Annotated in this window: 44 protein-coding genes and 1 pseudogene; 15 read left to right on the top strand and 30 right to left on the bottom strand. The window is 37.9% G+C overall.

All coding sequences use genetic code 11. From position 1 onward, the window contains the following. Nucleotides 1–137 precede the first annotated feature (137 nt). The 10 genes from JMN12_RS13650 to JMN12_RS13605 all read left to right on the top strand — a co-directional run bounded on the left by JMN12_RS13650 (nt 138) and on the right by JMN12_RS13605 (nt 9419). Nucleotides 138–773 carry a peroxiredoxin gene (locus JMN12_RS13650; RefSeq protein ID WP_095898404.1) on the top strand — a complete coding sequence of 212 codons (636 nt, stop codon included), beginning with the start codon at nt 138–140 and terminating at the stop codon, nt 771–773. 67 nt (nt 774–840) lie between these two features. Beyond that, nucleotides 841–1152, top strand: coding sequence for a thioredoxin family protein (locus tag JMN12_RS13645; RefSeq protein WP_203139786.1), 312 nt, complete (start codon nt 841–843; stop codon nt 1150–1152). Further along, nucleotides 1133–1390: a DUF6952 family protein gene (locus JMN12_RS13640; protein ID WP_009414270.1), complete on the top strand. Its 258-nt coding sequence runs from the start codon at nt 1133–1135 to the stop codon at nt 1388–1390. The genes JMN12_RS13645 and JMN12_RS13640 overlap by 20 nt, the downstream gene beginning before the upstream one ends. Before the next feature lie 487 nt (nt 1391–1877). Continuing rightward, nucleotides 1878–2561: a porin family protein gene (locus JMN12_RS13635; RefSeq protein WP_198467719.1), complete on the top strand. Its 684-nt coding sequence runs from the start codon at nt 1878–1880 to the stop codon at nt 2559–2561. A 665-nt stretch (nt 2562–3226) separates the two neighbouring features. Then, the gene (locus JMN12_RS13630; RefSeq protein ID WP_203139783.1) at nt 3227–3688 is read left to right on the top strand and encodes a lipocalin family protein; all 462 of its coding nucleotides are present in this window, start codon (nt 3227–3229) and stop codon (nt 3686–3688) included. 398 nt (nt 3689–4086) lie between these two features. After that, nucleotides 4087–5121: an inorganic phosphate transporter gene (locus JMN12_RS13625; RefSeq protein WP_009414267.1), complete on the top strand. Its 1035-nt coding sequence runs from the start codon at nt 4087–4089 to the stop codon at nt 5119–5121. 201 nt (nt 5122–5322) lie between these two features. After that, on the top strand, nt 5323–6993 hold the full coding sequence (gene gldJ, locus JMN12_RS13620) for a gliding motility lipoprotein GldJ (protein WP_198467717.1): 1671 nt from the start codon (nt 5323–5325) through the stop codon (nt 6991–6993). A 216-nt stretch (nt 6994–7209) separates the two neighbouring features. After that, nucleotides 7210–7542: a type II toxin-antitoxin system RelE/ParE family toxin gene (locus JMN12_RS13615; RefSeq protein WP_009414264.1), complete on the top strand. Its 333-nt coding sequence runs from the start codon at nt 7210–7212 to the stop codon at nt 7540–7542. Between the two features lie 12 nt (nt 7543–7554). Next, on the top strand, nt 7555–8091 hold the full coding sequence (locus JMN12_RS13610; RefSeq protein ID WP_203139781.1) for a HigA family addiction module antitoxin: 537 nt from the start codon (nt 7555–7557) through the stop codon (nt 8089–8091). Then, nucleotides 8088–9419 (top strand): UDP-N-acetylmuramoyl-tripeptide--D-alanyl-D-alanine ligase, encoded by a 1332-nt coding sequence (locus tag JMN12_RS13605; protein WP_203139779.1) that lies wholly within the window; start codon nt 8088–8090, stop codon nt 9417–9419. The genes JMN12_RS13610 and JMN12_RS13605 overlap by 4 nt, the downstream gene beginning before the upstream one ends. 58 nt (nt 9420–9477) lie before the next feature. Here the strand turns inward: JMN12_RS13605 and JMN12_RS13600 are convergent, their stop codons facing one another. Then, entirely contained in the window at nt 9478–10578 is a 1101-nt protein-coding gene (locus JMN12_RS13600; protein ID WP_203139778.1) for a methyltransferase, read from the bottom strand. A 283-nt stretch (nt 10579–10861) separates the two neighbouring features. Here JMN12_RS13600 and JMN12_RS13595 point away from each other — a divergent pair, with 283 nt between their 5' ends. Together JMN12_RS13595 and JMN12_RS13590 are read left to right on the top strand one after the other, a co-directional pair. Beyond that, nucleotides 10862–13177: an outer membrane beta-barrel protein gene (locus tag JMN12_RS13595; protein WP_203139776.1), complete on the top strand. Its 2316-nt coding sequence runs from the start codon at nt 10862–10864 to the stop codon at nt 13175–13177. 227 nt (nt 13178–13404) lie between these two features. Next, nucleotides 13405–15720, top strand: coding sequence for an outer membrane beta-barrel family protein (locus JMN12_RS13590; protein ID WP_203139774.1), 2316 nt, complete (start codon nt 13405–13407; stop codon nt 15718–15720). A gap of 62 nt (nt 15721–15782) precedes the next feature. Here the strand turns inward: JMN12_RS13590 and JMN12_RS13585 are convergent, their stop codons facing one another. From JMN12_RS13585 to JMN12_RS13550, 8 genes are all read right to left on the bottom strand, one after another. After that, nucleotides 15783–16871: a hypothetical protein gene (locus JMN12_RS13585; RefSeq protein ID WP_203139773.1), complete on the bottom strand. Its 1089-nt coding sequence runs from the start codon at nt 16869–16871 to the stop codon at nt 15783–15785. A gap of 19 nt (nt 16872–16890) precedes the next feature. Then, on the bottom strand, nt 16891–18015 hold the full coding sequence (locus tag JMN12_RS13580) for a DUF2931 family protein (protein ID WP_203139771.1): 1125 nt from the start codon (nt 18013–18015) through the stop codon (nt 16891–16893). A 54-nt stretch (nt 18016–18069) separates the two neighbouring features. Next, a complete protein-coding gene (locus tag JMN12_RS13575) occupies nt 18070–18471 on the bottom strand; it encodes a hypothetical protein (RefSeq protein WP_203083570.1) in 402 nt (133 codons plus the stop codon). A gap of 234 nt (nt 18472–18705) precedes the next feature. After that, nucleotides 18706–19404 (bottom strand): hypothetical protein, encoded by a 699-nt coding sequence (locus tag JMN12_RS13570; RefSeq protein ID WP_203083571.1) that lies wholly within the window; start codon nt 19402–19404, stop codon nt 18706–18708. A gap of 175 nt (nt 19405–19579) precedes the next feature. After that, complete coding sequence (locus tag JMN12_RS13565) at nt 19580–20185, bottom strand: hypothetical protein (protein ID WP_203083572.1); 606 nt, start codon at nt 20183–20185, stop codon at nt 19580–19582. Between the two features lie 61 nt (nt 20186–20246). Beyond that, on the bottom strand, nt 20247–20855 hold the full coding sequence (locus tag JMN12_RS13560) for a hypothetical protein (RefSeq protein WP_203083573.1): 609 nt from the start codon (nt 20853–20855) through the stop codon (nt 20247–20249). Between the two features lie 154 nt (nt 20856–21009). Continuing rightward, complete coding sequence (locus JMN12_RS13555; protein WP_203083574.1) at nt 21010–21603, bottom strand: hypothetical protein; 594 nt, start codon at nt 21601–21603, stop codon at nt 21010–21012. Nucleotides 21604–21629: 26 nt separating this feature from the next. After that, nucleotides 21630–22133, bottom strand: a complete 504-nt coding sequence (locus tag JMN12_RS13550) for a hypothetical protein (RefSeq protein ID WP_203083575.1) — start codon at nt 22131–22133, stop codon at nt 21630–21632. Between the two features lie 228 nt (nt 22134–22361). Between JMN12_RS13550 and recA the strand changes: the two genes are divergently transcribed. Beyond that, nucleotides 22362–23534 carry a recombinase RecA gene (gene recA, locus JMN12_RS13545; RefSeq protein ID WP_088593343.1) on the top strand — a complete coding sequence of 391 codons (1173 nt, stop codon included), beginning with the start codon at nt 22362–22364 and terminating at the stop codon, nt 23532–23534. A 39-nt stretch (nt 23535–23573) separates the two neighbouring features. Here recA and JMN12_RS13540 read toward each other — a convergent pair whose 3' ends face one another. The 21 genes and pseudogenes from JMN12_RS13540 to JMN12_RS13445 all read right to left on the bottom strand — a co-directional run bounded on the left by JMN12_RS13540 (nt 23574) and on the right by JMN12_RS13445 (nt 44976). Beyond that, nucleotides 23574–23900, bottom strand: coding sequence for a nucleotide pyrophosphohydrolase (locus JMN12_RS13540; RefSeq protein WP_088595247.1), 327 nt, complete (start codon nt 23898–23900; stop codon nt 23574–23576). A 270-nt stretch (nt 23901–24170) separates the two neighbouring features. Continuing rightward, nucleotides 24171–25073 carry a gliding motility protein GldN gene (gldN, locus tag JMN12_RS13535; protein WP_009414254.1) on the bottom strand — a complete coding sequence of 301 codons (903 nt, stop codon included), beginning with the start codon at nt 25071–25073 and terminating at the stop codon, nt 24171–24173. 10 nt (nt 25074–25083) lie between these two features. Next, nucleotides 25084–26649 carry a gliding motility protein GldM gene (gene gldM / locus JMN12_RS13530; RefSeq protein WP_203139769.1) on the bottom strand — a complete coding sequence of 522 codons (1566 nt, stop codon included), beginning with the start codon at nt 26647–26649 and terminating at the stop codon, nt 25084–25086. Between the two features lie 36 nt (nt 26650–26685). After that, nucleotides 26686–27351 carry a gliding motility protein GldL gene (gldL, locus tag JMN12_RS13525; protein WP_009414252.1) on the bottom strand — a complete coding sequence of 222 codons (666 nt, stop codon included), beginning with the start codon at nt 27349–27351 and terminating at the stop codon, nt 26686–26688. Nucleotides 27352–27413: 62 nt separating this feature from the next. After that, complete coding sequence (gene gldK, locus JMN12_RS13520) at nt 27414–28790, bottom strand: gliding motility lipoprotein GldK (protein ID WP_009414251.1); 1377 nt, start codon at nt 28788–28790, stop codon at nt 27414–27416. A gap of 178 nt (nt 28791–28968) precedes the next feature. Then, on the bottom strand, nt 28969–31104 hold the full coding sequence (locus JMN12_RS13515; RefSeq protein WP_203139767.1) for a prolyl oligopeptidase family serine peptidase: 2136 nt from the start codon (nt 31102–31104) through the stop codon (nt 28969–28971). Nucleotides 31105–31646: 542 nt separating this feature from the next. Continuing rightward, nucleotides 31647–33044, bottom strand: a complete 1398-nt coding sequence (locus JMN12_RS13510) for a di-heme oxidoredictase family protein (RefSeq protein ID WP_088593340.1) — start codon at nt 33042–33044, stop codon at nt 31647–31649. 86 nt (nt 33045–33130) lie between these two features. Then, nucleotides 33131–33955, bottom strand: a pseudogene (locus JMN12_RS13505) (imelysin family protein); the annotation flags it as partial. Between the two features lie 12 nt (nt 33956–33967). After that, nucleotides 33968–34231, bottom strand: coding sequence for a hypothetical protein (locus JMN12_RS15370; protein ID WP_238423921.1), 264 nt, complete (start codon nt 34229–34231; stop codon nt 33968–33970). Nucleotides 34232–34270: 39 nt separating this feature from the next. After that, a complete protein-coding gene (locus JMN12_RS13500; RefSeq protein WP_203139766.1) occupies nt 34271–35632 on the bottom strand; it encodes an autotransporter outer membrane beta-barrel domain-containing protein in 1362 nt (453 codons plus the stop codon). A 474-nt stretch (nt 35633–36106) separates the two neighbouring features. After that, the gene (gene rpiB / locus JMN12_RS13495) at nt 36107–36529 is read right to left on the bottom strand and encodes a ribose 5-phosphate isomerase B (RefSeq protein WP_009414246.1); all 423 of its coding nucleotides are present in this window, start codon (nt 36527–36529) and stop codon (nt 36107–36109) included. Between the two features lie 6 nt (nt 36530–36535). Further along, entirely contained in the window at nt 36536–37144 is a 609-nt protein-coding gene (locus tag JMN12_RS13490) for a GAG-binding domain-containing protein (RefSeq protein WP_203139764.1), read from the bottom strand. A gap of 311 nt (nt 37145–37455) precedes the next feature. Then, on the bottom strand, nt 37456–38433 hold the full coding sequence (locus JMN12_RS13485; protein ID WP_238423920.1) for a hypothetical protein: 978 nt from the start codon (nt 38431–38433) through the stop codon (nt 37456–37458). Nucleotides 38434–38497: 64 nt separating this feature from the next. Beyond that, nucleotides 38498–39424, bottom strand: a complete 927-nt coding sequence (locus tag JMN12_RS13480; RefSeq protein ID WP_238423919.1) for a hypothetical protein — start codon at nt 39422–39424, stop codon at nt 38498–38500. A 12-nt stretch (nt 39425–39436) separates the two neighbouring features. Continuing rightward, complete coding sequence (locus JMN12_RS13475; protein WP_238423918.1) at nt 39437–40366, bottom strand: hypothetical protein; 930 nt, start codon at nt 40364–40366, stop codon at nt 39437–39439. A gap of 79 nt (nt 40367–40445) precedes the next feature. Next, the gene (locus JMN12_RS13470; protein ID WP_203139762.1) at nt 40446–41498 is read right to left on the bottom strand and encodes a DUF4434 domain-containing protein; all 1053 of its coding nucleotides are present in this window, start codon (nt 41496–41498) and stop codon (nt 40446–40448) included. Nucleotides 41499–41503: 5 nt separating this feature from the next. Then, nucleotides 41504–42280 carry a UDP-2,3-diacylglucosamine diphosphatase gene (locus tag JMN12_RS13465; RefSeq protein ID WP_203139760.1) on the bottom strand — a complete coding sequence of 259 codons (777 nt, stop codon included), beginning with the start codon at nt 42278–42280 and terminating at the stop codon, nt 41504–41506. A 128-nt stretch (nt 42281–42408) separates the two neighbouring features. After that, entirely contained in the window at nt 42409–43482 is a 1074-nt protein-coding gene (locus tag JMN12_RS13460) for a Fic family protein (protein WP_203139758.1), read from the bottom strand. Continuing rightward, nucleotides 43482–43982 carry a hypothetical protein gene (locus JMN12_RS13455; protein ID WP_203139757.1) on the bottom strand — a complete coding sequence of 167 codons (501 nt, stop codon included), beginning with the start codon at nt 43980–43982 and terminating at the stop codon, nt 43482–43484. Before JMN12_RS13455 ends, JMN12_RS13460 begins: the two co-directional genes overlap by 1 nt. A 23-nt stretch (nt 43983–44005) precedes the next feature. Beyond that, on the bottom strand, nt 44006–44509 hold the full coding sequence (locus tag JMN12_RS13450; RefSeq protein WP_009414240.1) for a hypothetical protein: 504 nt from the start codon (nt 44507–44509) through the stop codon (nt 44006–44008). Between the two features lie 20 nt (nt 44510–44529). Continuing rightward, nucleotides 44530–44976, bottom strand: a complete 447-nt coding sequence (locus JMN12_RS13445; RefSeq protein WP_203081201.1) for a 6-pyruvoyl trahydropterin synthase family protein — start codon at nt 44974–44976, stop codon at nt 44530–44532. 141 nt (nt 44977–45117) lie between these two features. On the opposite strand from JMN12_RS13445, the gene JMN12_RS13440 reads away from it, so the two are divergent. Together JMN12_RS13440 and JMN12_RS13435 are read left to right on the top strand one after the other, a co-directional pair. After that, a complete protein-coding gene (locus JMN12_RS13440; protein WP_203139755.1) occupies nt 45118–46281 on the top strand; it encodes a DUF4595 domain-containing protein in 1164 nt (387 codons plus the stop codon). Between the two features lie 319 nt (nt 46282–46600). Beyond that, nucleotides 46601–46935, top strand: a 335-nt coding sequence (locus JMN12_RS13435; RefSeq protein WP_238423852.1) for an Arm DNA-binding domain-containing protein, incomplete at its 3' end; no start/stop codon positions are given.

The raw sequence follows: 46935 nt of genomic DNA, 5'->3' as shown, positions 1-46935 counted from the left end.
CCCCTATCCCCTATCCCCTGACCCCTATAACTAATCCCTATCTCTTCATAAAATCTTTCAATTAGAAAACTATTTACAATCTTCAAAAACATCCTACTTTTGCACCCGTAAAACAGAACATAAAAACACAAGATAATATGTCATTTGTAGGAAAACAATTCCCCAATATCGAGGTAAACGCAATGAGCGACCTCGGCGATACATTCAAAATCAACGTGCTTTCTGAAGCCGTAAACAGTAAAAAGAAAGTTCTTCTTTTCTGGTATCCAAAAGATTTTACTTTCGTATGCCCTACCGAGCTCCACGCTTTCCAAGAAGCCTTAGCCGAGTTCGAAAAACGCAACGTAAAAGTAATAGGTGCCTCTTGCGACACTGCCGAAGTACACTTCGCGTGGCTCAACACCCCTAAAAACAACGGTGGTATTGAAGGCGTTACTTACCCTATCCTTGCCGATAGCAACCGTAACCTCGCTCGCACTTTAGGTATCCTCGACTCTCGTGAAATTTACGACGAAACTGCCGATGCTTACCTCCTCGAAGGTGACGATGTAACTTTCCGCGCTACTTACCTTATCGACGAAACAGGTAAAGTATTCCACGAAAGTATCAACGATATGCCTTTAGGTCGTAACGTAAAAGAGTACTTGCGCCTTGTAGATGCTTACACTCACGTACAACAACACGGCGAAGTTTGCCCAGCTAACTGGGAAGAAGGTAAAGACGCTATGAATGCCGATCGTAAAGGCGTAGCAAGCTATTTAGCTTCTCACTAAAAAACTGAAAACTTGATCATTGTAAATAAGCATTGACTAAAAAACTCAACACTATTTTTTCATCACTATGACAGAACTTACTCAAGACAATTTGCAAGAAATCGTAGCTGCCAATCCCCTCGTATTCGTACAATTCGGCGCAGGATGGTGCGGTAACTGCAAAATCATAAAACCAAAATTCAAAAAGTATGCAGCCGAAACCCCTAACGCTACTTTTGTATATGTAGATGCTGAGGCTTTCCCAGAGTCACGCAAACTCGCCAAAGTGGATAACTTGCCTACATTTGCCGCTTTCAAAAACGGTAATTTGGAAAAACAATTGCAAACTAACAAAGCCGAACTCTTAAAAGAATTTATAGATGAGATTACCGGTAATTAAACATATCGTTCAGTTTATCGAGAACAACGACCAAGATTACGTGAATGAGACCATCGAAACTCTCGAAAATCTCATAGAATGCGAACATCTCAAAGATGAGGAGTTAGACGTAATCGGCGAATTGCTCTCCAATTTCTACGGAGCTATCGAAGTTGATAACCTCATCAAGCAAGGTACTCCACAAAAAGAAGCCCTCAACACCTTTATGAAGCGCGTTGTAGGCTCAATCGACAAGTAAAATTATTATTATTTCTTTCACTAACTAAAAACGAAAAAGCCGTTCAGAGGGGTCTGAACGGCTTTTTCAATTCCCCAATTCTCTAATCCCTATTTGCTAATTCTCTAATTTGCTAATTTGCTAATTCCCTAATCCCCACCCTCTTATCTCTTATCTCTTACCTCTTGCCTCAAAAAACTTTTGCATATCTCAAATATTTGTCGTAATCTTGCCCCCGAAATAATGTCAGCTCGATATAACAGAATATTGATTTACAGATTTGTAACATAATATATTCACAAAATAATTCACCGTCAGGTGAAAATTCGTGAGATAATAAAAAATAAAGACTTTTATGAACTCCCTATTTCGTGAAAATTCGTGTAATTCGTGGGAGATTTAAAATATTTTACTGATTGTTAAATAATTACTTACGTCGAACTCACGTTAAAATAAACAACGCACAACTAACGATCAAATAGTAATAACCAAATAAATATAAAAACAAATGAAAAAACTTTTTATCATTGCAGCAATGGCTGTAGCGGCAATCACTACCGCCAACGCCCAAGAATTCAAAGTAGGAGCTAAAGCAGGCTTCTTATTGTCAAGCGTTTCCGAACCTGAATATTCAATAATTGGTACAGGAACCGCTAAATTTAATACTGCTTACAGACCTGGTTTTCACTTTGGAGCTTTTATTGAATATGGCTTCAACGAAAAACTATGGGTAGAAGCTGGTATAGACTATGCTTTCCAAGGAGCCAATTTAAAATCACTTGAAGTTAGCGCTGGTCCCCTTTCTGGAAAAGTAGATTTAAACAGTAGTAGTAAATTGGCTATACAGCAGCTTAATGTCCCTCTTTGGTTTAAATACGATATCAATGGGTTCCGCCCTAAAGTAGGAGTAAACTTAGGTTTCCTATCAAAAGTAGAATTTGAAGCTGAGCCTGCTAATAACTCTAATCTTATTAGCAAACTTAATTACTCCCTTACCCCTGATAAAAACTTTGATTTAGGGTTAGGCTTTGGTGCTGAATACAACTTAGATTCAGGACTCTTCTTCGATGCTACCTTCAATTTAGGACTCACAGAGTTATCTACTAAAGATTACTCAAAAGATGGTAAAAATTGGGTTCCTATGAAATTCAAAAACCGCGTATTCCAAATTGGTGTAGGTTACAAATTCTAAAACTAAACCACACAAATAATAATGATAAAGAGGCTGTCCTAAAAGTCTAAAAATCGCTTTTACATCATAAACTTTGTCAAAGTCCCAAAACTTTGACAAAGTCTATAAACCTGATAATCAATCACTTTTAGAGTATATTATGTAGGGGCGTTTTGCAAATGCCTCCTCAAAAAAACTTTTCGGACAGCCCCTTTCTATAACAATCCCTCTATCCGAGATTTTCCTAGTTTCTCTGAGACACTCCCCCTTCATCACAACATCACCGTCAGGTGAAAATTCGTGTAATTCGTGGGAATTATAATATCCCTACACTTTTCCAAAGTTTCTAATTACTCATCGTGTTACGCCCTTTACCAAAGTTGATTACTCTGATAATCAATCACTTTTAAAGTATGTTGTGTAGGGGCGTTTTGCAAATGCCCTTTACAAAAAACCGTTACAAACACCCTTTGCAAACACCCATCACAAATACCATTACAAATAGAGCTTTTTAAACAGCTCCCTCTATAACAATCGCCCTCTATCCGAGATTCTCCCAGTTTCTCTGAGACACTCCTAGTTTCTCCGAGCCCCTCCAAGATACTCCCCCCCCTCATCACAACATCACTGTCAATTAACAATTATTTTGTATCTTTGCCCCAAAATCAAATAAACACCCATTCAATATGAAAAAATTTTTAATAACTTTAGTAGCCATTACAAGCCTTATCGCTTGCAAAAGCAAAGACGACAACGATACCCCTAACCAACTCATAGGCGGTTGGAAATTAGAATCTATCACTGATAATAATCAGCCCAAACCTCTCACTGAATGTGCTAAAAATGTAGTTATCTATTCAGCTACCGAAACCGAAGAAATATTTTTCAAAGATGATGGTACCGGTAAGTGTGTTTACGACAAGGACGCTAGTATCGAAAAACGTCCCTACAGAGTACGTGGCAATATCGTTATCGCTACAAACCCCGCTATTCAACAAGATTACCCAGCAGAGTTTGCTATTGAGGGTAATAAAATCACTTTCAAAGTAAAGGCTACAACCCAGTCTGGTGAAACAAATAGAGTTTTAGTATTTCGCAAACTCTCCGCACAAGAACTTACCGAAATAGAAAAATTAAAAAATAACTAACCCCCTCCCCCCGAGATTCTCTTAGTTTCTCCTAGCTTCTCCGAGACACTCCCCTAGATTCTCCAAGATTCTCAGAGCCCTTTGAGATTTTTCAAAAAATCACAACTTATTAATTATCAATACATAACAATCACTACCACTGTTAAACTTTTGTTAAACCATCAAATTATTTTGGTATTTCAAAAAAACGCCGTACCTTTGCCAACGCAATGAGGGTGGTAGCTCATTGTAAAACTTCAAATAATAGTTTTCATAATTTAAAGTTTTGGTTGGTTAATGGAAAAGTCCGATAGCAATATCGGGCTTTTTTCTTTTTATTAACCGTTAATTGATAATTCTTAATTGTTAATTGATAATTATTTTGTACTTTTGCCTCGAATATACAATATAAAAGCAAAATGACCCCTATATACAACCAGTTACTCATCCCCTTCCTCACTGCAATGGCTGTAGCAATTACTATGGGAGGTAGTGGCACTGCCCCTGCTTTCTCAGCCAGCTATGGCGCTAATGTGATTAGGAAATCTATCATTCCAGGGCTTTTTGGGATAATGGTGTTTGTAGGTGCTTTTATAGCTGGTAAAAAAACAGCTGGCACTATGGGCAGCGGCATCCTACCTTCAGAATTTATGGACTTCACCGTCGTCTCTATTGCCCTATTTTCCATAGCTGTAACAATGCTCATCTCTAATATATCAGGCATCCCCCAATCCACCAGCCAAGCAGCCGTGCTCGCTTTAGCCGCCCCTGCCTTGTATTTCGGTAGGTTAGACACCCATAACCTCTTTGTCGAAATCATCCCCGCTTGGTTTATATTGCCCATCATATCCTATTTCCTCAGCTTCTTCGCTGGGAAATATATATACCAACCTATGCGCCGTCGCGGACTCACCATTCAGCGCGCTCAAAATGAGAACAAACGCCATATATGGGACATCGTGTTAGTAATAATGGCTCTCTATGTATCGTTTGCCATAGGCTCTAACAACGTTGCCAATGCCGCCGGCCCCCTCTATACGATGACCATCAACGAGCTACACATCCGCGAAAGCGATCATATCGTCATCCTAATGCTCGCCACCTTAGTAGTAGCCCCCTGTTTCGGTATTGGTGCTTCCCTATTTGGGCATAAAATACTCAAAAATACCGGTAAGGAAATCATCCTCTTTGGCAAGTTCGAAGCTGTAATCATCGCCTTCATCTCAGGTAGCCTACTCCTGCTCGCCTCAGTGGTAAAAGGTATCCCTACCTCCTTAGTACAAGTAAATGTAGCAGCTATTTTAGGTATAGGCGTCGCCAAAATGGGACACAAAAATATATTTCGCAAAACCCAAGTAAAGCGATTTTTCACAATGTGGATGATTGCCCCTGTTATATCCTTTTTACTCTCTCTACTGTTGATTTTTTTAGCAGATAAAGCCAATTTGCTCTAATAAAATACTTAATGAATTGTTAAAAAACAGACGAAATGCCTTGCGGATGAGTAAAATCTATCAAAGTGGAAAAGATATACAACTAATTATAAATCAACAGTATACTAAAATGTATAAAATATTTTAATATTAATATAGCGTTAAAATACTAAAACAAGCATACTATATTCAAAAAAAGTAGTATCTTGCGCCCGAATTTTTATGCTAACAAGTGTTTTTACTATGAAAAGAAGTTTATTAAGAATCCCTATTTGCATAGCTCTTACAGGCTTATTGCTCACCAGCTGTGGAGGCAAAAAGTCTGATAGAAATGTATCAAGTGCAACAGGATGGAGAATCAATGCTAAAGAAGGCGGATTCCAATACAACACCGATTTCAAAGATCAAGAAACCGGTCCTGGGCTTGTACTTATCGAAGGTGGTACTTTTACTATGGGGCAAGTGCAAGATAACGTGATGCACGATTGGAATAACACTCCTTCTCAGCAACACGTACAATCCTTCTATATGGATGAAACTGAGGTAACCAACAAAATGTATATGGAGTACCTCGATTGGCTCAAACGTGTGTTCCCTCCCGATCAAGAGCAATACCGAAATATATATATAGGTGCGCTCCCCGATACTTTGGTATGGAGAGGCCCCTTGAGCGCTAACGAAGCAATGGTAAACAACTACTTGCGCCACCCTGCTTATGCCGAGTATCCTGTAGTAGGTGTAAACTGGGTTCAAGCAGTACAATTCAGCTCTTGGCGTACCGACCGCGTGAATGAGGCTATCCTCGAACGCGATGGTTACCTCGCCCGTGATGCTCGTTACCAAGTTGATGCGCAAAGTACTTTCAGTACCGATACCTATCTCAATGCCCCTACTCAAACTTATGGCGGTAAAATAGCCGGCGAAATGGGGGGTAAAAACACCAATAAAGATGGTGAACCAAGCTACGCTAAACAAACCAGTGGTGTGCTATTGCCCGAATACCGCCTCCCTACCGAAGTAGAATGGGAATACGCCGCTAAATCACTCAACGGTATCCGTGAGTACAACTCTTTACAAGGTAGAAAAAAATACCCTTGGGATAGCCAATACACCCGCTCTACTAAACGTAGCACTCGTGGCGAATTGATGGCTAACTTCAAACAAGGTAAAGGTGACTACGGCGGATTAGCCGGTTGGTCAGACGATAAAGGTGATATCACCGTAGCTGTAAAAACTTATCCACCTAACGACTTCGGTTTGTATGATATGGCTGGTAACGTTGCCGAATGGGTAGCCGACGTATATCGTCCTATCGTCGATGATGAAAAATCCGACTTCAACTACTACCGTGGTAACGTGTATATGAAACACGCTATAGGTGAAGATGGCAAACAAATCGTAGTAACTCCTGAATCAGTAAAATACGATACCTTGCCTAACGGAAAAATCATCGCTCGTAACCTCCCTGGTAACTTGGCTACTGTGCCAATCGACTCTAACGAAACTTACTTGCGTTACAACTTCACACACGCCGATAACCGCAGTTACAACGATGGTGAAAAATCTTCAACTCGTAACTTCCGCAACCAAGGTGGTTTAATGGCTCCAGGTGCTGAGTATACTAACTCTATGTACAACGCCCCTCGCCCTAAAAAACCAGGAAGTGAACTCAATGGTAAAGATTACGACACCTCTAACGACCGTACTTCTCTCATCGACGACGAAGTTCGCGTATTCAAAGGAGGTTCTTGGAGAGACCGCGCTTACTGGATCGACCCAGCTCAACGCCGATTCCTCCCTCAATACATCGCTACCGATTACATCGGATTCCGTAATGCTATGAGTCGTGTAGGTTCTAAATCTAAAACTAATCACCGTACTCCTAAAGGATAAATTTTTAAAACAATATAGAAAAAGTGCTGTAAATAGTAATGTTTGCAGCACTTTTTTCTATTATACCTTTCTTTATAATATCTACAAAATCATATTTGTGTTACTACACTTTGCTAAAATTTTCTGCTTATACAGCTCACACTAAAAAATATTCACTAAAAAGTGAACTTGTAATAAAATATTTTGTACTTTTGCAGCGAAAAAACATAATCAATTATGATAATAGAATTTGAAGAAGAATGTTTAAGAGAGTTATATGAAGAAGGAAAAACAAAACATAAAAAGTATAAAAACCTACCAAAGGATATAGTGCAACGTTTTGTAAAAACTATTCAAAAACTGAAAATAGCTGATAGAATAGAAGACTTATTTCTGTATAACAGTCTTAACTATGAAAAATTGAAAGGAGATAAAAAAGGTATAGAATCTGTTAGAGTAAACAATAAATATCGAATAGAATTCATTTCCTCTATAGAAGAAACCGACGAAACTCCCCCTACTATTATAACAATATGTTCCATAATAGAACTCAATAACCATTATTCTTAAAAAATAGAAATTATGAAGCCAAATAATAACAACTTAATACCTTTTAAAGCCATACATCCAGGTGAAATCATAAAAGATGAGCTTGAGGCAATAAATATGACTCAAAAAGAATTAGCCATTCTTTTAGGAGTTAAATCATCGTATATCAATGAAATTATAAAAGGAAAGAGAAATATAACTGCCGAAATAGCTGTGCTATTAGAAGAAGTATTCAAAATCCCTGCAATGCATTGGATGAGTTATCAATCTCAATATGATATCGACCTACAAAGAATAAAAGAGCGAAATATAAAGCGCGCTAGCTTAATCCCTTTATGGGGAGTAGTAAAACAATATGTCTCTGTAAAATCTCTTCAAAAATTAGGATACTTAAAAGATGATTTAGAGTATAACTACAATACTATCAAAGAAATATTTGGAGTAAATAGTGTAGATGAACTCGTCTCTTTCTTTACTAAAAAAAGACAGTCATTAGATAAACTCAATGAAGAAGAAAAAAATACAATCACTTGGGATGCCTTAGTTGCATATAATGCAAATAAAAAATGAAAAATCTTTACCAAAAATTCCTCGCCTCTACAGGCGTCTCTACCGATACTCGCAATATTGCTGAAGGTAGTATTTATTTCGCACTAAAAGGTGCTTCGTTCAACGGAAATACCTTTGCTGCCGAAGCTCTCGAAAAAGGGGCTCAATATGCCGTAATCGATGAGGCTGCTTATCAAACTTCTGATAAAATGATCTTGGTTAGCGATGTACTCACTACCCTACAAGAACTCGCTACCTATCATCGCAACACCCTCAAAACTCTTGTGATAGGCATCACCGGTAGCAATGGCAAAACCACTACCAAAGAACTCATCAAATCTGTTTTATCACAGCAGCTGAACGTAGTAGCTACTCAAGGCAACCTCAACAACAATATAGGGGTGCCACTCACCCTGCTCTCTATCAAACCCGAAACCGATATCGCTATTGTAGAAATGGGCGCCAATCACCCTGGCGAAATCGCTTTCCTCTGTAATATCGCCCAACCCGATTATGGCTATATCACCAGCATTGGCAAAGCGCATTTAGAGGGGTTTGGCTCATTCGAGGGCGTTATACAAACCAAAGGCGAACTCTACGACTACCTCAAAGCGCACCAAAAAACCATCATCGCTAATGCCGATAACCCTATTACCGAAGCCCTCTTAGCCGATTATCACAACGAGTATAGTTTTGGGGTAGGTAAAGGGGTGAATGTAGCCGTACAGTGTTTGGGCACTCAGCCTGTAACCATACAATTTGAAGATGCCTCAACACAAACTACCGAAGAAGGGGAAAGAGTTCTAATAGAAGGCTTTACCGATACTCCTACCGTAGCAACTTCACATTTAGTAGGTAGCTACAATTTTACCAATATAGCCGCTGCAGTAGCTTTCGGCAAATTTTTCAAACTCTCTAACGAGGCTATAAAAAGAGGTATTGAAGCCTATATCCCGCAGAATAACCGCAGTCAATTAGTGCAATGGGGCAGCAATACTGTATTGCTCGATGCTTACAATGCGAACCCCAGCAGTATGGCTGCTGCTATCGATAACCTGCTTACAATGAGTGACGAGAAGAAGAAAGTGCTCATCTTAGGGGATATGTTTGAATTAGGAAACTACGCTGCAGAAGAACATCAGCGTATAGTAGATAAACTTAAAAATTATGAGTGGGAAGGCGTGTATTTAGTAGGTAGCAACTTTGCCAAAACCCAAAGTCCTTATCCGCAATACGAAACTTTTGAGGCTTTCAAAGAGGTCTTTCCTACCCTATCGTTCAACAATTGCCTACTCCTTATCAAAGGCTCACGCGGAATGGCGCTCGAACGTTTAATTCAGGTAAAATAGGTAACAAGTTATAACACTTTGTCAAAGTCCAAGGACTTTGACAAAGTCTCTTCATTCACTATTTACTTTTTTTCTTCACTTGAAAAAGCGTGTGGCTATTGCCGCTACCTAAGTTATCATAGATAGCACTTACTTCCAATCCAGCGCGCTCCACACAGCGTATCATATCACCAGAGTAGTACATCTTGCTGTTGCCGTTTGCCATTGCAGTAAAGTAAACGCTTATTTGGGTGAGGCAATATGCCCCTGTTTCGTGTTGTTGTCTATCCCAGTAGGCTTCGAGTATGTAAAGCGAGGTATGCTCGTCCATTGCAGCTGCTGCACGCGTGAGAATGCTCGTTACTTCATCTTCAGAAAAACAATCTAAAAACTGACTCATCCATATTGCATCAAATCCTTTAGGGAAAGGCACCGAGGCGTCTAAGAGGTTCGCAGGATGTCCCGCAATGCGTTCAGCACCTGCTTTGCCAGCGGTATTGGCTTTCATCAACCCTAATTGTTGAGGCAAATCCATAATGGTTACCTGCACATCGGGGTTGTAGTCCACTGTTCTCAAGGCAAATCTACCGGTATTGCCGCCCACATCGAGCAGGGTTTTCACGGGTTGTTTGAAAACAATGTTCAAAGCATCGTCAAACGAATAATCAGAATAATAATGATCGAAGGCGAACCATTTTTCTTGGGCTTTAGGGGGCAGTTGTGAAAGTCCCTCGTAGATAGTAGGCCAAGAGCCAAATACTTTTAATCCTGAAGGTTTGCCCTCGGTAAGAGCCTCTTCGAGGTGGAATAAGCCTTCGTAGCACACCTCTTGTATAAACTCCATATTCACGCGTGTTGTTTTGTCGCGTAACAAAAACCAACCTGCTTTGGTGATAGAAAATCGGTCGTCGTTACTCACAATTACGGTACCTATAGATAGCGATGCCTCCAAAAGTATTTTCACTGCGTAGTCACTGAGCTTTGTTTGAGCGGCAACTTCCGCCATTGTAAGCCCGTTAGGGGCGTTGCATAACGCTTCCAAAACGCCAAATTTTACCATTAGTTGAGAGATTTGAAAAACAACAGGTCCAAAAGCGATTTCTTGAGCCAAACGCTGAGCCTCAAGGGCTGTTCTCTGTTCTTTAGTGTATTGTTTCTCTAATGCAGGAGTTAAATTCATAAAAGGGTAATGTGTTAATCAGAATCAAGTCGCAAAGATATAAAATAATTACGAATTACGAAGTACGAATGACGAAATATATAATAATGACGAGAGACGAATGACGAATGACGAATGACGAGGGACGAATGACGAGGGACGAATGACGAGGGACGAATGACAAATGACGAGGAATAAATGATTAAAAGGTTTTTATTTTAAAAAGTTTTAAATTCTCTTGTGTTTATAAAAAACTATATATATATTTGCAGCGTAATTAACAATCAATTATCAAACCCAAAGTATGAAACGATTACTATTTTTAGTAATGGCGCTTCTTCCTCTTGCCATTACTCACGCACAAAGCGCCTATAAAGGTACTTTACTAAACGAAAAAGGGGAACCTATCTTTGGTGCCAATGTTATCCAACTCACTCTCCCCGATTCTACAATGGTAAAAGGAGCTATTAGCGATGACAAAGGTCATTTTGAACTGCCCGACAACGCCCAAGGTAAGCCTTCAGTACTCAAAATTACCCATTTGGAGTACAAAGAAAAAGTTCTTACCCCTTCTTTGGGCGATTTAGGAACCATTTCCCTACAAAAATCAGTAAATGAACTCGGTGAAGTAGTGGTTTCGGCTCATCGCCCTGTGATGAAACAACAAGGCACTGTAATTACTACCGATATTGCTGCCTCCACGCTTAAAAATTTACCTAATTTAGGTACTATCATCGATTTTTTACCTGGTGTTTCTAAATCATTTGATGGAAGTGGTTTACGTGTATTTGGTAAGAAAAATCCCGTCTACTATATCAACAATCGTAAGGTGAGAGATGGCTTTGGTTTAAGTAGAATAAACCCTAAAGAAATTGAACGAATAGATTTAGATACTGAACCAGGGGCTGAACACGACAATAGTATAGGCGCCATTATTCGCATCATCTTGAAAAAGAAAAAAGGAGATGGATTGAGCGGATTGGTGAATGTACAGCCCAATTTTAAAGATGGTATCCGTGCTCACGGGATGGTAGATTTGAACTATAGAACTGGAAATACCGACTTCTTTGTGATGGTCGCCCCCAACCACAACTACGGAGTAGTGAGCGAAAGAGGTAGTGAATTTTTAGTGCATACCAAAAGTGATAATTGGCAAGTAAAGACTTCTAATTACGAAAAAGATAATAGTAAGCATTTCTACACAAAAATAGGATTTGCACACGATATCAATGAAAAACATTCAATAGGAGCAAGTGTTTGGACAAATATAAACCCATATTCAGGGCATACTCTCACTAAACAAGACGCTCAAACATCACACAATGGCATTCTAACAGAAAACAAAGAAAATGCTTATGATCGATTTAATAGAAACAAAAGTCTGGCTTCTAATCTATACTATGAAGGAAAACTTTCTGAGAAACTAAAACTGCAAACCGATATAGATTATCAAGGAATGCGCTCTGACCACCATTCAGATATTGTAGAGAAAAACAGACTGCTCTCTACCGATAGGAACGTAAGTACCAATGCTGATGCAGAGTCTAATTGGGTGGGAATAAAAACAACATTTAGTCAAGATTTCAAAAAAGGGGCGTTGAGCTATGGATTTGAAGGGAGTACGCTTTCACGTAATGAAATTTACAAAGACAATGTACTTAGCACTTCCAATATAGATAACAAAGAATTGAAATCGGCACTCTTCGCTACTTACTCATTCTCTTGGGAAAAAGTAAGTTTGAAAGCAGGTTTACGTTACGAATATACCAATTTTGAATATTTTGTAAATAAGCAGAAACGCACTGCTCAAAGTCGAGTATATCGCAATGTATTGCCTAATATTTCCTTCTCTTTTCCTTGGGATAATACTCGATGGTCTTTAAGTTATGCACGAAAAATACGCCGCCCTGCTTTCTATGAACTCAGTGATCATTCGGCTTATAGTTCTTCTTTTCTATACAATCGCGGAAATGCCAGCTTGCTTCCTCGCCTGAGTGACGATATCAACCTTTTAACTTCTTACAAAAAATATTCGTTAGCGGTGAACTATTCTTTTGTAAAAGATGCTATCTATACAAGCTATGGACTTTCTTCGCTTGCTCCTAATGTCATAGAAAAGACCTTGCGAAATTTCGATAAGTATAGAACTGTAGATCTTACCTTCTCTGCACGTTACAAATGGAAGTTTTGGGCTCCGAAAGTAACATTCAATTTCAGTAAACAATTTGCTGAGGGTGTTTTTGAGCAAAATGACCCTATTTTTTCTATAGAAATACAAAATCAATTGCTCTTTTCTGACAATTGGTTTATATTGATGATGATGCATTACCAATCTAAAGGAAGTATTGCCGATGTTTATTACGAAAAAGACAGATTTGATATGGGACTTATAGCATCCTATTCTATACCTAAAACCTCTTCAAGTATATTTTTTGGAGTAAGTGACATCTTCAATAGCAGTAAGAACAATACTATTGTTAAAAACTCGCTCATCACTCATAGAAATTACGATATAAAGACGAACAACCGTGAAGTATTTGTTGGTTTCTCTTATAGGTTCAACTACGTACGCAACAAGTATAAAGGGCAAGGAAATATTGGTGATAAAGATAGACTTTAAATTTATATTATGAACGAACTTGAAAAAATAAAAATTCTTTTCTTGTACAAACTTTGGCAAAGTTGATTACAGCCTAATTGCCAAGTATCTATCCCCTCTTTTTTCATTTTTTAAAATACTTTAGAGGTCTTATCTTAAAAAAAATCTTAAAATTTACTTGTTTATATATATATATATATATATATATATTTGCAGCATAATTAACAATTATTTATCAAACTCAAAGTATGAAACGATTACTATTTTTAGTAATGGCACTTCTTCCTCTTGCCATTACTCACGCACAAAGCGCCTATAAAGGCACTTTACTAAACGAAAAAGGAGAACCTATCTTTGGTGCTAATGTTATCCAACTCACTCTCCCCGATTCCACTATGGTGAAAGGGGCTATCAGCGATGATAAAGGTCATTTTGAACTGCCCGACAACGCCCAAGGCAAGCCTTCAGTACTCAAAATTACCCATTTGGAGTACAAAGAAAAAGTTCTTACCCCTTCGTCTAACGATTTAGGAACCATTTCCCTACAAAAATCAGTAAATGAACTTGGTGAAGTAGTGGTTTCGGCTCATCGCCCTGTGATGAAACAACAAGGCACTGTAATTACTGCCGATGTAGCGGCTTCTTCATTGAAAAACATCCCTAAAGTAGACCTTTTGCTCTATTTCTTACCTGGGGTATCAATGTCGTATACCTCTTATGGCGTAGAAGTATTTGGCAAAGGAAAACCTTTGTTCTATATCAACAACAAGCGGGTGCGCGATATGAACGATGTGTACCGCCTTTCTCCCAAGGAAATAGACCGCATTAGCTTGGAAACGCAACCAGGTGCTGAATACGACAACAGCGTGGGGGCAGTGATTCACATCTTCCTCAAAAAGAAACAAGGCGACGGTCTCAGCGGTGGTGTGAGCGTGGAAAGTCGGTTTAAAAAAGGACAAGAAGGCTTTGTGGATGCTCACCTAAACTACCGTTCAGGCAATACCGATGTTTTCTTCTCAACACACACAGATGTCTATCACAACTTCAAACGCGAAAACAATCAAGAGTTGAATGTGCATACCCAAGCCAACAATTGGCAAGTGCACACCGATGAAATAGTGAAAGATAACACTCGTCGTTTCTATGCCAAAACAGGTTTCTCTCACGAAATCAACGATAAACATTCATTGGGGGCAAGTGTGTGGATGACTACAAGTCCGCTATCGAGGCGTAATATTACCGAGCAAAATACAGCTACTTACCGCAATGGAACCCTTACCCAACAAGGATTGAACACTTTCGACCGCCTCAACAAGGATACACGCCTCAATGCCAATGTGTATTACGATGGCAAACTTTCCGATAAACTCAAGTTGCAAACCGATGTATTCTATGCGGGTGCTTCCTCTAATTATCGTTCTGATATTGTAGAGCGCAACCTCACCACACCTTCTCAGCGCAATATCAACACCCATTCGGATGCGCAATCACACTTGTGGACGATGAAAACCAATCTCACGCAACGAGTAGGTAAAGGCTTGTTAGGCTATGGTGTGGAAGCCAGCACCCTATCGCGCTACGACAATTATAAGGACAATATCAGTACTCCTACCGATATCGACAACAAGGAAACACAATCGGCTGCTTTTGTGAGTTATTCGTTCCCTTGGCATAAAACCAAATGGAAAATAGGAGCACGCTATGAATATACCGATTTTGGTTATTTTGAAAACGATGTGAAGAACGATGCTAAAAGCCGTAGTTACAAGCACTTGCTCCCTAATATTTCGGTAGCATTCCCTTGGCATAAAACCGAATGGTCGTTTAGCTATGCCAAAAAAATCACCCGCCCTGCCTTTTATGAACTTTCCGACCGTTTTACGTATGAAACTCCTTTTCTCTACAATCGCGGTAATACCGATTTGCAACCGCGCCTAAGTGATGATTTTTCGCTCTTGCTTACTTATCAAATCGTTTCTCTATCAGTAGATTATTCATTGGTACACAATGGCTTTTTTGAAGATTACCAATTGTCGCGTACCCTGCCTAATGTAGTAGAGCGCTACATTCACAATTTTGGTGATTACCAAAGATTGAAATTAGAACTTTCGGCTTATTACCAAATAGGGCGTTGGGTACCAAAACTCGATTTGATGTACGGCAAACAGTTTGCTAATGGCGTTTTTGAGAACAACCAACCCGTCTTTGGAGCTGAGTTGATGAACCAATTTAGCCTAAGCGACAATGCTAATCTCTTTTTAATGATGGTATATCGCAGTAAAGGAAGTAAGGATACTGCTTATGGTTATAAACCTCAAGGAATGGTAATTTTGATGTTTTCACATTCTTTCCTCAACAAATCATTGGAAGTGTATGGAGGTGTAATGGATATTTTTAACCAAATGGGAACTTATGACAGATTTCAAAATCCTTATGTTACTAATAATAAGCATTTTGATAGCAATACACGTTCATTTCGCATTGGGTTAGAGTACAATTTCAATGCTACTCAAAGCAAATACAAGGGTCAACAAGCCGACGGTGACCAGAAAAACAGAATGTAAGTTGTGTGTGGGCGTTTGCAAAAGGTGCGAGCCGCACGGGCAATGCGGCTCGCACTATTTTTTTACTTCTGAAATTCTCCTACCATTATACGCCCGCCACTCTCGGGTGAATTTCCTCGAAAGAATATGCCTTCGGTTACCAAAAATTCATCTTTATAAAAGCCAAAAGTACTTTGTAAGATAGAAAAACCTTTTACGTGATGTGTTTTCCAAGTTTTGCCATAATCATAAGAAAAACGAATTTCGGGGGAGGTACCTAAGGCTGAATAGTCGCAAATAAAATTGTTGTATCTGTAATGTTTTTGCCTATTGTCCTTATTGATAACATACAACAACTCTTCATCTAAATTATAAATCTTTTCTTCATACTTTTCCTCATCATCTTCATTTTTTACTTGTTGTAATGTTAGCGGACTATCAGCCTCATCTATAGGTAAAAAGTAATCATATTTATTTTTGAGTTTCTTGTATAACTTTTCTTGTTGAGAGATGACATTGTAAATATACAAATCATTGTTTTTCATATAAATCAAATCTCCATTCTGATTGATAGGGTAAGTAGATATATCTTTAATTGCTTTGGGTATTTCATACATTTTGTTTCGGTTTGATATATCCATTACATATTTATTTTCTTTGTTGTCATACATAATATATCTGCCGTCAAAAATACCATACCATATATTTGATTTTCTATTATACTCATCTATTTTTTCTACTTTAAGTGTTTTATTGTTAAATAGATAAATAAAACGATGCTCTCCCGAAGTCTTTATAATGCAGTAGTTCTCAGTTTTGTAAAAACTATCAAAGTAATTTCCTTCTAAGGGGATTTCCTTATAGGTTTTACCTTTGTCGGTAGAGATAAAAAGTACCGCTTGTTTTTCTAAAATTTCAGGATCAAAAGCTCGCAAATCTTTTTCTGCTCCCAATAGAATGGTGTGGCTGTTGATTACTGCAATGCTATTTACCTCAATAGCTGCCCCTGCATTAAAATAACCTTCATATACTTTTTGTTTGTACAAATCCATAAAGTTGTATTGGGCAGTCCATTTCATATTGTTGTCTTTGGGGGTGAACATAGAACAAGAGGTTAGGAATGTGGCTATGAGTAAAAATAATAATGGTTTTGTAGCAAATTTCTGTGGCATATTTTTAGTCAAGTTTTTATTATTCAAAAGGAGTGGGAGGAATAACATCTTCCTCTGTAAATTTTGAAATTTCTAATGTTTTAGGTTCTAAAAAAGTTTGTTTGCCATTGTCGCCTATCAATTGAAAAGTGAGATAGGTATTGTTGCGATTTACGCGAATATCTAAGTGAGCCGTTACTTTATCGACTTCTTTTCCAAATACTTTTTGATAAGCTGCTACTACTGCTTCCCAATCAAAACTTACTTCAGCCAAATATTTTTCTCCGTTTTCTGCTTTATACCAAATTACTAATTCTTTAAACAAGGGACGTTTTTGAATAGGCTCTTCTAAATAGAAGAAATCTTTTTTGTCCATATAGGAATTAAAATCAGTATACAAGGTAGTACCTGCCTCTCCATTCCAATAGCGATAGTCTACATCACCTATCTTTCCATCAGGAATTTCATAGATAGGGAACCATTGGTATTGATGGTTTCTATAACTATCCCATAAGCCAAAGGGGATAGGTTTGTTTTTATTGGCTTCGCGTACCGCTTTAGGAATTGTTAAGTCACTATTTAAAACCTCTTCTCTATCCTCTTTGCTAAATATAAGGCGTTCGTGACTATCTAACCCAGGTGGCTCTTTCAAATCTATTTTTTCGGCTTGGTATCTTCCTATTTCAGTAATTTTTTTATAGCCATTGCCTGCCCAGAACACTACTACGCCACCAGGGGCAATACCTACTACTATGGTATCATAGGTTTTATGCCTTACTTCCCCATTAGGGACTCTTTCTTTATAACCTTCTCTAAAGAGTTTTTCTATTTTTTCATAATCAATAGCAGTCTTAAGCCTATAAAAACAATCTTCTTTATACGACAGCCATACCATATCTACACTTGCAGGCAAGTATCCCATTGAGTGGCTTTCATATCCATAAGCACTCCCCCAATCGGGTTCTTCTTTTTCAGTGTACAACTCTCCTACAATGGGAGTTCCTCCCACCATAGCTGCATAAAAACGTATAGGGTAGCCTATGGGAGTATTCACCGCTATGCCCCAATCGTATTCTTGTTCATTCATATTCTTATTATTGCTATTATGGTTTTGACAGCTAGCGAGCTGCAGGGTTAAGAGTAAAAATAATAATATCTTTTTCATAAGAATAGGTTTTTTCTGCAAATATAGAACTAAAAAGCAAAAAATCAATACTTTTTATTCTTCTTCTCTTCTATAATTTAAACAATCACAAGGAAAATTTTTTATATAGTAATCATTCTGAAAATTACAATCTTTCAAATTTATTGTATATTCTCCTTTTTGAAAATGTAGGTTTTGAATGAGGATTTGTTTCCTTTTTTCTAAACTTAGGGTAATACTCATAGTATCTTTTTTATAAATAAAAAGATTTCTACCATTATTTCTTATTGCTATATGTTCTGTTTCTTTTGTAGATGAAGACAGAAAATAAATAGTTTCTACATTATTTGTCTTTATCTCTTTTACAAACAGAGATTTCTTTGAAATAGAGATACTATCAACTATAATTATAGAAGGTAAGGGCTGAGCATTGGAATAAAAAAATAAGAATGATAAGAAAATAATTAGGTATCTCATAAATAACTGTATTTATTGTGAGGTGGATATAATTGTAAGTGAGTGATTTGCTTTTAGGGGCGTTTGCAAAACGCCCGTACACAACAGACTCTAAAAGTGATTGATTATCAGATTTATAGACTTTATTAAAAGAGCGAGCCGTACGGGCAAGAAACTTTGGCGAAGTGTAGCGATACAAATTTTATAAACCAATTCTGACTGACTATCATACTTTTCATTTTAGGTTATATTGCTCTACATCATAAAATTGGAATAACTTACCCTTTTCAAGCCTTTAACTTCTTTTGTTTTAGGGTCGCGTATAAATTCAAAACCTATAAAGATATTATCGTAGGCTTTATCGGCACCCCAATGAGGAATGATTTCTTTGATTTGGTCTTCTTTGAGTTCAAAAACTATGGTAGGGGTTCCCATTAAATTACCAAAATTATCTCCATAGATAGGAGCTAATATTTCTGAAAGTTCTTTAGGCGTTGTATCTTTATGGATAGGGTGCCCCTCTACCAACATATACCCATCTATTATAGGCATTTGTTTTACAGCGCGAGCCTTAGAATCATTAAAATCCTCAGTGTAATAGCGATTCCCTTCAAAAAAAGGACGAAAATAAATAAAGAATCTGTCTATTGTAGAATAATTATCAGCCCACATTGGAATTGTATTCCAAACAGCAACCTCTTCATCATAAAATGGTTTTCCTAATTTTTTATAAAAGATAACTCTTTTTTCGAGTTTTAAAAGAGTATCGTTATAATATATTTTATACCCTTTGATCTCAAAGCGGTGTTTTTGTTTTTTAAAGGCTTCAATAGCTTCTTTTTCTGTAATAGTTTTGGGAGTAGTGGTGGTATCAGTGTGTTTGTTTTTAGGTGTTTGCCCGTTGCAAGCAAAAACTACAAGGGCGGTTGCAAGAATAATGAATACTTTTTTCATTTTAGGTTATATTATAAATTAATGTGAGTTCAACGTAAGTAATGTAAAATATTTTTAATCTCGCACAAAGCGAGCTGTGAGCCCTCGTTGGCTACCTTCAAAGGGGGAGATGCGATGCAAAATCGATAACATTCTGTTAATCAGGGATTATTGTTTTTCAACTCTTGATTCATATTCATAATAAAGATTTTAAAAAGTCAAACCAATGCAAATTATCTGTAAAGATAGCAATTAAATAAAGAATTGCTAATGGTATGATAATAAATGGTACGACATCAATTAATAAATTGATACTCAGAGGCACTAAATCAATTTTTTCTTTTTTAGTATTACTGCCAATAACATCTTGCAACTCTTCTATTTTTGATTTATACTGTTTTGCGACCTCTTTGCTAAAAGGATTTTTCGAGTAAATAAAATATAATGTACCTTCAATACGCAATATGCGCCCTATTTTACCTTTGGAACTTTTGAGATAAAAAATCTTTACTTTTTCAAATTCAGTTAATAATTGCTTGTTATTGCGTGTATAAATAAACTGTCGTTGCTTGCTATTTGTTTCAATGATAAGTTTTCTACTTCTTAGTTTAACATATCCTAAAGTACATAAAACCACCATAGGAAGATATAAACGAATAACTATACCCCACCATTTCTGAAGTTCAGATGTATAGAACATTGGTAGATGGAACAAAATAATAAATACTATAAAAACAATAATCCCCTCCCATAAGGATATTGACCAAAACTCAAATGTTTTTGATTTGGGAGATACACTCATAATAAAGATTTTAAAAAGTCAAACCAATGCAAATTATCTGTAAAAAGAGCTATTAGAATAATTATCCATAAATAAAAATAGCAATTATGTGAAACGTACCTACTATTCCCGCTAAAGCACCTCCTAAGACTAAAATATTGAAAAAGAAATTCATTGTAATAGGCATAATATCAACCCATTTATTTTTCGATTTACTATTAATAATATTCCTTAAAATCTCTACTTCTGAATTAAATTGTTTGACTTCAAGTTTTTCAGGAAAGGTATTCCCATCGTGGAGTAAGTATAAACGATTATCAATACGTAATATATAACCTATTATTTTAAATAGTAGTTTACCTCTAAAGATTTTTGCATTCTCAAAAAAGCAAGTGTGTGATTCACCATTGATGTCATAAATAAACTGATGTTCTACAACATTTATTTTTATAAAAATTTTTTTACTCCTTTTAGAAAAAAATAAGCCTATTATTATGAGTGCCAAACTCATCATAAATAAAATAAGTAGTGTTGTAGGGAAAATAATCTCTTCTACAAAAATGAATATTATGAAAACAATTGCTATAAAAAGAAAAATACACTCCCATACAGAAATTGCAAAAAAACTTAATTCTTTATCTTGATTTGTTTGTTCTTTGACAGTATTGTCTTTTTTCTTTCTAAAATTCATTTTTATAGGCGTTTAGGTTATATAATTCTTACAATTTAATGTCAAACAGGGTAATACTTTTTATCTACTGTCTAATAATTAGTTAATCTTTAAATGCGTAGGGTTTTCATACGTTTTAGATATACTTTCGTGTTTAAAATGTCCTTTATAAAACTTATAATTCTCTAATAGTGCCTTCAAATGTAACTATATACAATTTTGAAGGGGTATAAAAACTTTCACTATGTGTTTTCTCTTTCAACGGAATTAGAATTATAAATCCTTTTTCTGTTTCAAGATATTTTCCAAAGGGAACATACGGTAAAGTTTCTATAATAGGCGACAATAACAACCAAGCTTCATAAGGATTTTCTATTTTCGCTAAAAATTTTTTCAGCTTTTCAGAAGTGTTGATTGTTTTAATACTGCCTTTCTTTGTCTTTATAGAAAGATACCATTGACAATTTGCTGGGCGACAATAACTTCCTATTCCCTTTTTTACTTTTGAAAGAACATCATTAGATTTTTGATATTTAGTAATAGGAAAACGGATTTCATTCTGGAATTTATTAGCACTCAAATCAGGAGAGTACCTGTTAATTTCTATTTCTTGATACTGCTGTTTAGGGTTGATATTCTCCAAAATTGTTTGAGGAGAGGTTATCACAAAATCCTGAAAGGAGGTATAGTCCAACGCTTCTTTTGGTTGAGATAATCCTCTGAAATAGATGATAGAAATCAATAATAGAAATATTTTGTTTATTTTCATTGTTAGAACAGCTTTAATTGTAACAATTATTTATCAATATGGCGCTCAATTTGGTGTTTCTTCGCTTCTATATCAAAAAAAGCTACTAAATACCCCTCAGCTTCTATAGGTTCTCCTTTTTCATTCATAGCAGGAGTCCACCCTTTCATTCCCAATACAATATCCTTCATCATCATTTCAGCTCTTTTATCAAAGCTACTAACAAAATTAAAATGAGCATAACCTTCTTTAGTTATAGTAAACTTTATCAGCACATAGCCTTTTAATTCCTCTTCAACAATGTAAAAAAATGATTTGTACTTTCTTAAATATTCTCTATAGCCTTTCATATCCTTGAATAAATAAGCAGGCGAATGACTTCCTATAGTAGTGAATGTACCTTGATTATAATTGGTTATCAGAATTGTATCCTTTTTAATCAAAATATCCGGTAAAACTACTAAAGGCGTTTTTTGCGTAAAATTCTCTACAACAGTTTGTGCTTGCAAAAAACTGACAAACAGAAAGAAGGACAAAAATATGATTTTCATTTCTTTTTAGTGTTTTTTAGTTTATAATTCCTCTTTTTCTTTTTTAAAGGGTAATACTCATTGAGATATAGTAATATGTACAATACGCGTTTTTTCATTTCGTTAAATAGAATGCTACACATTTTCGGACAAATGTATAAAAAAACACTGAAACTTCCTAATTTTGTTAATTCATAAAATATTCGTACATTTGCACTTATAAACATCTAAACAATAAAAATCCAATCAATGGCAAAAAACGATAAAGAACTTTCGCTTCAAGATCAGAAAAAAGAAGCCCTTAAGCTCACACTTGCTAAGTTAGATAAGACTTATGGCAAGGGCATTGTGCGCGCTTTGGGCGACAACCCTATAGAAGATGTAGAGGTCTACTCATCGGGCTCTATCGCCTTAGATGCTGCTTTGGGAGTAGGCGGTTACCCTAAAGGTCGCGTGATTGAAATCTACGGACCTGAATCGTCTGGTAAAACAACGCTTACCCTTCACGCTATCGCCGAAGTACAAAAAGCAGGCGGTACAGCGGCATTCATTGATGCTGAACACGCTTTCGACCCTGTATACGCCAAAAACGTAGGGGTAAATACTGAAGATTTGCTCGTTTCTCAACCCGATAGTGGTGAACAAGCCCTTGAAGTAGCCGATGCCCTTATTCGCTCTAACGCTGTAGACCTTGTAATCATCGACTCGGTAGCGGCTCTTACCCCTAAAGCCGAAATTGATGGCGATATGGGCGACTCTAAAATGGGGGTTCACGCACGACTAATGTCGCAAGCACTCCGCAAAATTACGGGTAGCATTAGCAAAGCTAAATGTATAGTAATTTTTATCAACCAATTGCGCGATAAATTAGGTGGAGGAATGTACGGTGGTCCTACCGAAACTACTACAGGTGGTAATGCTTTGAAATTCTACTCATCAGTACGTCTTGAAATACGCAAAGATGGCGGTGCACAAGGTAGTGCTGCTATCAAAGACGGTGATGGCAATATTATAGGTAATAAAACCAAAGTGAAGGTAGTGAAAAACAAAGTTGCACCTCCGTTTAGAATGGCTTATTTTGACATTATGTTCGGGGAAGGTATTTCAAAAGAAAGTGAGCTATTGGAAATAGGTGTTGCTTCCGATATTATAGGCAAAAGCGGCGCTTGGTTTAGCTATGGTGATAGCAAACTCGCTCAAGGTCGTGATGCAACCCTCAGCTTGTTGCGTGACAACCCTGAATTAGTAGAGGAAATAGAAAAGAAAGTAAGAGAGTGGTTGAAAGCTGGAGGCGACCCATTTGCTAAACCTAAAAAGGGCAAAAAAGGCGCTGCTGCCAAAGGCAAAAAGGATTTAGCTGAAGATATTGAAGAAGAGGAAGAAGTATTTGACGACGATGAACTTTTAGAAGAAGACGAATAGCTATAAAAAAACTCAGGGTGTTGAGCCCTGAGTTTTTGTTTATTTAAGTTTTTTGTTGTTGTGATGGCGATCGTGATCACGCTCGGTTTTGCGAAGCATTTTTTTATCAAAAGCGTCTTGCAAATCGATGCCGGTTTGGTTAGCCAAACAAAGTACAACAAACACTACATCGGCGAGTTCTTCACCTAAATCTTTCTGTTTGTCGCTCTCCTTCTCCGATTGTTCTCCATAACGGCGAGCAATGATACGGGCTACTTCACCTACTTCTTCAGTGAGTTGAGCCATATTGGTAAGCTCGTTGAAATATCTCACTCCGTGTTCTTTAATCCAATTATCTACTTCTAATTGTGCATTTTTGATATTCATCTTATTGTTGTTTTGGAATGAATTTGATTTTATAATCTCCCCCACGAATTTCACGAATTTTCACGAAATAAGGACTGTAAAAAACTCTTTACTTTATATTATCTCACGAATTTTCACCTGACGGTGAATTGTATTGTGAATATTATGGTACAAATCTGTAAATCAATGTTCTGTTATATTGAACTGACGTTAAATTAGAAAAGCACTGCTCTTGGGAGAGCAATGCTTTTCTAAAATTGTTGTAAAAATACTCTAACTGTGAATTTAAAATTAGTTTGTCCACATATCTTGCTCTCTGTCGCGAATCTTTTCTTTGATTTTATCTGCTTCTAAGAGTTGTAAGAGCGCGTTATCGGGTATATAATCCTTGATTTTTCTATCGCCGTAAACGTTAGCTTCTTGGTAGATTACCGAGCTAAACATACGAGCGTTGAGCAAGTGGTCGAAAGACATTGGGCGAGCGTCGTTCTTACGGTTGAAGGTTTTAGCTTCGTGCAAAATGTCGCGCACTTGGGGATAGAATACCCAGAATAAAGGTACTAAAGCCGACATTGTAGAGTCATCGGAATCGATAAAGTTTACATCGGGGGCTACAGGAGCTAAGGCGAGCAAACGATATTTGAGTTCTCCTTGACGTTTGTCGAAATACCAGATACCTCTGATATAATACTGAGCGATATCGGCGGATTCTAAATTTCTACGAGTGATGTACTCATCGGGGAGGGCTTCACCTGCGTTGAGCAAGTTGTAACCTTCGTCTAAGGTATCGATTTTAGAAAGAGAAGCCTGAATAGACTCAGCGGTTTTTGTTTGAGTAAAATAAGAATCTACGTACAAATCCTTGATTTTACCATTTTTGATATTTTTCAATAGTACATCGTATAGGGAACGACGGTAAGCATCTACTTCCAAGGTGTCGGTAGGGAAAAGGAGAGGAAAGTTAGCGCGCTCGTTGAGGTCGATTACTTCCCAAACTTCTACAGACCAAAGGATGTCGCGGTCGTCAACATACCCATAAGGGAGAGGCTTATCGTTATCCGCTTGTATTTGAGCTTCAGTTTTTACTCCTATTTCACTAGCTACTTTGGCATTAAGTATATTTACCTGAGCAGAGGAAATCTGAAAAGCAAATACTATGATCAATAGTACTATAATCTTCTTCAATTGTAACATAAAAATTCTGTTAGTTTGTTATTTCAATAATGATAGGTGATACTGGAGGTAATTTCAAGCTTGAGTTACCAACGATACTAGCTTTGATGTCAAACACTTGTATCTTATCACCGCGTTTAGCTCTTGATACGGCTGCGCGAGCTTGTTCATTAAATTTACCACCTTTTACGATGATACTTGGTTGACCAGGTATAAACACTTTGAACTCATTTACTTGGAGTTTCAAGTCGAAATCGAAGTCTTCAAGTACGGCCATTACAGGTAATACACCAACGTTTTGTTTAGGCAATTTAGCGTCTCCAATCATACCACCCATACTACCAGCGGCGCGTGGGATATTTTTGATACGGAACAATTTAGAAGAGCTAAAGCGTTGACCATCGATTTCACCACTTACAGAAATGGTTACTTCTTTACCTTGACCAGGACGCATTACCCAAGCACTACCAGATCTTGAAAGACCAGGAGCTGAAGCAGAAATTTTGTTGTTAGGCACACCAGGCATAGAGATAGTGATAGGGTTATCAACACCGCGGTATACTACGTTCATCTTATCGGCAGAGATAACGGCTGAGTTAGGTCTAGGGATGGTAGAGAATGATTGTGCTACAGGCACTGCGATACGTTTGCCATCTTCATCGAAGTAGAGGTTACCAGTAATTTTGTGTTCACCGGCATTACCTGCACCTACATTCAATTTCACACGACCATCTTCGATAGTATAATCACTTGGTCCTAATTTTCTACCGTCTAATGAAAGTTCTACGGAGTTAGGGCGGGTAGTAGGATCTTTTCTACCTAAAACGATAGCACCGTCGAATTTTTCACCTTGATAGAAAGCACCTTTACCTTGCTCGAGCAAAGTAGTATAGTTAGTCATTGATACTTGAGTTTTCAATTGACCTTCCAACGCTTTAGAAACGAACTCTTGTTGTACTGATAAGATATCAGATTGCATCATAGAGAATTTTGCTAAAGTAGCGATGTAAGGGAAACCTTCGAAGTTGAAGTTCAACCATTTGACGGTGTTACCATCTCTATCTTTTACTGCATCGGTATTAAAGTTATCTTTAACTTTTTTTGCGATATCAGCATAAGCTGGGTTATCACCTAACACTTTTAATAGGGCTTCGCGATAGTTTTTGATGTTTTCTACGAATTTTTTACCTTCGGTAGCGCCTTCGGCAAAGAATAAGTGATCAGTATAATCAGATTTATCCATTGCTTGGTAATCTTTTTCGTTTACCTTTTTATCACTTTGCCCGATTTCTTTTTCAAGTCCATCTTTAAGACCTTGTACATAGTTGAACAATTCGTCGGAAATGGATTTGATTTGCTTAGATTGCTCGTTGATTTGGGCAAACTGAGCGGGACTTTCGCTTGCTTTGAGGGCTAGTTGTTCCATCGCTGAGCTAATTCCCTGAGTATCGCGTTTATTTGATACTTCAAATTTTTGATTTACTAACCCGAAAGCATCTAGTACTTGTTTTCCCATATTGAGTGCGATCATTGCGAGGAAGACAAGATACATCAGGTTAATCATCTTCTGTCTATTGCTTAATTTTCCACCTGCCATAAGCTATTTTTTTAATAAGTTAATAAATAATTACTCTTATCGTGCACCGCTCATTGCAGATAACATTCCTCCATAGATTGTGTTCAAAGATCTTAGGTTATCTTTGAAAGAAAGCATCTGTTGATTCAAAGAATCAAGATTTTCGGCAATTCCTGCTTGTGCAGACACTTGTCTTTCGGTTCTTTCTAATTGTAATTTGTAAAGGCTGTTGAGAGATTCTAAGTTAGAAGCAGCTTCAGAAAGTTCTTCTCCGTATTTGTGAGTAGCCACCATAGTATTGGTTACAGGAGCGATTTCTTTACTTGCTTCGGCGAAATTTTCGATAGATCTACCCAAGGAACGCATTAAGTTTGCATCGATCTTAGCTTCGGCTAAGATATTGTCTAACTTTTCAGACAAAGACTCTCTGATGAGTTTGTCGTCTTGGCTTTGTTGTGCCATAACTCCTTGACGAGACAAGGGAGCGCCACCTTTAAGTTCTGGGTAAACTAAAGACCAATCTAAATCTTCTTCTTGAGGCTCAAAAGCTGACATAAAGAAGATTACAGCTTCAGTTCCCATACCTACTGCTAAAAGGAAACTACCGCTCATACCTAAGATATCTGCGTGCAAAATTTTAGCTAAGGCACCAACGATTACGATTGAGGCACCAATACCATAAGCGTATTGAAAAATTGTTTTTGTTACTTTACTTCCTGCCATAATACTTTAATTATTAAATAAATGTTGTTAAATTAGTTTGATTTGTTTTACTTTTTTGATTATTATCTATAACCTCTTGCGGATTTAGCTTGTTGTTTTTCGCTAACACCCATAAAGTCTTGGACGGTACGGAAACCGATGTAGCTACGAGCTGAATCTTGATATTCGTAATCACGAGTATTTACTTGTAGCATAAAAGCGACGTCTTTCCAAGAGCCGCCTCGTATTACTTTACGACGGTTGCTATCGTCGAGAACGTTAGGGTTCATAGAAGACATATACTCATAAGAGTTAGGGTCGTAAGAGGTGTTAGTCCATTCGGATACGTTACCAGCCATATTATATAGGTTATATCCGTTAGGTTCGTAAGATTTAGCTTCTACGGTGTAGAGAGCGTTATCGGAGGCGTAGTCGCCGCGCATAGGTTTAAAGTTCGCGAGGAAGCAAGCTTTATCGTCGTAAGTATAGGGGCCTCCCCAAGGGTAAGTTGCTCCAGATAATCCACCGCGAGCGGCGTATTCCCACTCGGATTCAATAGGAAGGCGGAAAGAGTTAACGGTGTAATCACCTTTGGATTTTTGGTAAGAGTTTTTGTTCAAGGTACGCCATTCGCAGAAAGCCTTAGCTTGGATCCAGCTTACGCCTACAACGGGATAGTCGCTATAAGCTTCGTGCCAGAAGTAGTCGTTGTGCATAGGCTCATTATAAGAATAGTTGAAGTCGCGAATCCATACGGTTGTATCGGGGTATACTTTCACGATTTCTTCTTTGATGAAGTCTTTACGGTTACCTCTCTTACGAGCGGCTTTATCCATATCGAGCCATTGGTATTTGAACTCGAATTTTTGGACGTCCATAATGCGTTTGCCGTTGTAAGCTTCTTCTTCGGGCAAATACATTTTGTCCATTACTTCGGAGTAGTACTCGTCTGGGAATTTGTTTACGTCCCAAATGAGGGCTACTTTTTTGTTTAGTTTTCGCGCTTTATCATCACCGTAAGTGTTTTGGAGGTACTGTTGCCAAGCGTTCATTTTTTCGGTATTGGCGTCGAGATAGGCGTATTCACCTATTCCGCCACTTCCTGGTCCTTGGCCTGTTTGTTCAGCCATATCGGCTAATTGTGTACGGATGATAGAATCGCGTACCCAATTGACAAACTGGCGGTACTCGCTATTTGTGATTTCGGTTTCATCCATATAGAAAGAACCAACGCTCACAGTTTTGATTGTTGCGTTTAAACTCGCAGTTTTATCATCATCGGAACTACCCATAATGAAAGAACCACTCGGGATGAGCGCCATACCGTAAGGGGTAGGTTGCTTCCAGCTCTTACCTCTTACTCCTACGAGCTCTCCCTTGCCATCGCCACTTCCGCGTTTACAAGCAGACATTGTTAAAAGCACAAGTAGCACTACGATTATTCTTCTTGCCATAAACATTGTTTAAATTCACATTTAATTAGGGCGCAAACGTACGCATAATTTTTTACACACGCAAAAAAAATTCACTATTTATTTCTATAAACTATAAAATTTAACAATATCTTTACATTTTAAAGGATTAAAGGGCTTCAAATGTAAAAAAAGATTAAAAGAAAAGTTCATTTTTTTGTGTATTTTAGTCTTTTAAATTTAGTTTTTTTACTCCCATATTCCACAAGGTGAAAGCTTGCAAATCGGCGTTTTGTTCAATAGTTTTGCTTACGGGAGTTCCGGCGCCGTGCCCTGCATTAGTTTCTATTCTTATCAAGATAGGGTTGTTGCCTGTTTGTTTAGCTTGGAGTTCGGCGGCGAACTTAAAGCTGTGTGCGGGCACTACTCTATCGTCGTGGTCGCCAGTGGTGATGAGGGTTGCGGGGTAACTGACACCTTTTTTTACATTATGGAGAGGTGAATAGGCTTTTAGGTATTGGAACATTTCTTTGCTATCGTTAGCAGTACCATAGTCGTAAGCCCACCCAGCACCAGCGGTGAAGGTGTGATATCGCAACATATCGAGTACTCCTACGGCGGGCAGGGCAACTTTAAATAAGTCGGGGCGTTGCAACATTGTAGCGCCAACGAGTAGCCCTCCGTTAGATCCTCCTTTGATAGCGAGGTATTGTGGGGAGGTATATTTTTCGTTTACGAGGTACTCGGCGGCGGCTATAAAATCGTCGAAGACGTTTTGTTTTTGCATTTTGGTACCTGCATTGTGCCATTGTTTACCATATTCACCTCCTCCGCGCAAATTGGGTACTGCATACACACCACCGAGTTCCATCCATACGGCATTGGCGACGCTGAAGGTTGGCATTAGGCTGATGTTGAATCCGCCGTAGCCATATAATAAGGTGGGGTTTTTACCGTTGAGTTTGATTCCTTTTTTATAGGTAATCATCATTGGTATTTTGGTGCCATCTTTAGAGGTGTAGAATACTTGCTTGGATTCGTAGTTGTTGGGGTCGAAGGCGATATTGGGTTTCCAATAGAGCTGTGTATCGCCTGTAGCCAAGTCCATTTTGTATATTTGGGTAGGATAGGCGTAATTGGTGAAAGAGAAATAGGTGTAAGTTTCTTGTTTTTTGGCGTGGAAGCCAGCTGCTGTACCTATGCTGGGGAGTTTCACATCGCGTACTAACTCACCTTTATAGTTATATTGTTTTATTTGCGAGAGGGCATCGACCATATAGTGTGCGAAGAAATAATGCCCTGTTGCGGTGATACTCAATACATTTTTGGTTTCGGGGACGACATCTTGCCAATATTCGGGTTGTGGTTTGGCAGCTTCGGTTTTCACTAATCGTCCGTTAGGGGCATTGAGATTGGTTTCAAAGAATAGGGTTGATCCGTCGTTATCAATGAAATGGGTATCGGCATTGAAATCGTTGGTAATGGTTACTAAAGGGGCTTTAGGGTTTTTGAGGTCTTTTAAGAAGAGTTTGTTACCTGAGGTGTTTACTGCCGCTGAGATGATTAGGTAGTGGGCATCTAAAGAGACTACTCCTGATACATAGCGATATTTTTCGGCAGGAGTACCGCCAAAGATGAGGGCATCATTTTTTTGGGGTGTACCGAGTTGGTGGTAGTAGAGTTTATGTTGGTCGGTTTTAGCTGATAATTCACTTCCTTTGGGTTTATCATAACTGGAGTAGAAGAAACCTTCGTTGCCTTTCCAAGCAATAGAGCTGAACTTGATATCTATTAAGGTATCGCCTATCACTTCTTTGGTTTTAGCATTGAGGACGATGCCTTTGCGCCAGTCGCTACCGCCTTCGGAGATGAGGTAGGCTACTAAAGAGCCATCTTCGGAGAAGGCTACTTCGCCTAAAGAGGTGGTACCATCGTTTGAGAAGGTATTGGGGTCTAAGAACACTTCTTCTTTACCGTTTTTATCTTTACGATAGAGCACAGACTGGTTTTGCAATCCGTTGTTCTTATAATAATAAGTGTAGTCGCCTTCGGTGAAGGGTGCGCCTATTTTTTCGTAGTTCCAAAGTTTTTCGAGTTTTTGTTTAATGGTTTGCCTATAGGGGATTTTGGAGAGATAGGCGAAGGTGAAGTTGTTTTGAGTTTTTACCCACTGGGCGGTTTCGGTAGAGCGGTCGTCTTCGAGCCAACGGTAGGGGTCGGCGATTTGAGTGCCGAAATAGGTATCGACGGTGTTGTCGGTACGAGTTTGAGGGTAAGTCATTTTTTCGGTGTTAGGGTTGTTAGGGTTTTGATTACAGGCTACTAATAGTAGTAGTGCGGCGGGGAATAGTTTATGGGTCATATCATTAAATATTTTTTGGCAAAGTTATTAAATAGTTTTGTATTAAGCAAATTATTGTTTGTAATGATTTAGGAGTTTTTGGAGAATCTGGGAGAATCTCGGAGAAGATTGGAGGTGGGAGGGTGTTTGAAAAGTTTTTTTGGGGGTGTTGTGGGCGTTTGCAAATAAGGGCGTTTACAAAATGTTTTTTTGTGGGGGCGTTATGAGCATTTGCAAATAAGGGCGCTTACAAAATGTTTTTTTGTGGGGGCTGTCCTAAAAGTTTTTCTTGAGGGGGTGTTTGCAAAACGCCCCTACATAATACACTCTAAAAGTGATTGATTATCAGGATTATAGACTTTGTCAAAGTTTTGGGACTTTGACAAAGTTTATGATGCAAAAGCGATTTTTAGACTTTTCGGACAGCCCCTACATAACATACTTTAAAGGTGATTGATTATATGGGTAATCAACTTTGGCAAAGTCTAAGGACTTTGCCAAAGTGTAGCGATACAAAGGTGAATTTTAGGGCTTTTGGGGTAGCTTCTATTGATTCTGTTTTTCTAAATGCTGTTGAGGAACTCTAAGAGGTCTTCACGTTCTTTTTTGGTGAGTTTTAGGAATATTTTTTTGGATTTTTCACTTTCACCTCCGTGCCACAAAATAGCTTCGGTGATGTTTTTAGCACGACCGTCGTGGAGAAAATTGGTGTGCCCACTGGCTATTTCCTGTAAGCCTATTCCCCATAGAGGGCGGGTGCGCCATTCACGTCCGTTGGCTAAGAAGTCGGGGCGGTTGTCGGCGAGAGCGGGTCCCATATCGTGGAGTAGCATATCGGTATAGGGGTAGAAGGTTTGGTTAGCAAGGGCTGGAGTGGGGGCATTGAGGGTGCGTTGCTTTACAGTATGGCATTTGGCACAACCAATGCCCTCAAATATATATGCTCCATAACGTACTGATTTTTTATGGGCATTACGCATAGCAGGTACTGCTAATGTTTGGAGGTAGAACTCGGTAGCATCAACCATTTCTTTGCTCATTTCGGGGTCGTCGTTTTTGCCGTCATCGGAATGAGCTTGCCCTTTACCTATTTCGACGGGATAATAAGGGTTTGTTACTCCTAAATCGCCTGAGAAAGATCCGGCAGCTTCGTCTAAAAGGGTAGCGGTATTGGCTTTCCATCCGAATCGTCCTACCATTCTTTTTTTGTGAACGCCGTCCCACACGTAGTTTATTTTTCCGGAGATGCCGTCGTTGTTTGCATCGTTTACATCTTCTAAGGCTTTGAGATCGGCTTCGGGGATATTTTCTAAGAGTCCTAAGCCATAGATGGGCATACTTGTGCGCGGAGAGATAAGAATATTAGGAGGTACGGTAGCACTTACGCCATTGAGGGTGTAGTGAGGTACTTTAAGGGTTACTTTAGAGCCGTCGCGGAAGGTGACGATAGAATCGGTAAAGCTTACGGCGTATTTACCTTCGGGCTGGAAGCCTGTGAGGGCTCGGTTCTGTACTTGGGTTCCGAAACCAGGAACGGGTAAGGGGCCTCCGTGAGCATCGGTGCCGGGGAGACTTACGCGCATAAAGAAGCCACGTGAGCGTTCTAAATCGGTAGGAAATGCGGCTCTACCATCGCCTGGGTGGCAACTGATGCAGGAGTTGCTGTTGAAGATAGGTCCTAAACCACCGTAGACAGGAGCGGGGTTGGTTACAAAAGTAGTTTCGAAAGCGCGGTCGCCAATGGTGTGTTTATCGTCTTCAGCTTCAGTAAGGTTAGGGGCTGCTACACTATAGGCTAAGCTATTTTCACTAAATATAGTAGTAGCTCCTCCTGCATAGATACGTTCGTTGAGGTCTAATAGGGTGAGCCCTTCATACTCATCGGAATCGGAGCTATCGCTTTTAGAGCAACTCATCAATAGTAGTGTACTAAAGGTAAGTGTGGTTATTATTTTTTTCATTGGAATGTTAGTTTTTTAAAACTATGAGGAAAACGGCAATGAGAAAAGTTTCTCTTTGCCGTTTTAAAAATTAGCGGTTGTTTTGATTAACCTTTAGTGATTGCATAGTATTTGTTTACTTCTTTTTCTATAATATCACGTAGTTCAAATACTGTTTGTTGGGCTTTTTTTACAGCGGCATTACCAGCTGCATTTCCTTTGGTGATTGCCTGAGTAAAAGTGCCAGGGATGGCTTCGAGGTTGTCGATAGCTTCTTGTATTTTGTTTTTGAGTTTGGTATCGAGGGCAGTGTCTTTTGCTTTGATAAGGTCGGAAATTCCTTTACCTTGTTTGCCGTTGTATTTGCCTAAATAGATATTTTGAATACTGCGGATGTTATCGGCGAAGTCTTTTTTAGAATTGTTGCTAAAACGAGATTCTTCTTTATCAAATAGAGGGTCACCAGATTCGTTGAAACAGTTGGCTATTTTTTCGGCTGCTACTTCATTGGCTATATGCCATAAGCCTGATGCGATTTCGGAGACAGCATTTGCAGTTGTTTTGTATTTACCGGTACCTTTAGACGCGTTGTAGAAGTCTTCGGCATATTTTTGACCTTTAGTCCATCCGTTGAGTACAGCAGTCGTATTGTTTTTCATATCTTCAGCAGCTGCTTTTAGATATTCTTTTTGTCGAGCGGAGAGAGAAGCTGCTGTTGCATTGCCATTTTCACCCCAAATGAGGTATTCTATAAGGTGGAATCCACGTGTTTCGGGGTTACTTTTAATTACATCGGCGGTGATAGATGCTGTTCCGTTGATGATATTGTTCATAGCATTAACGTCCACAGGCCAAGTATCCATTGCTTCATCGAGGTCTTCAGGGAGTTTTACGGGGCCATATAGGAAGCCTTCGGATTGTTCCCAAGGGGTACGGGCTGTTTTCTAAGCCTCACGTGCTGCTGTGAGATTGGCATCGGTAGCATTATTTTCTAAAGAGGTAAGTGCGGTAACCATTGCATTGGTTTTGGTATCTAATTCGTGATAAGTAGGGACAATTACATTATTAACAACATCGTTGATTACGGCTTGTTCAGCAGCTACTTGAGCAGCAAGTTTTTGTTGTTCGTCGTCGTTGTTATCGTCTTTGTTACAGCCAATGAAGAAGAGGGCTGCAATTGTACTGAGTGTTAAGATTTTGGATTTCATATAGCTTATTTATTTAGATATTAGTTACTTGTTTAGGAGTTAGAAAGAGAAAGCGATACCAGCAGAGAAAGTGTTTTCTTTCATTTTTCTACCCATATACACGGGGGTTATTTGGGTCATATCGTAGAAATCAGCACCTAAGGTACGCCATTCGTAATGTGCTTTAGCTACTATTTGAGGGGTGATAAACCAGTTGAGACCAGCGGTGAATGCTTTGCGTTCCCATTTAGGACTTCTAATGATGTTTCCTTGTGTTTTTCGCATTGTATCGTAGTACTCATAACGTACAAAAGGATATAGTTTTTGTTGAGTGTTTAGAGTGGGGAAAAGGTGGAGTATATCATAGCCTATTTCGGAAGATACCCCCATAGCCTCTTTGCCTACATTGGTACGTTTTACGCCTAAAGTGCTTGACAAGCGACGGTTAGCCGCTGAGATAAGGTCGGAGTTTTGTACGGTTCCCCAAATAAGGGCTGCATTAAAACGCAAAGGACCTTCGTCGTAAGAAAGGTGAGCTGTGAAGAGGGTTACATAGCCGTTTTTAGTAATATCTTTTTTGGAACGATTGGGGTTAGAGTTACCGTAGTAGAATCCAGCGCCTATAAAGGTATGTTTGTTTTTTCCGAAGAGATAATCAATTTTACCTGAGTAAGCCCAAGCATCGGCATTAGCCATTTCAAAACGGAGTTGATGACCGCCTTTTACGAAGTTACGGGAGCTGAAGCCAGAAGAGTCGAGTCCGTTAGTAAAAGAGAGTTCGTATTTGAAGTTTTTGAGGAAAGTGCCGTATAATTGTAGTCCGTTTTCATACCAACCTAAGGGGAGGATTTCGTTTTCCATATTAGGTTTATGGGTGGTGAAGTAAGCAGTGGGTCGGTCGAGGGTTTGAGCGAGGTTTAGGTGTAGTTTTACGCGTCCTACGCGCACGCCGAGATAGGGGCGGAGATGGAAATCGAGGTACATTTGTTCGAGTTTTACCTCTCCCCCAGCTTCAATTTCTTGTTCAAATTCTCCGGCTTCTTCTTGGACGTCGTATTCCATAGTTGCGCCTGTGCCACCGTGTTCAAACTCTACTTCAGAGCGCATACTTATCCAGTCGTTGAAGCGATACCCTATATACAGATTGAGACGCTCGGGGTCTATCTTGTCGCGGATTTGCGAATCGGAGTCGTAAGTGCCATAATTGTAATAGTTTACTGCTCCATAGCCGCTAAAAGAAAATTTATCCCAACTGAGGAGTGATTTTTTCTCTTTTTCTTTATCAAGAGAATCTTTTTGTTTTAACTCCTGAAGAATTTCCTGCTTGATTGTTTCCTTCATACTATTATAGTCGGTAACTTCTTGTGCTTTTAATAGCATAGGGAAGCTGGAAATCAATGCTATAGCCATTATCTTTTTCATCGAAAACACGTTGTTTAGAATAATTCGATGCAAAAGTATAGTTTATTTATTATACTTCCAAATAATTTATAGATTTTTTTTAGAAGGTTTTAGAGGGAGTGGAGTTTTAGGAGAATCTTGGAAAATCTCGGAGAATCTCGAAGGTGGGAGGACTACTTATGGGCGTTTGTAAATAAGGGCGTTTGCAAAACGTCCCTACACAACATACTCTAAAAGTGATTGATTATCTGGGTAATCAACTAATGATTTAGGAGTTTTTGGAAAATCTCGGAGAATCTCGGAGAATCTTGGCGGTGGGAGGGCGTTTGCAAAACGCCCCTAGATAACATACTACAAAAGCTGTTGATAATCAGAGTAATCAACTTTGCCAAAGTTTCAGACTTTGGCAAAGTGTAGCGACGCAAAAGTGATTGATTATCTAAGTAATCGACTTTGGCGAAGTCCAAGGACTTTGCCAAAGTATTTGATGTGATTTTAAATTTTCTTTACACGGCGTTCGTGTCGACCGCCCTCAAATGGGGTGATTAAGAAAGTGTTGGCAATTTCTACTGCTTGCTCAATGGCGGTGAAACGGGCGGGGATGCTGAGTACATTGGCATCGTTATGGGCACGGGCAAGGGCTGAAAGTTCTTTCGTCCAACATACAGCGCAACGCACGTGGGGGTGCTTGTTGGCAGTCATTGCGATGCCGTTGCCACTGCCGCAAATCACGATACCGAGGTCGGCTTTGCCTTCTTCTAAGGCTTGTGCGACGGCGTGACCGAAATCGGGGTAGTCAACACTTTCGGGGGTATCGGTTCCGAAGTTGAGAACTTCAATATTTTTGGTTTTTAAAAAGGCTGTGATAGCGTTCTTGTAATCGACTCCTGCGTGGTCGTTCCCTATGGCTATTTTCATTTTATTTTATTGTTGTGATTTTAATTTGTTTACTATATCGATGATTTTGTTGTAGTTTGTTACAATTTCTTCATTGGTTGATTTTATAAAGTGCTCATTTCCCTCTTGGGTTGTATATAAACCATCGAAAGTTTTCTCGATAAGCTTTTCTATTTCGGTATTGGTAGGGTATTCCTTGCGATATACCTCAGCTTGGCGCGCCATTAGTTCTATGTGAGCATATACCACTCCGTATTGGTATAAATCCTCATAAGTTTTTTTAGCTAAAGCTACATCGATATTGCTCTTTTTATTGTTATAATTTTGGAGGAGTTCATTTGAGATTCTCTTTCCTTCTGTCCAAGCGTAATCTTGCCCAGCATATTTGTACTTATCCTTAGGATATTGAGGTAATTTTCCGACAGTAGCGAGCAAGGTGTTGTACTCGGCAACGGTTTGATCAATAAGCTCTTTATAGGTGCTTATATCTTTCACATCGGTTTTGTAATAGGCGATATTCGCTTTGTGCGGAATAGCCTCTTTTTTTGTGGTTTCGGGGGTGCTATCGTCTTTCTTACACCCTGTGGCAAAGGATATTGCTAATGCAATTACTGTAAAAATAAAATAATGTTTCATAATACTCCATACCAGTATGATAGTGTGATATTTTTATGACCCTATAAGTCTCCATTGCACGTGCATTAATGTCAGTAAGACACGCAAAGGTATTCATCCTGAGACGTGGGTCACGGCTTTGTCCCTTTACTTTGAGCAACAATTCGCGTTTGTCTTTCTCTAAGCGTACTACATCCTCTAAATCTACACTTGATTGCTCTAATGAAGTAGCCGAGTGATATTTTTGAGGTCTCTAAGGTGGTCTTGGCAAGGTCGCGCTTCTCTATCAGTGCCTTGAAGTCTATGGGAGTTTTGTAGTAAGTGCCTTTCATTTATCTTATAACTTCTAATTCTTTTTTACCTTTTGGGCGATATAAATATATAGGGAAAATTCTTACTTTTTTTCTATTTTCCTCTTCATATCTTCCTACTAGTACAGGCTCTCCTTTACAACGAGGACATTTCATTGCTGTAAATAATAATGTGACTACTCTATCTTCACAATAATAAACCAACTCTTCATTATCAATTGAAGTCATATTAAAATTCTGTAGAGTTCCATCAAATGCAGCTGTATAAAATTTTGCAATATCCTTACTTTCTTTTTCTGTCATAAATAAAGCTTGAGCTACTTCTTTTTCTTTATATAAAATACTCTCTTCAAATTTATTTTCTTCTTTATTGATAATCATATTTCTAAGTTCATTAAACTTGTTTAGAACTTCTTTTTTTAGATTTAAGCTATCAGATAAATCAAATTTTTCTCCATCTTGCCATCCTTTTAATTGATATGGGACATTAGCCTGAAATGTTCCACAATATTCTACATAAGGTTTTCCCATATCTACAAATATATTTTTTCCTGTTTCTTTTTCTTTTTTTAGTGGAACTTCGAAATCTATCACAGGTGTAGAAATCTTTTCAATATCTCCATTATCTTTAAAACGAATAGCTTGTATTTTTAATTGGACTCTTGCCCCTCCTTCTATCATTTTTTGTGGAATTCCATTGATGTGTATAGGAAAAATTCTAATTTTCCAAGATTGTAAACCACTCTTTAAAATTGCTGTATTTATGGGGACACTTGCGCTTAAGGCACCATTTCCCAATCCATAATATCTCTCAATAGGGAAGCCATTAATTAGTATTTCAAAATTACAACCTCCTATAAAATACTCTGCTTGATAACTAATAGCTTGCTCATGATATTTAACTTCTTTATATAAATTTGCTATTTTTTCCATTTTTATTCTTTCTTTACAACTTAAAAGTGTTAAAATAATCACGGTTAATAAATGTATTTTTTTCATAAGTTATAATTTAAATTCATACGAAAATCCTTCGTGGATTAGATATTTTTTTCTTTGGGTGTAATTATTTTCTGATTATAACAAACTCATTGCTATCTATTGGAAGATAAAGCAGAATATTATAATAGCCCGCTCCCGATTTTTTTCCTTTTCGGATTAAAGGACTCCATCCCTTAATGTCTAATGGTGATTTATTATTAAACTCTCGGGTATGCGTTTTTCGTTCTAAACAGACCAATTTCCCTTCTGCATAGAGTTTCATCTCATAATCCTCTAACGGTACCATCATATTTGTACAATACTTTTCAATATTTTGTTGATTATTTTTTATTGCTTCTTGATTTTCCTCTTGACTTTCATAATAAAAAATAGCAGTTTCATTGATTCTTTTTTGTGTAAGTTTTGTCCATCTCTCACCTTCTCCATTATTTAAAATACGCCATAACTTCTGATAGTATGCTACTACTTTTTTCTCCAATTCTTTTTTATCCCATTTACGAAGGTCTTGCCCCTTACTCCAACCTTCTAACTCATAAGGCAAATCTGTAATTTCTACTTCCCATTCTTGCTCAAAGTAAGGTACATCAATTGTGGGGGCTGTAATAGGCAAAAGTTTATCTTCATAGTTTAATATCTCATCGGTCTCTTTATTGCGTATATAACTGCCAAATGATATATTCGAATTTTTAATATCTTTAGATGCTATTAGTTTTTCTCCAGCTTTAAAGGCTGGAAATATCCTCAATTTTACCTTATATTTCCCATTTTTTAATATATATGGGTTCATATCTACACCACTATTTGCACCTACATAATCACAATCTGCTTTTATATCGTTGATATAAAGTTCATAAGGTACACGCATCGACAAAGAAATGCCATAAGTTATTTGTTTTTCCAAGGGTATTTGTTGTATTTTCATTTCCCCTGTATTTTGTGCATTATGACAATTAAACAGTAAGATAGCCAATGTCAAGATTATATTTTTCATAAATTAGATACTTTACCTACGTATAATTACAAATTCATCACTACCTTGGGGTAAATATAATAAAATAGGGTAGGGAGCTGCTCCATAAGTTGTTCCTTTACTTATTAAAGGACTCCAACCTTTTATATCTAATGGAGAGTAATTATTAAATTCTTTAGTATGCGTTTTTCGTTCTAAGGTTACTAACTTCCCCTCTGCATAAAGTTTTAACTCATAATCCTCCAAGGGTATCATTGTTCCTTTACTATATTCTTCTACATCTTCCTTTATTTCCTCTAAATCTTTTTCTATTCGTTTTTCTGAAAGATAATCAAAAATACAAACTTCATCAAATCTTTTTTGAATCAGCTTTAACCACGCCTCAGAATTTCCTTCATTAAGTATTTTTCTTGTTCTTTGATGAAATGCTACTACTTTTTTCTCCAATTCTTTTTTATCCCATTTACGAAGGTCTTGCCCCTTACTCCAACCTTCTAATTCATAAGGCAAATCTGTAATTTCTACTTCCCATTCTTGCTCAAAGTAAGGTACATCAATTGTGGGGGCTGTAATAGGAAGGGCTACATCTGCTTTGTAATTTAGTATCTCATCGGTCTCTTTATTTCTGATGTAGCTGCCAAAAAACAAATTACATCTCATAATATTCTCTACTGTTACCAAAGTATCTCCTCTTCTAAAAAGTGGAAATATCTGTAATTTTATTTTACATTTCCCATTTTTTAATACATAAGGATTTAAATCTATGGCTGTGCCCAAAGGCATATTAAGTTCCGAAGCTTTTATATCATTAACATAAACAATTACTGGAATATTGGTTGTTATATCAATCATATAAGTTATTTGTTTTTCCAAGGGTATTTGTTGTATTTTCATTTCTCCTGTATTTTGTGTATTATGACAATTAAACAATAAAATTATAAATATAAAAAGTATTTTTTTCATAAGTTAATCTAATTTAAATTCATACGAAAATCCTTCGTGGATTAAAATGTTTCATATAAAGTTAATTAATATTTTACGGTTAAAGTGAGTTTTTATGTTTGATATAGTCCTTATAGGCTTCTCTTAGGGCATCGGCTTTGGTTTTGTGTGGGCTGTTAGTGCTCATATCATCAAAATACTGAAAAGATACTACTTTACTGACCTTTTTAATAGAAAGGGCTGTCTCTAATTGTTGTTTTACCCTATCGAAAGTAGCAGGCTCAAAAGGATACTGACCATTGGGCGATGCAAAGGTTTCTAAATCACTCCAAAATACACCTTTATAGTTTTTGTTTTCTTCAAAGAGTCCGCGTTGTGCAGCCTCATAATAGCTTGCAAGTCGCTCAAGGGTTACGTGTTGTGCGCCTACGCCATCTTGCAACATTATAATTTGCAGGTTGCTTTTAGCTAATTCTGCCATAAAGTGTTGCAGTTGCTCAGGTGTGGAAAGTGAGCTATTCCAAAAGGCAGCGATAGACACAGGTTTGTTGTTCAATTGGTGCAAACGGTTGGAAATGCGATCTACAAATTGTTCTCTAAAAAGGCGTACTTTCTCATCGGTATTATAAGCATTGGGCTCAGGCTCGTGCGGAATATACCAGCCTTTGAAAGCAGAATGTGTGCCAAACTGTGCTTGAATTTCTTCGGCTATGGCAATACAATAATTAGCTTGTGTTTGTAGCCACGCTACATCGGTTTGATGATGCCAATAAGAATCATCAAAATGTAAACCTATATGCACCTCTATTCCTTTTCGCTGAGCAGATGCCAACACACGTTCAAGGGTGTGTTTGCTTTTGGTAGCGGTGAACGCATTTGCCGAATTGAACCAAGTGATATCGTTGGAAGGATTTTTGAATGCGGTATATTGCACAATAAGGGTATTCATTCCTAAATCTTTGATTTCGGTGAGGAGCTCATCCCATTGTGTTTCACTCCAATCGCCTTTGCCAAAGAGCTGCACAAAAGTACCTGTAAGGGTTTTTGGGGTTGTTTGCTGAGGATATACGCAAACTATTTCTTCGTTATTCTCTTTTTTACAAGCTATAAGGCTGAAAGTACAGAGCAGGATAAAGAGAAAGATTTTTTTCATAGGTGTTATTCTTTTGTAAATTCTCTGATTTTCAATTCACCGGATTGGGGGTCAAAAACGGCATAGGTAAAGTAGTGTATCCAGTCGCCGGTGTTGATATAGGTACTCCCCTCCCCTACCCTAATGGTCATTGGTAGATGGCGGTGACCGAAGAGAAAATAGTCGTAATGCTGGGTCTCGAGTTTGCGCTTGCAATACTGTACAAGCCATTCGTTGTCTTCTCCCAAGAAATGTACATCTTCAGCCCCTGAGATGAGTTTGTTTTTCACCGAGAGGTATTGCGCCAATCGCACGCCTATATCGGGGTGTAACCACCGGAAAAGCCATTTGCAAAAGGGATTGGTAAAGACTTTTTTCATCCGCTTGTAGCCTTTATCACCTGGTCCTAAGCCATCGCCGTGCCCTATCAAAAAACGTTTGCCTGCACATTCTACTTCTAGCGGGTGATGATATACGGGAATGTTCAACTCGGTTTGGAAATAATCGTCCATCCACAAATCGTGATTGCCTACAAAAAAGTAGATAGGAATACCACTATCGCGCAGTTCCGCCAGCTTGCCCAAAGTACGTACAAAGCCTTTGGGGACAACTGTTTTGTACTCAAACCAAAAGTCGAAAAGGTCGCCGAGGAGGAATATGGCACCTGCATCAGCTTTGATACTGTCGAGCCATTGCACAAATTTAGCTTCGCGCGGTTTGCTTTCGGCAGCGGTGGGCGCTCCGAGGTGATTATCGGAGGCGAAGTATATCTTTTTATCTTTGGGTAATTCTATAGATAACATTGGTTCTTTAATTTATCATCTATACAAAAAGTCCATTTCGTATAAATGAAGAATATGATATGGCAAAAAATGGCGTTTTTTTGCCACGTTGTATCATACGTGGAAAAAAATGGCGTTTTTTTGCCACGTTATACTTTTTCTCTTTGGAGTACTTTTATCAAATCTTCGTTGATATAATAGTTTGACTTCCCTACTTTCAACTTACTAATCAACCCTATTTCAGCAATCGTATCTAAATAATGCTGAGCAGTACGTCTAACTATATCCAAATCTTCTTGTAAAAACTCTATCTTAGTATATGGGTTTTTGAAGAGGTTGTTCAGTAAATCCTGACTGTATATCTTGGGTAGCTCACTGCGCAAGCGTTGTTTGGTTTGTTGCATCAGCCTTTTGATGTTTTGTACCATCTCAATAGTTTCAATAGCGGTTACTTCTACTCCTTTGAGTAAATACAAAATAAGCTTTTCCCAATCACCATCAGCTCTCACTCCTTGCAAAGCTTTGTAATAATCAGTTTTATGTTGAATGATATACCTACTCAGGTAAAGCACGGGCAGGTCGAGCAATCCTTGTAATACCAAATACAAAATATTGATGATACGCCCTGTACGACCATTGCCGTCATAAAAAGGGTGAATACTCTCAAACTGATAATGGATAATTGCCATTTTAGTAAGTGGGTCAAGTTCTGAAAACTCAGGGTCATTGATAAACTTTTCGAGGTTTGCCATTAAGTTGAGTATTTCGTCTTTATCTTGTGGTGGTGTATACACTACCTCGTTATGACTATTGACGAGCTTGGTGCCTGCTTGGGTTCTGAAGCCTGCCTTGTTAGCTTCAAGCTGCTCCTGAATCAACAATATATGCTTGTTGAGCAACAGCCGTTCATTGCGCACAATCTCAAAACCCATTTTCAAGCCTTTGGCATAATTTAGTACCTCTTTGCTGGCTGGGTTGGTGTCAATCATAATGTTTTCCTTATAGAGGTCGTCGTGAGTGGTAACGATATTTTCAATCTCGCTACTGCTTTTTGCCTCTTGTAAGGAAAGAGTATTGATGAGGATTTGCTCATTAGGAATTGTTTTTACTACCCCTTTCAGTTCAGCTAAATGCCTATGAGAGAGGGTGAGTTGTTTGAGTATCTCACGGGTTTCAATTTCTGGTGGAGGTGGTAATAAGGGTAATGTAAAATCTGTTTTCATTATCTTAGATTCATCAGTTCAGAGAGGTCTTTTTCTAAAAACTCGGCATCAATATGAAGTTGATAAGATTGGGGGTTGAAATAGATGTTGACATAGCCTTGCACGTTGAGTTTGGCTTGCAATATATCGAGATCTATATTGACAAAATTAATCTCATACACTTCTATAGGGGTAGTACTTTTGTCGAAACAACGCAGTCGTGTGAGTATCATATTTTCTTTAGCTTCATCTTCAGCTAGTATAGCTTGAGTTGCCATTGCTCTATATATTAGTATGGCTTTTCCGAATTTGCTATCGAAAGGAGTGTCGTTCATCGCATTGCTATCATAAAAAGCAGGTACCTCTTTCACCTCACAATCATCGGCAGGAATGCGTTTTTCGCGCCAATATTTGCGAATTTCTCCTATAGAGATTTTTTTTGATTTTCTCTTTTTATTCTTCTTTTTGATAAACCAAAAGAGTACTAATAAAGCTATTGCAATAATGATAATATTTTCCATAGTTTAATGTCTGTTTTGATATGTTAACTCCTAATTGATTGACGAATTTCAGAGATTTTTATTAAGATGGAAAGATCTAAACTCAAAAAAGAGGTATCAACATAGTAATTTCCGCGTTTTTCTGGGTCTATAAACACATCTATATAACCTTGTACGTTGAGTTTAGCTCTCACAGTAGCTGCATCATAATCAATAAGTGTTACACGGTAGGCTTTTGCGGGCGAAAAACTTTTGTCGTAACAACTCAACTTTACCAAATTTACATTCTCATCGGCTAACATTTGTTCGTGTAAATGATAGCCTATATGTTCATCTTTAATTTTTTGTAAGTCAAAAGTGGCTCTTTCATTTAATACATCACAATTCTCAGCGTCAATACGCAAACGTTTCCAATGATCATAGATATATTTTTCTTCTTCTAAACTCTTATTATTGTTAAAACGCTTGCGCAGGATAGCTTTAGCAGCTGCCTCATCTCGACTATCACGAGATACAAACATTTCTTTTAAGAAATCAAACCACCCCATAGCTTTAGTCTTTATTTATTTTATTTATTATCTGATGCAAACCATTCGGCATAGGAACTTTCGGTTTCGCAAAGGCGTATAGAAAAGAGTGTTACTCCAGCGGGCAGTTGGTAGGCGATACGCTGAGCAAAGTCGGTTACGAGGTTTTCGCTGGTAGGCTGATAAGGCACCGTGATGATGCGATGCCCCTTGGCGCGCAGTTCATCGGCTAAGGCTTTGTGAGGAGAGAGTTCGTTGAAGACCATTGCGTGGTCGAAAGCATCGATAATTTGCTCCTGCACGATGCGTTTGAGGTCACCAAAATCGATGACCATACCATTTTTCACGTTGTGAGGATTGTTGATAGGTTCGCCTATCACAGTTACGTAGAGTTTATAGCTGTGTCCGTGCAGGTTTTTGCATTTGCCATCGTAGCCAAAGAGCGCGTGTCCTGCTTCGAAGTCGAATTTTTTAGTAATGCGAATCATAATAATTGACAATTAACAATGACTCATTAACAATTAACAATTGATAATGAATCATTATTTTGGTGCAAATGTAGTGAATAATTAGAGAATTAGCAAAATTATTCGTACATTTGCCCCATATTCTTATAAAAATCATTTCCAATGAAAAAAATTTTATTCAGTGTCGCAGCAATGGCAATGCTTGTAGGTTGTGGTAGTAAAGACGATGATACTCCTCCTAATGGCGGTAATGGTAGTACTACCCCTACTACCCAAAGTGACTATTTGCCTACTAAAAAAGTAAAAACAATTACTTGTAAATCTATCATAGTGGAAATAGACTATACTGGTGCTACCCCTGCTCCTTCTCTTGAAAGTACCTTAGAACCCACTCTCAACGGTCAAAAATTTGTAGCAGAAACTTTGAACTTTGCTTATGAATACGATGAAAAAGGAAGAATCAAAAAGATTACTAGAAAGAAAGAGGGCAAAAGTGATAATGTAAAAACATTTATTTATGGAGCTAACTCTGTGAAAATAACTTTTCCCAATGAAGATACAGGAGGTATAGAAAATCGAGAAGTGGGACTCAACGCTGCTGGTAATATGTTAGGTTTAGGAACTTACGACAGTAACCAACGATTGACAAATGGTTCTAGGGGTGATTTTGAGTGGACAAATGACAATCTGACTAAGATTAGTGAAAAGAGAAATTGGAGGGGCAAAGTTACCACGGTTGCAAATCAGCTTTCTTATAACAACAACTTGAACAAAAATAAGTTTTTGTTGTACAACTTTGAAGGGGATGCTGTGACTAGTTATGCTCAATATTTCGATTTTCAAATAGGTTGGATACAAGGAGTGGCTCCTAAGAACTTGTTACAACAAAGGGTTTTAACAGAAGATGGCACTATTTTAAATTACACTAATAACTATACTTATACTTTTGATACTGATGGTTTTGTAAAGACTATCAACGAAACCCGAAATGCAAGAGCTGGTAGTAATACAGGTCTTGGATTTGTTACTGATACCAATTATTTAACAAAATTAACAACTCTTATCACTAACATTCAAAATGGTACTGAGAAGAACAAAAAATACCAATTGGTAAGTGATAAAAGTGATGAAAAAGTGTTTGATATTATTATCCCTATAAAAGTGGAGAAAGATAAGAATGGTAAAACTATCGACTTAACAGTAAATAAAGTAGCTCGCCACACTTTCAAACTTAAAACTGAAAATGGAGCACAAGTAGTAGATAATATTGATGTTAAAATTAGCTATAACAGTGATATGACTACTACTTATCAGTTGAATTACTAATATTTCTAATACACAAATAATGAAAAAGCGACTCGAAAATGAGTCGCTTTTTTGTTGCAAAATTACGAATAAAAAGCAAAACTACAAAAAATAATGTAATTAGCTCATACAAAGAGGATTAATTTTTTGACAGGAAGATAAGAGAAGACAGAGTCTTAGATGTTTTAGATAGGTTTTTTCAAAATTAGGTTTCTAAATCGTTACCTACCATACTGAAAAATATTTTTTATTAATAGGTTATATTTCAGTGTTTTACACCTTTTTTCATATTGTACAGTAACTTGATAAAAAGTACTTTCGCAAATTAAAAAATTAGAGTATGAAAAAAGTAAAACGCTCAACCTTTAAGGTATTGTTTTACCTTAAAAAGAATGCCCCAAAGAAGAACGGTAAGGTTGCTATTATGGGACGTATTACCATTGACAATCAGGTAGCTCAGTTTAGTACCAAACTTGAAATCCTTCCACAGAAATGGGATTTGAAGTACGGAAGGGTAACAGGTAAAACAGAAGAAGCTACCCAACTCAACCGAAAGCTGGAAGAGATTCGCTCACGTATCATTACTCATTATGAGGAGTTGATGAAGTACGAGGGAGTGGTTACTGCTCAGAAGCTAAAAGCTACTTTTCTAGGCATAGGAGTAATGGAAGATTC

Source organism: Capnocytophaga genosp. AHN8471, from assembly GCF_016806945.1.
Lineage (GTDB): Bacteria > Bacteroidota > Bacteroidia > Flavobacteriales > Flavobacteriaceae > Capnocytophaga > Capnocytophaga periodontitidis.
The sequence above is the reverse complement of the archived record's forward strand: the minus strand, read 5'-3'. Positions and strand labels throughout refer to the sequence as shown.

Coding starts and splice junctions, on each gene's coding strand:
- JMN12_RS13650 (WP_095898404.1), top strand. CDS start 138: ATGTCATTTGTAGGAAAACAATTCCCCAATATCGAGGTAAACGCAATG.
- JMN12_RS13645 (WP_203139786.1), top strand. CDS start 841: ATGACAGAACTTACTCAAGACAATTTGCAAGAAATCGTAGCTGCCAAT.
- JMN12_RS13640 (WP_009414270.1), top strand. CDS start 1,133: ATGAGATTACCGGTAATTAAACATATCGTTCAGTTTATCGAGAACAAC.
- JMN12_RS13635 (WP_198467719.1), top strand. CDS start 1,878: ATGAAAAAACTTTTTATCATTGCAGCAATGGCTGTAGCGGCAATCACT.
- JMN12_RS13630 (WP_203139783.1), top strand. CDS start 3,227: ATGAAAAAATTTTTAATAACTTTAGTAGCCATTACAAGCCTTATCGCT.
- JMN12_RS13625 (WP_009414267.1), top strand. CDS start 4,087: ATGACCCCTATATACAACCAGTTACTCATCCCCTTCCTCACTGCAATG.
- gldJ (WP_198467717.1), top strand. CDS start 5,323: ATGCTAACAAGTGTTTTTACTATGAAAAGAAGTTTATTAAGAATCCCT.
- JMN12_RS13615 (WP_009414264.1), top strand. CDS start 7,210: ATGATAATAGAATTTGAAGAAGAATGTTTAAGAGAGTTATATGAAGAA.
- JMN12_RS13610 (WP_203139781.1), top strand. CDS start 7,555: ATGAAGCCAAATAATAACAACTTAATACCTTTTAAAGCCATACATCCA.
- JMN12_RS13605 (WP_203139779.1), top strand. CDS start 8,088: ATGAAAAATCTTTACCAAAAATTCCTCGCCTCTACAGGCGTCTCTACC.
- JMN12_RS13600 (WP_203139778.1), bottom strand. CDS start 10,578: ATGAATTTAACTCCTGCATTAGAGAAACAATACACTAAAGAACAGAGA.
- JMN12_RS13595 (WP_203139776.1), top strand. CDS start 10,862: ATGAAACGATTACTATTTTTAGTAATGGCGCTTCTTCCTCTTGCCATT.
- JMN12_RS13590 (WP_203139774.1), top strand. CDS start 13,405: ATGAAACGATTACTATTTTTAGTAATGGCACTTCTTCCTCTTGCCATT.
- JMN12_RS13585 (WP_203139773.1), bottom strand. CDS start 16,871: ATGCCACAGAAATTTGCTACAAAACCATTATTATTTTTACTCATAGCC.
- JMN12_RS13580 (WP_203139771.1), bottom strand. CDS start 18,015: ATGAAAAAGATATTATTATTTTTACTCTTAACCCTGCAGCTCGCTAGC.
- JMN12_RS13575 (WP_203083570.1), bottom strand. CDS start 18,471: ATGAGATACCTAATTATTTTCTTATCATTCTTATTTTTTTATTCCAAT.
- JMN12_RS13570 (WP_203083571.1), bottom strand. CDS start 19,404: ATGAAAAAAGTATTCATTATTCTTGCAACCGCCCTTGTAGTTTTTGCT.
- JMN12_RS13565 (WP_203083572.1), bottom strand. CDS start 20,185: ATGAGTGTATCTCCCAAATCAAAAACATTTGAGTTTTGGTCAATATCC.
- JMN12_RS13560 (WP_203083573.1), bottom strand. CDS start 20,855: ATGAATTTTAGAAAGAAAAAAGACAATACTGTCAAAGAACAAACAAAT.
- JMN12_RS13555 (WP_203083574.1), bottom strand. CDS start 21,603: ATGAAAATAAACAAAATATTTCTATTATTGATTTCTATCATCTATTTC.
- JMN12_RS13550 (WP_203083575.1), bottom strand. CDS start 22,133: ATGAAAATCATATTTTTGTCCTTCTTTCTGTTTGTCAGTTTTTTGCAA.
- recA (WP_088593343.1), top strand. CDS start 22,362: ATGGCAAAAAACGATAAAGAACTTTCGCTTCAAGATCAGAAAAAAGAA.
- JMN12_RS13540 (WP_088595247.1), bottom strand. CDS start 23,900: ATGAATATCAAAAATGCACAATTAGAAGTAGATAATTGGATTAAAGAA.
- gldN (WP_009414254.1), bottom strand. CDS start 25,073: ATGTTACAATTGAAGAAGATTATAGTACTATTGATCATAGTATTTGCT.
- gldM (WP_203139769.1), bottom strand. CDS start 26,649: ATGGCAGGTGGAAAATTAAGCAATAGACAGAAGATGATTAACCTGATG.
- gldL (WP_009414252.1), bottom strand. CDS start 27,351: ATGGCAGGAAGTAAAGTAACAAAAACAATTTTTCAATACGCTTATGGT.
- gldK (WP_009414251.1), bottom strand. CDS start 28,790: ATGTTTATGGCAAGAAGAATAATCGTAGTGCTACTTGTGCTTTTAACA.
- JMN12_RS13515 (WP_203139767.1), bottom strand. CDS start 31,104: ATGACCCATAAACTATTCCCCGCCGCACTACTACTATTAGTAGCCTGT.
- JMN12_RS13510 (WP_088593340.1), bottom strand. CDS start 33,044: ATGAAAAAAATAATAACCACACTTACCTTTAGTACACTACTATTGATG.
- JMN12_RS15370 (WP_238423921.1), bottom strand. CDS start 34,231: ATGAAATCCAAAATCTTAACACTCAGTACAATTGCAGCCCTCTTCTTC.
- JMN12_RS13500 (WP_203139766.1), bottom strand. CDS start 35,632: ATGAAAAAGATAATGGCTATAGCATTGATTTCCAGCTTCCCTATGCTA.
- rpiB (WP_009414246.1), bottom strand. CDS start 36,529: ATGAAAATAGCCATAGGGAACGACCACGCAGGAGTCGATTACAAGAAC.
- JMN12_RS13490 (WP_203139764.1), bottom strand. CDS start 37,144: ATGAAACATTATTTTATTTTTACAGTAATTGCATTAGCAATATCCTTT.
- JMN12_RS13485 (WP_238423920.1), bottom strand. CDS start 38,433: ATGAAAAAAATACATTTATTAACCGTGATTATTTTAACACTTTTAAGT.
- JMN12_RS13480 (WP_238423919.1), bottom strand. CDS start 39,424: ATGAAAAATATAATCTTGACATTGGCTATCTTACTGTTTAATTGTCAT.
- JMN12_RS13475 (WP_238423918.1), bottom strand. CDS start 40,366: ATGAAAAAAATACTTTTTATATTTATAATTTTATTGTTTAATTGTCAT.
- JMN12_RS13470 (WP_203139762.1), bottom strand. CDS start 41,498: ATGAAAAAAATCTTTCTCTTTATCCTGCTCTGTACTTTCAGCCTTATA.
- JMN12_RS13465 (WP_203139760.1), bottom strand. CDS start 42,280: ATGTTATCTATAGAATTACCCAAAGATAAAAAGATATACTTCGCCTCC.
- JMN12_RS13460 (WP_203139758.1), bottom strand. CDS start 43,482: ATGAAAACAGATTTTACATTACCCTTATTACCACCTCCACCAGAAATT.
- JMN12_RS13455 (WP_203139757.1), bottom strand. CDS start 43,982: ATGGAAAATATTATCATTATTGCAATAGCTTTATTAGTACTCTTTTGG.
- JMN12_RS13450 (WP_009414240.1), bottom strand. CDS start 44,509: ATGGGGTGGTTTGATTTCTTAAAAGAAATGTTTGTATCTCGTGATAGT.
- JMN12_RS13445 (WP_203081201.1), bottom strand. CDS start 44,976: ATGATTCGCATTACTAAAAAATTCGACTTCGAAGCAGGACACGCGCTC.
- JMN12_RS13440 (WP_203139755.1), top strand. CDS start 45,118: ATGAAAAAAATTTTATTCAGTGTCGCAGCAATGGCAATGCTTGTAGGT.